At 45.8% G+C, this 46,835-nt stretch carries 46 protein-coding genes and 1 other annotated feature; all 46 genes read left to right on the top strand.

Going from position 1 to position 46,835, the window contains the following annotated elements; all coding sequences use genetic code 11:
* The first annotated feature begins 299 nt into the window (after positions 1-299).
* The 46 genes from M4I42_RS08080 (at position 300) to pyrE (ending at position 46,687) form a co-directional block, all read left to right on the top strand.
* Positions 300-812, top strand: a complete 513-nt coding sequence (locus M4I42_RS08080; protein WP_268851694.1) for a YceD family protein — start codon at positions 300-302, stop codon at positions 810-812.
* A gap of 62 nt (positions 813-874) precedes the next feature.
* Complete coding sequence (gene rpmF, locus M4I42_RS08075) at positions 875-1,048, top strand: 50S ribosomal protein L32 (protein ID WP_066323554.1); 174 nt, start codon at positions 875-877, stop codon at positions 1,046-1,048.
* Between the two features lie 103 nt (positions 1,049-1,151).
* Positions 1,152-1,916, top strand: coding sequence for an enoyl-CoA hydratase/isomerase family protein (locus M4I42_RS08070; protein WP_268851693.1), 765 nt, complete (start codon positions 1,152-1,154; stop codon positions 1,914-1,916).
* Between the two features lie 68 nt (positions 1,917-1,984).
* Positions 1,985-2,581 carry an RsfA family transcriptional regulator gene (locus M4I42_RS08065; RefSeq protein ID WP_268851692.1) on the top strand — a complete coding sequence of 199 codons (597 nt, stop codon included), beginning with the start codon at positions 1,985-1,987 and terminating at the stop codon, positions 2,579-2,581.
* A gap of 105 nt (positions 2,582-2,686) precedes the next feature.
* Positions 2,687-3,574, top strand: coding sequence for a 2-dehydropantoate 2-reductase (locus M4I42_RS08060; protein ID WP_268851691.1), 888 nt, complete (start codon positions 2,687-2,689; stop codon positions 3,572-3,574).
* Positions 3,567-3,953, top strand: a complete 387-nt coding sequence (locus M4I42_RS08055; RefSeq protein WP_268851690.1) for a DUF3397 domain-containing protein — start codon at positions 3,567-3,569, stop codon at positions 3,951-3,953. The genes M4I42_RS08060 and M4I42_RS08055 overlap by 8 nt, the downstream gene beginning before the upstream one ends.
* 80 nt (positions 3,954-4,033) lie before the next feature.
* On the top strand, positions 4,034-5,662 hold the full coding sequence (bshC, locus tag M4I42_RS08050) for a bacillithiol biosynthesis cysteine-adding enzyme BshC (protein ID WP_268851689.1): 1,629 nt from the start codon (positions 4,034-4,036) through the stop codon (positions 5,660-5,662).
* 263 nt (positions 5,663-5,925) lie between these two features.
* The gene (rsmH, locus tag M4I42_RS08045; RefSeq protein WP_268851688.1) at positions 5,926-6,858 is read left to right on the top strand and encodes a 16S rRNA (cytosine(1402)-N(4))-methyltransferase RsmH; all 933 of its coding nucleotides are present in this window, start codon (positions 5,926-5,928) and stop codon (positions 6,856-6,858) included.
* Positions 6,859-6,876: 18 nt separating this feature from the next.
* Entirely contained in the window at positions 6,877-7,224 is a 348-nt protein-coding gene (gene ftsL, locus M4I42_RS08040; RefSeq protein WP_268851687.1) for a cell division protein FtsL, read from the top strand.
* A 6-nt stretch (positions 7,225-7,230) separates the two neighbouring features.
* Positions 7,231-9,456 (top strand): penicillin-binding protein, encoded by a 2,226-nt coding sequence (locus M4I42_RS08035; RefSeq protein ID WP_268851697.1) that lies wholly within the window; start codon positions 7,231-7,233, stop codon positions 9,454-9,456.
* A gap of 89 nt (positions 9,457-9,545) precedes the next feature.
* A complete protein-coding gene (locus M4I42_RS08030; protein WP_268851686.1) occupies positions 9,546-11,486 on the top strand; it encodes a stage V sporulation protein D in 1,941 nt (646 codons plus the stop codon).
* Between the two features lie 105 nt (positions 11,487-11,591).
* Positions 11,592-13,064: a UDP-N-acetylmuramoyl-L-alanyl-D-glutamate--2,6-diaminopimelate ligase gene (locus M4I42_RS08025; RefSeq protein WP_268851685.1), complete on the top strand. Its 1,473-nt coding sequence runs from the start codon at positions 11,592-11,594 to the stop codon at positions 13,062-13,064.
* Positions 13,058-13,522: a hypothetical protein gene (locus tag M4I42_RS08020; protein ID WP_268851684.1), complete on the top strand. Its 465-nt coding sequence runs from the start codon at positions 13,058-13,060 to the stop codon at positions 13,520-13,522. Before M4I42_RS08025 ends, M4I42_RS08020 begins: the two co-directional genes overlap by 7 nt.
* On the top strand, positions 13,516-14,490 hold the full coding sequence (mraY, locus tag M4I42_RS08015; RefSeq protein ID WP_268851683.1) for a phospho-N-acetylmuramoyl-pentapeptide-transferase: 975 nt from the start codon (positions 13,516-13,518) through the stop codon (positions 14,488-14,490). Before M4I42_RS08020 ends, mraY begins: the two co-directional genes overlap by 7 nt.
* Positions 14,491-15,846, top strand: a complete 1,356-nt coding sequence (murD, locus tag M4I42_RS08010; RefSeq protein ID WP_268851682.1) for a UDP-N-acetylmuramoyl-L-alanine--D-glutamate ligase — start codon at positions 14,491-14,493, stop codon at positions 15,844-15,846.
* A gap of 37 nt (positions 15,847-15,883) precedes the next feature.
* Positions 15,884-16,984, top strand: coding sequence for a stage V sporulation protein E (gene spoVE, locus M4I42_RS08005; protein ID WP_268851681.1), 1,101 nt, complete (start codon positions 15,884-15,886; stop codon positions 16,982-16,984).
* Between the two features lie 117 nt (positions 16,985-17,101).
* Positions 17,102-18,013, top strand: a complete 912-nt coding sequence (murB, locus tag M4I42_RS08000; RefSeq protein WP_268851680.1) for a UDP-N-acetylmuramate dehydrogenase — start codon at positions 17,102-17,104, stop codon at positions 18,011-18,013.
* 124 nt (positions 18,014-18,137) lie between these two features.
* On the top strand, positions 18,138-18,920 hold the full coding sequence (locus M4I42_RS07995; protein ID WP_268851696.1) for a cell division protein FtsQ/DivIB: 783 nt from the start codon (positions 18,138-18,140) through the stop codon (positions 18,918-18,920).
* Positions 18,901-19,608 carry a DUF881 domain-containing protein gene (locus tag M4I42_RS07990; RefSeq protein WP_268851679.1) on the top strand — a complete coding sequence of 236 codons (708 nt, stop codon included), beginning with the start codon at positions 18,901-18,903 and terminating at the stop codon, positions 19,606-19,608. The genes M4I42_RS07995 and M4I42_RS07990 overlap by 20 nt, the downstream gene beginning before the upstream one ends.
* A gap of 24 nt (positions 19,609-19,632) precedes the next feature.
* Positions 19,633-20,355 carry a DUF881 domain-containing protein gene (locus M4I42_RS07985; protein ID WP_268851678.1) on the top strand — a complete coding sequence of 241 codons (723 nt, stop codon included), beginning with the start codon at positions 19,633-19,635 and terminating at the stop codon, positions 20,353-20,355.
* Between the two features lies 1 nt (position 20,356).
* Positions 20,357-20,710: a small basic family protein gene (locus M4I42_RS07980; protein WP_268851677.1), complete on the top strand. Its 354-nt coding sequence runs from the start codon at positions 20,357-20,359 to the stop codon at positions 20,708-20,710.
* A gap of 105 nt (positions 20,711-20,815) precedes the next feature.
* A complete protein-coding gene (gene ftsA, locus M4I42_RS07975) occupies positions 20,816-22,093 on the top strand; it encodes a cell division protein FtsA (protein ID WP_268851676.1) in 1,278 nt (425 codons plus the stop codon).
* Between the two features lie 27 nt (positions 22,094-22,120).
* Positions 22,121-23,254, top strand: a complete 1,134-nt coding sequence (gene ftsZ / locus M4I42_RS07970; RefSeq protein WP_268851675.1) for a cell division protein FtsZ — start codon at positions 22,121-22,123, stop codon at positions 23,252-23,254.
* 453 nt (positions 23,255-23,707) lie between these two features.
* Positions 23,708-24,634, top strand: a complete 927-nt coding sequence (gene spoIIGA, locus M4I42_RS07965) for a sigma-E processing peptidase SpoIIGA (RefSeq protein ID WP_268851674.1) — start codon at positions 23,708-23,710, stop codon at positions 24,632-24,634.
* Between the two features lie 51 nt (positions 24,635-24,685).
* Entirely contained in the window at positions 24,686-25,405 is a 720-nt protein-coding gene (gene sigE / locus M4I42_RS07960) for an RNA polymerase sporulation sigma factor SigE (protein WP_268851673.1), read from the top strand.
* A gap of 65 nt (positions 25,406-25,470) precedes the next feature.
* Complete coding sequence (gene sigG, locus M4I42_RS07955; protein WP_268851672.1) at positions 25,471-26,250, top strand: RNA polymerase sporulation sigma factor SigG; 780 nt, start codon at positions 25,471-25,473, stop codon at positions 26,248-26,250.
* Between the two features lie 97 nt (positions 26,251-26,347).
* Positions 26,348-26,590 (top strand): YlmC/YmxH family sporulation protein, encoded by a 243-nt coding sequence (locus M4I42_RS07950; protein WP_268851671.1) that lies wholly within the window; start codon positions 26,348-26,350, stop codon positions 26,588-26,590.
* A 78-nt stretch (positions 26,591-26,668) separates the two neighbouring features.
* Complete coding sequence (gene pgeF, locus M4I42_RS07945; protein ID WP_268851670.1) at positions 26,669-27,475, top strand: peptidoglycan editing factor PgeF; 807 nt, start codon at positions 26,669-26,671, stop codon at positions 27,473-27,475.
* A 3-nt stretch (positions 27,476-27,478) separates the two neighbouring features.
* A complete protein-coding gene (locus tag M4I42_RS07940) occupies positions 27,479-28,153 on the top strand; it encodes a YggS family pyridoxal phosphate-dependent enzyme (RefSeq protein WP_268851669.1) in 675 nt (224 codons plus the stop codon).
* A 15-nt stretch (positions 28,154-28,168) separates the two neighbouring features.
* Positions 28,169-28,600, top strand: coding sequence for a cell division protein SepF (locus M4I42_RS07935; protein ID WP_268851668.1), 432 nt, complete (start codon positions 28,169-28,171; stop codon positions 28,598-28,600).
* Between the two features lie 3 nt (positions 28,601-28,603).
* A complete protein-coding gene (locus tag M4I42_RS07930; RefSeq protein ID WP_268851667.1) occupies positions 28,604-28,873 on the top strand; it encodes a YggT family protein in 270 nt (89 codons plus the stop codon).
* Positions 28,874-28,922: 49 nt separating this feature from the next.
* The gene (locus M4I42_RS07925; RefSeq protein ID WP_268851695.1) at positions 28,923-29,696 is read left to right on the top strand and encodes a YlmH family RNA-binding protein; all 774 of its coding nucleotides are present in this window, start codon (positions 28,923-28,925) and stop codon (positions 29,694-29,696) included.
* A gap of 75 nt (positions 29,697-29,771) precedes the next feature.
* Entirely contained in the window at positions 29,772-30,284 is a 513-nt protein-coding gene (locus M4I42_RS07920) for a DivIVA domain-containing protein (protein ID WP_268851666.1), read from the top strand.
* A 61-nt stretch (positions 30,285-30,345) separates the two neighbouring features.
* Positions 30,346-30,561: a binding site (T-box leader), on the top strand.
* A gap of 49 nt (positions 30,562-30,610) precedes the next feature.
* Positions 30,611-33,385, top strand: a complete 2,775-nt coding sequence (ileS, locus tag M4I42_RS07915; RefSeq protein WP_268851665.1) for an isoleucine--tRNA ligase — start codon at positions 30,611-30,613, stop codon at positions 33,383-33,385.
* Between the two features lie 121 nt (positions 33,386-33,506).
* Positions 33,507-33,971, top strand: coding sequence for a signal peptidase II (gene lspA / locus M4I42_RS07910; protein ID WP_268851664.1), 465 nt, complete (start codon positions 33,507-33,509; stop codon positions 33,969-33,971).
* A 1-nt stretch (position 33,972) separates the two neighbouring features.
* Positions 33,973-34,884 carry an RluA family pseudouridine synthase gene (locus M4I42_RS07905; RefSeq protein ID WP_268851663.1) on the top strand — a complete coding sequence of 304 codons (912 nt, stop codon included), beginning with the start codon at positions 33,973-33,975 and terminating at the stop codon, positions 34,882-34,884.
* 153 nt (positions 34,885-35,037) lie between these two features.
* Positions 35,038-35,577, top strand: a complete 540-nt coding sequence (pyrR, locus tag M4I42_RS07900; protein ID WP_268851662.1) for a bifunctional pyr operon transcriptional regulator/uracil phosphoribosyltransferase PyrR — start codon at positions 35,038-35,040, stop codon at positions 35,575-35,577.
* Positions 35,578-35,693: 116 nt separating this feature from the next.
* A complete protein-coding gene (locus M4I42_RS07895) occupies positions 35,694-36,998 on the top strand; it encodes a solute carrier family 23 protein (protein ID WP_328284598.1) in 1,305 nt (434 codons plus the stop codon).
* 213 nt (positions 36,999-37,211) lie between these two features.
* Entirely contained in the window at positions 37,212-38,144 is a 933-nt protein-coding gene (locus M4I42_RS07890; protein WP_268851660.1) for an aspartate carbamoyltransferase catalytic subunit, read from the top strand.
* On the top strand, positions 38,110-39,396 hold the full coding sequence (locus tag M4I42_RS07885; protein WP_268851659.1) for a dihydroorotase: 1,287 nt from the start codon (positions 38,110-38,112) through the stop codon (positions 39,394-39,396). The genes M4I42_RS07890 and M4I42_RS07885 overlap by 35 nt, the downstream gene beginning before the upstream one ends.
* The gene (locus M4I42_RS07880) at positions 39,393-40,487 is read left to right on the top strand and encodes a carbamoyl phosphate synthase small subunit (protein ID WP_268851658.1); all 1,095 of its coding nucleotides are present in this window, start codon (positions 39,393-39,395) and stop codon (positions 40,485-40,487) included. The genes M4I42_RS07885 and M4I42_RS07880 overlap by 4 nt, the downstream gene beginning before the upstream one ends.
* Entirely contained in the window at positions 40,480-43,671 is a 3,192-nt protein-coding gene (gene carB, locus M4I42_RS07875; RefSeq protein ID WP_268851657.1) for a carbamoyl-phosphate synthase large subunit, read from the top strand. Before M4I42_RS07880 ends, carB begins: the two co-directional genes overlap by 8 nt.
* Positions 43,672-43,682: 11 nt before the next feature.
* The gene (locus M4I42_RS07870; protein WP_442864089.1) at positions 43,683-44,438 is read left to right on the top strand and encodes a dihydroorotate dehydrogenase electron transfer subunit; all 756 of its coding nucleotides are present in this window, start codon (positions 43,683-43,685) and stop codon (positions 44,436-44,438) included.
* On the top strand, positions 44,435-45,376 hold the full coding sequence (locus M4I42_RS07865; RefSeq protein ID WP_268851655.1) for a dihydroorotate dehydrogenase: 942 nt from the start codon (positions 44,435-44,437) through the stop codon (positions 45,374-45,376). The genes M4I42_RS07870 and M4I42_RS07865 overlap by 4 nt, the downstream gene beginning before the upstream one ends.
* A complete protein-coding gene (pyrF, locus tag M4I42_RS07860; protein ID WP_268851654.1) occupies positions 45,348-46,067 on the top strand; it encodes an orotidine-5'-phosphate decarboxylase in 720 nt (239 codons plus the stop codon). The genes M4I42_RS07865 and pyrF overlap by 29 nt, the downstream gene beginning before the upstream one ends.
* Positions 46,064-46,687 (top strand): orotate phosphoribosyltransferase, encoded by a 624-nt coding sequence (gene pyrE / locus M4I42_RS07855; RefSeq protein WP_268851653.1) that lies wholly within the window; start codon positions 46,064-46,066, stop codon positions 46,685-46,687. Before pyrF ends, pyrE begins: the two co-directional genes overlap by 4 nt.
* Positions 46,688-46,835 lie beyond the last annotated feature (148 nt).

Here is a 46,835-nt window from a genome sequence, read left to right as displayed (position 1 = left end):
GGTTCATCACCGAAAGATGTACTTGACTTTTAAAGTAAATTATGATATCGACATTATTCAAATAAGACGAATGGTAAAAAATGAAAAAAATGATCGTTTTAATTTTACGTATCATGAACATTTTTCTTTGTCAAGTACATTTTGTGGTGAAGAGCCAGAAAAATAACGAACGAAAGTACAATCGAATAAGCACCAACCTTATAAAAAAATCAACATCGCAAAAAGCTCTGTAAAGAAAAAATATTGACAAACAGAAAAACGAGCCGTATAATTTTCTTTGTTGCCTTGAGGTGATTCTGATGAAATGGTCTATCCATCAGCTTCATCAATTGCAGGCAAAAGGGCTTGCAATTGAAGAAACTGTCGATGTTTCCGATTTGAAACAGATCGACAAATTCATTCGCGACATTTCGCCTGTTCATGTCGAAGGTCGTGCGGACATTGGCGCGACGAAATTTACTTTCCACTTAACGATTGAAGGAACGATGGTGTTGCCTTGTTCCCGTACGTTAGTGGATGTTTCGTATCCGTTTACGATTCAGACGACGGAAACGTTTTTTTTAAACGATTATGATGTAAATCCAGACGAAGATACGCATCTCGTGCAAGGGGACTCAATCGACTTATTGCCGATTGTCAAAGAACTCGTTCTTTTGGAAATTCCAATGCAAGTTTTTGCGGAAGAAACAGTTCAAGGCGGTGCGCCGCAATCGGGTGTTGGTTGGGAGGTCATTACGGAAGAACAAGCAAAGAACAAAATCGATCCTCGTCTGGCCGGATTAGCGAAGTTTTTTGAACAAAAAGACAAGTGAGAAGAACCGGATGATCCGGGCCTTCACGATAATTGCTAAACCATGTTAAGGAGGTGGAAACAATGGCTGTACCTTTTAGAAGAACATCGAAAACGAAAAAAAGAATGCGTCGCACACATTTCAAATTGCAAGTTCCTGGCATGGTTGAATGCCCAAATTGCGGTGAAATGAAATTAGCTCATCGCGTCTGCAAAGCTTGCGGAACTTACAAAGGAAAAGACGTTGTGAACAAATAATGATGAAAAAACGAGCGTGAGGAAGCCTCCTTGCGCTCGTTTTTTCAATATAAGAAGGAAAATAAAGAAGAACGGCCAACATATATAGGGAGGAGGGAAGAAGATGAGTTCAGTTTTATTAGAGCGAGATTATGACGGCATTGTTTGGTTTACAATTAACCGGCCAGAAAAGCGAAATGCGATTAATTATGAAGTGATGGATGCATTGCAAGATACGATTCGGCTCGTAGAAGAAAATGATAAAGTGAAAGTGCTTGTCATTACTGGAACAGGAGAGCAAGCGTTTTGTTCCGGTGGTGATTTAAGCGAATTTCACCATTTGCATACGAAAGAAGAAGCGTACGGCATGCTTTCGAAAATGGGGACGATTTTGTATTCTTTGTTAACGCTTTCGAAGCCGACGGTCGCTTTGTTAAACGGAATGGCGGTCGGCGGTGGCTGCGAATTAGCGACTGCTTGTGATTTTCGCTACGCCAAGCAAGGTGTTAAAGCCGGTTTTATTCAAGGAACGTTAGGCATTACGACCGGATGGGGCGGAGCAAGTATGCTGTTCGAAAAAATACCGTATGCTCATGCGCTCGATCTCTTACTAAGAGCAGAACGAATGCCTGTCGAAAAAATGGCGGAATACGGCTGGGTTCACGAATTGTTAACGGAAGGAAATTTAAAAGAACAGTGTCGTAAGTTGCTCTCCCCATATTTATCCCAATCGGTTCCTGTGTTGCGCGCCTATAAGCAAATAGCGGTGAAAAAATGGAAAACGGACGAGTTTCGCGCGAAATTTTTTGCGGAAATTGAGCAATGCGCGATTCTTTGGGGATCCGAAGAACATGAGGAAGCGGTACGAACTTTTTTAAATCGCTCGTAACTTCCCACTTCTATCTTTTCTACTAGTCGCATACATATAGTGAAAAAAGCGACTAGGGGGAAGGAAAGATGACAAACGTACGCCAAGATGCGTGGACACAGGACGAAGACTTGTTGTTGGCGGAAGTAGTCTTGCGTCACATTCGGGAAGGGGGTACGCAACTACAGGCGTTTGAAGAAGTTGGTAGACGTCTGTCGCGTACCGCTGCCGCTTGCGGTTTTCGCTGGAATTCGTATATACGAAAGCAGTATAAAGAGGCAATTGAATTAGCGAAAAAACAACGAAAAGAAAAGAAAAAAAATGGGGAACAGTCGCCGCAAAGAGAAAGATGCTTATCGGAAGACGGAACGGTGAAAATAACATGGCAAGATGTGATCGCTTTTTTGCAGTCGTACCAACAATCTTCCTCTCACTATCAACATGTTGCCGATGAAAATCGCGCGCTAAAACGAGACATGGAGCAACTGCAGCAAATGGTGACGAAGCTGCAAATGGAAAAAGAACAGCTGCAAAAAGAACTGAAAACGATGCAAGAAGACTATCAGACGCTGATTGGCATTATGGACCGGGCTCGCAAAATGGTTGTGCTAGAAGAAGAGGAACAAGCGAAAAAAATGAAATTCCAAATGGAGCGGAACGGAAATCTTGAGAAGCTAGAAAAATAGAGAAAAAGCTGGTCGATTTCGATCAGCTTTTTCTATTAACTCCCCGATTTAGAATTTGGTAAAATAGGCACAAGAACTGTTTCGGAGAAAGTGAGGAAAATGACGATGAAAGTAGGAATAATCGGGGGCGGGGCGATAGGTCTTTTAACGGCCGCTTATTTGCAGCCGCATTACGAAGTGACCATTTATACGCGGCGGCGAGAACAAGCGGATCTTTTAAATAAACAAAAATTGCGCTTGTGCAAGCAAGGAAAGGAACAAACGATTTCGGTTCACGCCGTGCCATTCGGACAAGAAGAAATAAAAGCAGACGTATTGTTTATCACTGTTAAACAATACGATCTCGCCCATGTGCTCGCGCGACTAAAAGATGTTCCTTTCGCAGCAACGCTCGTTTTTTTACAAAACGGAATGGGCCATCTTCGGCTGTTGACGGAATGGGAAGAGCGCAACATTGTTTTAGGAGTCGTCGAGCACGGGGCGTTAAAGCGGGATGATCGAACAGTGGAACATACGGGCGTCGGCAAAATGACGCTATCGTTATTTCAAGGGCGGCTTGGGCAAGCGGAACAGCTGTTGAACAGAGATATTTTTGATTTTCCGATGGAGTACACAGAAGATTGGCATACGATGTTGACAAACAAATTAGTCGTTAATGCGGTAATCAATCCGTTGACGGCCGTTTTGCGCGTTCGCAATGGAGAGTTGCTTCGTGTGCATGAGTATAAAGAAATGATGGAATTATTATTTGCAGAAGTTCGGGAGGCGTTAGCGTTATTGGACGGAGAGGCGGCATGGCAGCGCATTGTAAGCATTTGTGCAAAAACAGCTCATAACCGTTCGTCCATGTTATCTGACCTTGAACGTGGGCGAAAGACAGAGATAGAAGCGATTTTAGGCTATGTCATCGGAGCAGGAAAAGAAAGAGGCATTTCAACTCCGCTTTGCCAGTTTTTATTTTATGCGGTGAAAGGAATGGAACAAAATGAGTAATGTGATTGCACATATAACCGCAGCATTTGTGACGATGCCGTTATTGTCGTTTTTCGTTATCTATATGGTAGCGAGAAAATGGACGCGGAAAAAGAAAAAATCATTTTATGTGGCGATCAATATTTCTACTTTGTTTTTTATCGTTGCGGTTCATTTTCTTATCGTGGCGATTTGGGGGAAATCATATTTATGGATGATGCTCATTCTGTTGCTTTTGCTTAATATTTTATTTGCCATCGGGTATTGGCGGAAAAAAGGGGATTTACATATCCCATCCGTCTTGCGCCTCTTTTGGCGGTTTAGCTTTCTTTTATTTTTCTTCCTTTATTTCGGTTTACTTGGTTATGGCATTTTTGTGCGAGTGTCTAGCAATATGTGAGCGCATATTTTTTCATTTTAACACCAAGGCGTGGTATACTCAGGAAAGAACATTAAGAGCGAGAAAGGAAGTTTTTTAATATGGAGATATGGGAAATCTCTTTGCGAGCAACGACCCCGTTAGCCACTGATTACATGACGGGAGCGTTTCCGGTCGAAAAAGGATTTGGATATAACTTGAATGAGAGCGATGTGTTTCAGCAGCGGTTACGCGACCTTAGCGAACGGGCATATCCACGACGGCAGCTTGTAGAACATTTATTTTCGTATCACGAAAAGTTTCAAGCGAGTTCGCAAACGTTCGAAAATATTCAAAAACTGGCGAACGCGTCAAGCGTTGTGGTGATCGGAGGACAGCAAGCCGGGCTGCTTACTGGGCCTCTCTATACGATTTATAAAATCATATCAATCATTCAACTCGCAAAAGAACAAGAGCAGCAGCTAGGTGTTCCGGTCGTGCCGGTCTTTTGGATTGCTGGTGAGGATCACGACATCGCTGAAATTGACCACGTATACATAGCGGAAAACGGAAAAGTTCAAAAACGCACGTATCCGCATTCTGTGCAGGAAAAACGAATGGCAGCTGAGTTGTCCATTGATCGAGAGACGTGTCTACAATGGCTAAAAGAAGTAGTGGAAACATACGGTGAAACTGAAACAACAAATGATGTGCTCCGTTTTTTAGAAGATTGTATAGAGCAAGCGAATACGTTTGTCGATTTTTTTGCGGCCATTGTTTTGCGATTGTTTGCGTCAGAAGGATTAGTCGTGGTGAACGCGGCAGATGGAGCGTTGCGCTCGATGGAAAGCGAATTTTTTACTGCGCTCATCGAACGACATCGAGATGTGACGAACGCGGTGATCAAGCAGCAACAGCTGTTAGCGCAGCTTGGGTATCGAAAAGCGCTTGATATAGAGCCGCAATGTGCGAACCTCTTTTATTATGACGGCTGCGAGCGCTGGCTTTTAGAATACGAAAAGGAAACGGACCGTTTTCGCAGCAAAAAAGGAGACATCGCGTTTTCAAAGCAAGAACTATTGATGTTGGCGAAAAAAGACCCGTACAAACTAAGCAATAACGTCGTGACGCGGCCGCTAATGCAAGAATTTTTATTTCCGACGCTCGCCTTTATTGCAGGTCCAGGCGAAATTGCCTATTGGGCTGAGCTGAAAGAAGCGTTTACGCTGTTTAGCTACACGATGCCGCCAGTCGTTCCGAGGTTGAATATGACGCTTGTTGAGCGCTCGATTCAGACAGATTTACAAGAGCTAGGACTGACTGTCGAACAAGTGTTGCAAGGGCATATCGATGAAGCGAAAGTGGCGTGGAGAAAGCGGCAAATCAAGTATCCTCTTGATGAAATGATTGCTACGGCAAAAGAGAGAATCGAAGACATTCATCGGCCGCTACGAGAAATTGGCTTGGAAATTGATCGTGGTTTAGCGAATGTATTGACGAAAAATGCTACTTTCCTTCAAGCACAAATCGATTTTCTTCACCAAACATTGCACCGCTCGATTGAGAGAAAATACGAGGTAGAGTGGAAAAAATTTGCCCGCATCGAAACGTCATTATGGCCGAATAAAGCGCCACAGGAGCGGATTTGGAACATTTTCTATTATATAAATAAATATGGTTTTGATTTTATTCCGCGGCTCATGCAGCTCGACTATCGATGGAATAACTTGCATAAAATTGTATATATATAACAAAAAACGTCGAACGAAAAATCCTGTGTTATACAGGATTTTTTTTTATAAACGAGAATAGTACAGAAAGAATAAATTTGTGGAAATAAAAGTAAAATAAATGTTCGTTTTGGCCGATGGAATCATTAGACGAAAAACGACAAAATAAAACAGAACAAGACGATTTTTTACAGAAAACACCTAAAAATTTGTTTAATTTTGTTGTATAATAAATAAATAGCGAGCTTACAAGGACATACAACACGAAAAAAGGTGGTGAGACGGTGTTTCAACACACGACAGTCTTATTGAAAGAAACGGTTGATGGATTGCAAATAAAGCCTGACGGCGTCTATGTCGATTGCACGCTTGGCGGCGGAGGGCATAGCGAATATTTGCTTTCACAGCTTTCGGAAAAGGGGCGATTGTTTGCCTTCGATCAAGATGAGGTAGCGATTGGCTATGCGAGACAAAAGCTAGCGCGCTATGAACAGCAAGTGACGTTTATTAAAAGTAATTTCCGTTTTTTAGCTACGAAACTAGCGGAGTACGGTGTTCATGAAGTCGATGGCATTTTGTTCGATCTCGGCGTTTCTTCGCCGCAATTGGATACACCAGAGCGCGGCTTCAGCTATCATCACGATGCGCCGCTCGATATGAGAATGAATCGCGAGGAGCCATTAACGGCATACGATATTGTCAATACGTGGCCATACGAGAAACTTGTGCATATTTTCTTTCATTACGGGGAAGAAAAATTTTCGAAACAAGTAGCAAGAAAAATCGAAGCTGCCCGCAAAGAAAAGCCGATCGAGACAACTGGGGAGCTCGTCGAATTGATTAAAGAAGCGATTCCTGCTCCCGCGCGAAGAAGCGGCGGGCATCCGGCGAAACGAATTTTTCAAGCGATTCGTATTGCTGTCAACGATGAATTGCAGGCATTTCAAGAGGCGATCCAGCAAGCGATCGACTTATTAAAACCAAGTGGAAGAATTAGCGTCATTACGTTTCACTCTTTGGAAGATCGCATTTGTAAACTAACCTTTAAAGAAGCAAGCGAAGGACCAAAGCTTCCGCCAGGATTGCCAATGATTCCGGAACAATACAAGCCAAAATTAAAACTAGTGACGAAAAAACCGATCGTTCCTTCAGAAGCAGAACTTGCTGCCAACAACCGCGCCCGCTCGGCGAAATTGCGCATCGCTGAAAAACTATAACAATAAGGAGGGAAATATGTGAGCAATACAGCTGTCAAAATTCAAGAGAAGCAGCGCCAACAACCGTCTGTCCGGCCGAAAGTCAAACGAAAACTTCGCCTTACGCTTGGGGAAAAGCTTGTTTTGTTCTCCTTTCTTTTATTCGTTGTTTATGCATCCGTTCAAATCGTTTCTAACCAAGTATCCATTTATCAAGTAAATAAACATATTCAACAGCTACAAGGAGCGATTGATGAGCAGAAAAAGCATAACAACGATTTATATGTCGAAGTCCAGCAGCTAAGCACTTATGAGCGCATTTTAGAAAAGGCAAAAGAACTCGGGCTTTCGTTAAACGAAAATAACGTGAAAGTTGTACAGGAATGATGGATGATGAGCGATAAAAAGCATAAAAATACCCACAAAGGAGCAGTCATTTTGTTTTGTTTATTCAGCCTGCTCTTTTTTGTGTTAATGTTTCGTTTTGTGCAAATTCAGGCAACCGGTAAGGCGGACGGGAAAGCATTGGCGATAGCAGCCGAAAAACAATATAAACAGAAGCAAACGATTGCGGCGAAACGAGGGTCGATTTTGGATCGGAATGGCGAAGTGTTAGCGGAGGATACGCCGTCCTATACGTTAATGGCAGTGCTTGATCCAACAATGACTACTGACCCGAACGACCCGAAGCATGTTGTCGATCCAGAAAGGACAGCGGAAAAATTAGCACCTCTTTTACATATGGATGTTCGTGAAGCCGAACGTATTTTAACGAAAAAAGCGAAACAAGTGGAATTTGGTACGTACGGACGCAACATTAGCTATGAATTGAAACAAAAAATTGAAGCGTTGAAGTTACCAGGTATCGGGTTTATTCGCGATACGAAACGGTTTTATCCGAACGGAACGTTCGCTTCGTATGTGATCGGCTATGCACAACAAAAAGAAGGAAGCAACGAAGAAAAAAGCAAGACCTTTGGCATGATGGGGATTGAGAAAAGTTTAGATCGTTATTTACAAGAAAAAAATGGATACGTCGTGTTTGAACGGGATAAAGACGGCTTTCGTCTACCAGACACGAAAGAAACGATCGTTCCACCGGACAACGGCGATGAAGTATACTTAACGATCGATCAAAAAATTCAAACATTTTTAGAAGATACGATGAATCAAGTGGAAAAACAGTATCAACCGAAAAAAATTATTGCCATTGTTGCCAATCCGAAAACAGGTGAAATTTTGGCGATGAGCACACGACCAAGTTTCGACCCAAACAAACGCAACATTACGAACTATTTAAACGATGCCATTTCATATCCGTATGAACCAGGGTCGACGATGAAAATGTTTACGTTGGCGGCTGCCATTAACGAAGGGGTGTACAACGGCAATGAACTGTACCGTTCCGGTTCCTACCGAGTAGGGCGGAACGAAATTCGCGACCATAATAAAGTTGGCTGGGGAACGATCACGTTTAACGAAGGGGTGCAGCGTTCGTCGAACGTTGCCTTTGCTAAGCTCGTGAAAGAAAAATTAGGGGAAGACCGCTTTTTGCAATATTTATACCGTTTTCACTTTAATGTGAAAACAGGGATTGATTTGCCGGGAGAAGCACTTGGCAACATTTTATACCGCTATCCAATCGAAAAATTGACGACGGCATTCGGGCAAGGAACGTCCATCACGCCGATTCAACAAATTCAAGCGGCAACGGCGATCGCCAATGGCGGAAAAATGATGAAACCATATGTGGTGGACCGCATTGTCGATCCCGATACGAAAAAAGTAGTTGTGCAACATAAACCGGAAGTCGTCGGAGAACCGATTACAAAAGAAACTGCGCAAAAAGTATTGGATATATTGGAAACGGTTGTGACATCGGAAAAAGGGACAGGTCGCCCGTACCAAATTGAAGGATATCGGGTAGCCGGAAAAACGGGAACGGCGCAAATTCCTTCGCCAAAAGGCGGCTATTTAACCGGCTACGAAAACTATATTTTTTCGTTTTTAGGGATGGCGCCGAAAGAAGACCCGCAACTATTAATGTACGTCGCTGTTCAGCAACCGAAACTGTCCCCTACAGAAACGGGAGCGGCACCTGTTTCGATGATTTTTAATACGGTGATGAAAAATAGTTTACAATATTTAAATATCCGCCCTTCTTTTGAAAAAACGGAGAAATCGCTTGATAAAAAAGGGATTGAGCTGCCGTCATACGCTGGACAAACGGTGGATGCTGCAGTGAAAGATGTGAAAGCGAAAGGGTTATTGCCTGTCGTGATCGGCAACGGAGCTGAAGTGGAAGCACAGCTACCTTTTGCGGGCGATGAAGTAATTGTCCGTGAACGCGTCATATTAAAGACGAGCGGAACAGTGAACATGCCAGATTTGCGCGGCTGGTCGTTGCGCGATGCGCTGAAAGTGGCCGAACTGCTCGGTCTTCAGCCAAGCGTGAAAGGAAGCGGATATGTCGTGACGCAAAGCATTCGGCCGCGAAGCAGCGTGAGAAAAGGAGATTATTTAATTTTAGAATTAGTTGAGCCGAAAAAGTGGAAAGAGGCGGTCACTCAAGTGCAAACGTCGCAAACGGACAGGAAAGAAAAAGCCCCTGTTGATTGATGTTGCTGTTATGAGAGCCGGACATGTTCTATAAAAGCGAGTACAAGCATATAGTGGAACGAGCCTATTACAAGGGAGGTTCTACTAATATGCGCGTTTCTAACGTCACGGTGCGCAAGCGGCTTGCCATCGTATTATTGATAGGAGTGCTTATTTTTGCGATTATCGATATTCGTTTAGGGTATGTACAACTAATTCTTGGCGATATGCTCGCACAAAAAGCAAAAGATTCATGGAGTCGTAACATTCCGTTTGAGCCGAAGCGGGGAGAAATTTTAGATCGAAACGGCGTTCCGCTAGCAACGAATATGAGCGCTCCGACTGTGTATGTCGTGCCACGACAAATCCAAAACCCAGCCGATACAGCGGAAAAGTTGGCGAACGTGTTAAATATGTCTGTGGAAGAAGTGTACAAGTATATTACGAAACGAACGTTGATTGTGCGCATTCCGGAAGGACGAAAAATTTCTAATGAAAAAGCGAAAGAAATTCGTGCTCTCGATTTAAAAGGAGTATATATCGCAGAAGATACGAAGCGCTACTATCCGTTTGGCAGCTATTTATCTCACGTTCTTGGGTTCGCTGGAATTGATAATCAAGGGCTGACCGGGCTAGAGTTATATTATGATAAAGAGCTGAAAGGCCAAAAAGGCTCGGTTGAGTTTTATTCGGACGCGAAAGGAAATCGGATGCCGAACATGGCTGACCATTATACGCCGCCAACGGACGGATTGAACTTAAAATTAACGATCGATTCGCGCATTCAAACGATAGTAGAACGCGAACTAGATATTGCTGAAGCGACATACAATCCGGACGGGATCATTGCGATTGCAATGGATCCGAATACCGGCGAAGTTCTAGCGATGTCGAGCCGTCCGACGTTCGATCCGGCTAATTATCGCAATGTTCCGGCGGAAATTTACAACCGCAATTTACCGGTATGGAGCACGTACGAACCGGGATCGACGTTTAAAATTATTACGTTGGCGGCTGCGCTCGAAGAGAAAAAAGTCAATTTATTAAAAGATCATTTTTATGATCCTGGGTACGTCAAAGTAGCAGGTGCGACATTGCGCTGTTGGAAAAAGGGCGGACACGGAAGCGAAACGTTTTTAGAAGTCGTGCAAAACTCATGCAACCCTGGGTTTGTCGAATTAGGGGAACGGCTTGGAAAAGAAAAGCTGTTTCATTATATTAAATCGTTCGGGTTTGGCGAAAAAACCGGAATTGATTTGCAAGGAGAAGGAACGGGAATTTTATTCGATACGAAGCGCGTCGGACCGGTAGAGTTGGCCACGACCGCTTTCGGCCAAGGCGTTTCCGTCACCCCGATTCAACAAGTTGCAGCTGTGGCGGCAGCGATTAATGGTGGCATATTATATACGCCGTATATCGCAAAAGAATGGGTTGACCCTGAAACCGGGGAAGTGATCAGCCGCAATACACCGAAAGCAAAGCGACGCGTTATTTCCGAGGAAACGTCGAAACAAGTCAGGTTTGCGCTAGAGAGCGTAGTGGCACAAGGAACTGGAAAAGGCGCGTTTGTGGAAGGGTACCGTGTCGGGGGGAAAACAGGAACGGCGCAAAAAGCGCAAGGCGGGCGCTACTTAAAAGATAATTATATCGTGTCGTTTATTGGGTTTGCGCCGGCAGACGATCCGAAATTAGTCGTCTATGTGGCGGTCGATCATCCGAAAGGAACGGTACAATTTGGTGGAGTGGTGGCGGCACCAATCGTTGGGAAAATTATGGAAGATAGCTTACACGCGCTCGGGGTAAAACCGCGCAACGGACAACTTGAAAAAGAACGCGCATGGAATGATCCAAAAATGGTGGAAGTTCCGAATTTAGAAGGTTTAACAAAAAAAGACTTGCAAGAGCAGTTTTTTAACTTAAAATTAGATGTTAGTGGAGACGGCGAAGTTATCATCGACCAAGCGCCGAAAGCAGGAGTGAAAGTGAAAGAAGGATCAACGATTCGCATTTTCTTAGGACCAAAATCGAGCGGAGCAACCAGTCTCCGTTAATCAAATGCGCAATGTATCGATAAGGGGGATGTTGACCCCTTCTTTTCCATTTTTGTAGGAATTGCTTCTCTGTTAAAGAGAACTTACACGAGAGGGATGAACACAATGAAGTTACAAACATTGCTTTCTTGTTTACACGATTTTACTACATACAGTGGAGAAAATCCGACGATTACATCCATTGAAATGGATTCGCGAAAAGTAACAGAAGGAGCGTTATTTATTTGCGTAAAAGGATTTACGGTTGACGGGCATGATTTTGCACAGCAGGCTGTTGTGAACGGGGCGGTAGCGGTTGTCGCAGAACGACATATCGAAGTTCCGGTTCCCGTGATCATCGTCCGCGACAGCAAACGAGCGATGGCGGTACTAGCCGATGCGTTTTACGGACAGCCGACACATCAGCTACACTTAATCGGGGTGACAGGAACGAACGGAAAAACAACGACGACCCATATCATCGATCAAATTTTTCGCAAAGTCCAAAGGAAAACCGGCTTAATTGGCACGATCCACATAAAAATTGGCGATGAAGCGTACGATGTACAAAATACAACACCAGAATCGCTTGTGCTTCAAAAAACGTTTAAGCAAATGGTTGACGCGCATGTGGATGTGGCAATTATGGAAGTATCGTCCCATGCGCTCGATATGGGGCGCGTTCACGGTTGTGACTATGATGTTGCGGTATTTACGAATTTAACGCAAGATCATTTAGATTATCACCAAACAATGGAGGAGTACCGGTTAGCGAAAGGGTTGCTATTTGCCCAGCTCGGGAACCGGTTTGACCATCAGCGGCCGAAATTTGCCGTGCTCAACAACGACGATCCTGCTTCCGCGCAATATAAACGGATGACAGCAGCAACGGTGATCACATATGGAATCGAAACCGAAAGCGACATTATGGCGAAGGACATCGACATAACGCCGAGCGGGATGGCGTTTACGTTAGTCACACCAGCGGAAACCGTCCGAATTCAAACGAAGCTGATTGGCCGTTTTAACGTGTATAATATATTGGCGGCAACGGCTGCTTGCCTCGTATCAGGCGTGGCACTTTCGTCAATCGTCGAAGCGGTCGAGGAAATAGCGGGTGTTCCTGGCCGGTTTGAAACGGTGGATGAAGGGCAAAACTTTACAGTAATCGTTGACTATGCGCACACACCCGATAGCTTAGAAAATGTGCTGAAAACGATTCGCCAATTTGCAAAGCGCAAAGTGTATGTCGTCGTCGGCTGCGGCGGAGACCGCGATCGCACGAAGCGTCCGTTAATGGCGCAAATCGCTGTTCGTTATGCTGATGTTGCGATTTTCACATCGGATAACCCTCGTTCCGAACGGCCGGAAGCGATTTTGAAAGATATGGAAAGTGGGGTCGAGGGGGAATTGTATATTTCGATTGTCGATCGCAAAGAGGCGATTCGCTATGCGATTCAGCAGGCGCAGGAAGGCGACGTCATTTTAATCGCTGGAAAAGGGCATGAAACGTACCAAATCATTGGCGAGCAAGTGCTGCACTTTGACGACCGGCTCGTTGCCCGTGAAGCGATGAAGGAGCGGAACGCATCATGTTAACGTATCAAATGGTGAGAAAGCTGTTTCCGTCTGCCCGCGGAGTGGCAGATGACGAGATGGTGTTTCATTCTGTTTTCGTCCATCCTTATCAGCAAGTGGAAAAAGGATTGTTCGTCCCACTAGCGGATGGAAAAACAGAACTGAAATTAGCCATTGAGCACGGGGCAATTGCTACGCTTTGGCCGGAACAGACGGAGTTGCCACGCTATGTTCCGAATCCATTGCCGGTCTTTTTTGTGTCTTCGCCGTTTGAAGCGTTAAAGGCAATCTTGCAAACGTATATGGAAAGCAATAGAGTGGAGAATGATACAATGACCAAATTTTACTTGACAATCGATGTTCCGCATCGTATCGCGGAGAACCACACATATGATATAGCGTTAATGAACGAGCTGCAGCAACTGGAGCAAAAATGGTTCAGTGTTCAAAGGAAAGAAGGAAGTGAACCATCATGGTAGAACAAGTAATACTGATCTCGATTGTGACAGCGTTTTTGATTACGGTAGTATTATCGCCTCTTTTCATTCCGTTTTTACGGAGATTAAAATTTGGTCAGAGCATCCGGGAAGAAGGGCCGAAGTCACATCAAAAAAAATCGGGGACCCCGACGATGGGGGGGATCATGATTTTACTTTCGATTGTGATCACCACCTTATTGATCACGAAAAAATTTGCGCATTTAACGGTTGAAACGTATTTGCTTTTATTTGTGACAGTCGGCTATGGTTTGCTTGGTTTTGTCGATGACTTTATTAAAGTGGTGATGAAACGGAACCTTGGTTTGACGAGCAAACAGAAGCTAGTGGGACAACTCATCATCGCAGTGATTTTTTATACCATTTATCAACAGCAACATTTTTCGACCGTGTTACATATCCCGGGAACACATATATCATTTGATTTAGGCTGGGGCTATCTTTTTCTTATGGTGTTTATGCTTGTTGGTGGCTCGAACGCCGTTAATTTAACGGATGGTCTTGACGGTCTGTTATCTGGGACAGCGGCTATCGCGTTTGGTGCTTACGCGGTATTGGCATGGAATCAACAACAATACGATGTGGCGATTTTTAGCGTTGCCGTTGTCGGAGCGGTGCTCGGCTTCCTCGTCTTTAACGCTCATCCAGCGAAAGTGTTTATGGGAGACACCGGTTCTCTAGCGCTAGGGGGAGCGATTGCGACTGTGGCCATGTTGACGAAGCTAGAATTATTGCTCGCCATTATCGGCGGAGTGTTTGTCATCGAAACATTATCGGTTATTATTCAAGTCATTTCATTTAAAACAACAGGAAAACGAGTATTTCGCATGAGTCCGTTACACCACCATTACGAATTAATCGGCTGGTCGGAGTGGCGTGTCGTCGTCACTTTTTGGGCGGTTGGCTTATTGTTTGCGATACTCGGAATCTATATTGAGGTGTGGATGTAATTGAAACATATAACAACATATCAAGGAAAACGTGTATTCGTCGTTGGTTTAGCGAAAAGCGGGTTGGCCGCAGCCCGTTTGCTTTACGAACTTGGAGCAACCGTAACGGTGAATGACCAAAAACCGTATGAAGAAAATGAAGCAGCCCAACAATTAGAACAAATGGGGATTCGCGTGATTTGCGGCGGACATCCGCTCGAACTGCTGGATGAACCGTTCGATTTACTCGTCAAAAATCCAGGGATCCCGTATTCCACTCCGATTATTGCGAAAGCGATGGAAAAAGGACTACCGATCGTGACGGAAGTAGAGCTCGCCTACGAAATTTGTGAAGCACCGTTTATCGGTATTACCGGTTCGAACGGCAAAACGACAACGACTACTTTGATTTACGAAATGTTAAAGGAAGCCGAAAAGAAACCGCTTATCGCCGGCAATATCGGAACGGTTGCTTGTGAAGTGGCACAAACAGCTGCTGCGGACAATTGGGTGGTGACCGAACTCTCTTCCTTTCAACTGATGGGGATTCAGACGTTTCGTCCACATATCGCCGTGTTATTAAACTTGTTTGATGCACATTTGGATTACCACGGAACGAAAGAAGCATATGCGCAAGCGAAAGGGAATTTATTTAAAAATCAAACCGAAAGCGACTACGCGGTAGTGAATGCGGACGACGAATGGGTGAGAACACTTGCTAATTTGTCTAACGCTACGAAAATATGGTTTTCGACAACAAAGCCGTTAGAATGCGGTGCCTATTTAAAAGACGGCGTCCTTTATTGGAACGACGAAAAAGTCATTCACATATCCGATATCGCACTGCCAGGCAAGCATAACCTTGAAAACATTTTGGCAGCTGTGTCAGCCGCAAAGCTAGTTGGGGTGGAGAATGAGGCGATTGTCCGCGTATTGACATCGTTTACCGGCGTGAAACATCGCCTTCAGTATGTAGGAACGGTGAACGGAAGAAAATTTTTTAATGACTCAAAAGCAACGAATATACTAGCAACGCAAAAAGCGTTAGCGGCGTTTGCTGGTCAGCCGATCATTCTTTTAGCAGGCGGATTGGATCGCGGCAATGAATTCGACGACCTCATCCCTTATTTGCGTCATGTAAAAGCCGTCGTTTTATTTGGCCAAACAGCACCGAAGCTAGAAAGGGTCGCGAAAGAAGCAGGAATAGAAACGGTTTATCATGTCGATAATGTGGAAAAAGCCGTACCTGTTGCTTACGAACTATCAGATCCAAGCGATATTATTTTATTGTCGCCGGCCTGTGCGAGTTGGGATCAATATAAAACTTTTGAGCAAAGAGGGGACATTTTTGTCAACGCGGTGCATATGCTGAAATAAGAAGGACAAACCGTTCATAAAGCTGAGGTGTTGGGCATTGCCGCAAAAAAAGTCTGCGCCTGATTTTTTGCTAATTTTTCTTACGTTCTTGCTTCTTGCGATCGGGCTCATCATGGTTTATAGCGCCAGCGCGGTGTGGGCGGAATATAAGTTCCATGACTCATTTTTCTTCGCGAAACGGCAGTTATTATTTGCTGGTGTCGGCATCATTGCGATGTTTTTCATTATGAATGTCGACTACTGGGTATGGCGCGACTGGGCGAAAGTGTTGCTAATTATTTGTTTCGTCCTCCTCGTTCTTGTGCTCATTCCTGGAATCGGGATGGTGCGCAACGGGTCACGAAGTTGGATCGGTGTCGGCGCGTTTTCGATCCAACCGTCGGAATTTATGAAATTAGCGATGATCGCTTTTTTGGCGAAATATTTATCGGAACAGCAAAAAAAGATTACGTCGTTTAAACAAGGGCTGCTTCCTTCATTAGCGCTCGTGTTCGCTGCTTTTGGCATGATCATGTTGCAGCCTGATTTAGGAACGGGAACGGTGATGGTCGGCACTTGTATTGCGATGATTTTTGTCGCTGGTGCCCGCATTAGCCATTTTATCGGGCTAGGAATGATTGGCTTGGCTGGTTTTGCGGCGCTCGTTCTATCCGCTCCGTATCGCATCAAACGAATTACGTCTTTTTTAAATCCGTGGGAAGATCCGCTCGGCAGCGGCTTTCAAATTATTCAATCGCTCTATGCGATCGGGCCAGGGGGATTGCTCGGTTTAGGATTGGGACAAAGCAGGCAAAAATTTTTTTACTTGCCTGAGCCGCAAACTGATTTTATTTTTGCGATTTTAGCAGAAGAGCTCGGGTTTATCGGCGGTTCGCTCGTCTTATTATTGTTTAGCTTGCTGCTTTGGCGGGGAATCCGTATCGCGTTTGGCGCCCCAGATTTATATGGTAGTTTTTTAGCTGTCGGAATCATTGCGATGATTGCGATCCAAGTGATGATTAATATTGGCGTCGTCACCGGGCTGATGCCGGTAACGGGAATTACGTTGCCGTTTTTAAGCTATGGTGGTTCGTCGTTAACGCTCATGCTCATGGCCATTGGTGTTCTGTTAAACATAAGCAAGCATGCGCGATATTAAAGAAAAGGGGACGGATCTTTCAGAGGCCAGCCCCTCTCGTTTTGTTTACGTGTTAGCGACACCGACGGAAAAAACACATATGATGTTAGAAAACAGCAAGAAAGGAGAGAACTGTTCGTGCAGACGTTAGTCAAAGAATTAGTGGAAACAAAGGTTGGAAAAGTCAAAGAAAATGAGCTGCTGGCTCATCATACGACCATTAAAATTGGCGGGCCTGCCGATGTGTTTGTGGAACCAGACAGTAGCGAAAGTTTACGAAAAGTGATGGCCATCGTGCGAAAACATCAAGTCAATTGGCGGGCAATCGGCCGCGGATCGAACTTGCTCGTATCGGATGACGGCATCGAAGGAGTGGTCATTAAAATCGGCGAGGGGCTTGATGAATTAGTGATTGACGGGGAAGAAGTAACCGTTGGCGGCGGTTATCCCCTTATTAAACTAGTGACAGTGATTAGCAAACAAGGGTTATCGGGACTCGAGTTTGCTGGAGGCATTCCAGGTTCAGTGGGCGGTGCTGTCTATATGAACGCCGGTGCACACGGCTCAGATATGTCACGGATTGTTAAAAAAGCACAAATTTTATTTCCAGACGGAACAATTGAATGGCTGACGAATGAACAAATGGAGTTTTCCTATCGGACATCGGTTTTGCAAACGAAACGCCCTGGGATCTGCCTCGCTGCGGTTTTGCAACTGAAAAAAGGAGAGCGCGAAGAGATTGTTGCTGCGATGCAAAAAAATAAAGATTATCGACGCGATACGCAACCGTGGAACTATCCGTGCGCAGGGAGCATTTTCCGTAATCCGCTGCCAAATTATGCTGGGAAACTAATTGAAGAAGCTGGGTTGAAAGGTTATGCGATCGGCGGGGCCAAAATCTCCGAACAACATGCCAATTTCATCGTAAATACAGGAAACGCCAAAGCTAAAGATGTTTTAGATTTAATTTCCTATGTCAAACGAACGATTCATCAATTATATGGCATTCATTTAGAAACGGAAGTAGAAATCATTGGTCGAAAGTCCTAAAAATTAGGTCACCTTCTTTTTCAACATTGTGTTATAATAAAAATAGGCTTGTTCCAAACGTGCAACGGCATGAAACAATGCCGTTTGTTTTATTGTGTGTAAGTGTCAGAAAGCGGTGAGCGAGTTGAAAAAAGGAAAAGTTGTCGTTCTCGAAGAACGTGTTCCGAAGCTGAAACAGCGGCGCAGACAAAAAGTGAATCGCCGGCTAACAGCCTATATTGTTTTCTTTTTTATGCTTATTTTATGTATTATTTATTTTCAATCACCGTTAAGCAATGTTCGGCACATTGATGTGAGAGGGAATCAGCACGTTTCAGCTAGGCAAATCATTCAAGCAAGCGGTTTGACAAACCGAACAAGCTTTTGGAGGGTAAAAACCGTGCAGGTAGAGCAGGTGCTCGAGTCCCTTCCAGAAATTAAACAAGTAACGGTAGAAAAACAGTTTCCAAATACAATCGTCCTATACATAAAAGAGAGACGACGGGTCGCTTACATCGAGCATAAACAAACGTTTTTCCCTATTTTAGAGAACGGCAAAATTTTAACGAAAAACAAACCAAAAACGGCATTAAGTGATGCGCCGATTTTAGTGAACTGGAAAGCAGGTGAAGATATTCAAGAGATAGCCGCGCAATTAGCGCAACTGCCTCCTTATATATTGAATGCTATTTCTGAAATTCATTATGCACCGACCAAATATGATCAATACCATATAACGGTGTACATGAATGATGGGTTTGAAGTGAGCGCAACCGTGCAAAATTTCGCGGAAAAAATGCGGTTGTATCCAGAAATTGTGAAACAATTAAACCCGAACGTAAAAGGTGTCGTTCATTTAGAAGTAAGCAACTATTTTAAAGCTTACGATGAAAAAAAGGAGGATGGCAATGAAAAAAGTGCGAGGTAATGATGTCATCCTTTCCTTTGTTTGTCTTGTGCTCGGGTTTATGCTTTCCTTTTCCTATCAATATACAAAAGAGCAAACGGCAAAACGGAACGTGACGGATCGGCAATGGCAAAAGGAGTACGAATATCGGCAATTGCTCATTCAGGCACAAGAGAAAAATAGTAAGCTTAAGAAGCAATTGCTGAAAAAACAAGAACAGATACATCAAATAGAAAAAGAGTTAGCGAACGAACAAAACGCGTATACTGGCTTAGTGAAGGAGGCGGAACAGTTGCGCATGTACATCGGCAAAGTGAAAGTAAAAGGAAAAGGGATCGAAGTGACGCTAGCGGATGCGTCCTATATCCCGAGCGAGCAAAATGCAACCAACTACATCGTTCACGAGCAACATGTGTTGAAAGTGATCCATGAATTATTGCTTTCCGGAGCAGAAGCGATTGCGATCAATGGACAGCGAATCTCTCATCGTTCATATATTGTGTGTAACGGCCCGGTGATCGAAGTGGACGGCGTGCAGCATGCTGCTCCGTTTGTCATTTCTGCGATCGGTGATCCAAACGTGCTAACTTCGGCGCTCAACATTGCCGGAGGGGTGAAAGATCAGTTAGTCAACGACCATGTCGTCGTGAAAATAGCGAGCAAAGAAGAAATTGTTTTAGATCCAGTTTTTCATACGAATCATGATTAAAAACGGAAAGTTTGGTGAAGCGCGTTGGAAAGAAAAAAAATTTTCCAGTTTACGCTCATTGCCGCGATTATCGGGTTTATGCTCGCTGTCCAGTTTCGGTCGACGAAAGACCCGATTGTACGCGATACGCGCGATATTTGGGAGTTGCGTCAAGATTTAAAGCGTGAGCAGCAATTACAGCAACAGCTTTTGCTGGAAATTCGCCGCAACGACGACCAAATCGCAAATTATGAACAGACCCGTTCTATTGACGAAGAAGCAATGTTGCAAAAAACGGTCGCAGAGTTAAAAGAAGAAGCCGGGTTGACAGAAATAAAAGGACCAGGGCTTGTATTGACGATTGAGCCATTTTATCCGGAAAATTATGTTGGTCCAATTACGCATACAGTTTCACCTGAATTATTAAAGCGGTTAATCAACGAACTAAACATGTACGGGGCAAAAGAAATCGCCATTGCGAATGCACGGATTACTAACACAACCGCTATTCGCGATGTGAACGGCGTGACGAAGGTCGGAAACGTGAAAATTGCCTCCTTACCAATCGAAGTAAAAATAATTTCTAATGACGTTTCTACTTTACATAATCACTTAAAAGTATCGACGATTTCCGATGATTTTGTGATCGAGAACTTGCAACTTACTGTTTCTGATCCGATATCGACGGTTGTAATCCCGAAATACGATGGGCAATGGCATGATGTTCGTTACATGGAAGCGGTAGAAGCCGAAAAGGAGGGGGAATAATATGTGGCTCCCGTTGATCGGCCTCATCATCGGTATCACGCTAGGGTTGTTAACAAATTGGCGCATTCCCGATGAATACTCAAGCTATTTATCCATATCGGTGTTGGCGGCGCTAGATACGTTAATCGGCGGCATTCGTGCTCATTTGCAAAATGTGTATGACGAAAATGTTTTTTTGACTGGTTTCTTTTTTAATATCATTTTAGCCGCAAGTTTAGCTTTTCTCGGTGTGCATCTTGGTGTAGACTTGTATTTAGCAGCCGTATTTGCCTTCGGGGTTCGATTATTTCAAAATATCGCCGTCATTCGTCGGATTTGGCTAGCAAAATGGATGGAGAGGCGGCAAAAAAGTTGATTTAAATAAAAGGGAATGCTTGTTAGTGTGTTGAATATATGAAACAAAACTTGTTCGTCGCTGTTCGACTGAGTCGATGAAGTTTGCTAAAGGGGGTGCCAAAGAATGAACAGCAATGAAATCGTTGTTAGTCTTGACATCGGTACATCCAGTGTTAAGGTTATTATCGGGGAAATGTTGAATGAGTCATTAAACATTATTGGCGTTGGTAACGTGAAATCCGAAGGGCTCAAAAAAGGAGCCATTGTTGATATAGATGAAACGGTGCAATCGATTAAGCGCGCGATTGACCAAGCGGAGCGAATGATCGGGTTAACGATCCAGCGCGTCGTTGTTGGTGTGAACGGAAACCATATTCAGCTACAAGATTGTCACGGCATCGTCGCTGTTTCTAGCGAAAACCGTGAGATTACGGATGAAGATGTCGCGCGCGTCATCGATTCCGCCCAAGTCGTGTCGATTCCGCCGGACCGGGAAATTATCGGGGTCATTCCGCGGCAGTTTATCGTCGATGGTCTTGATGGCATTAACGATCCGCGCGGCATGCTCGGTGTGCGTTTGGAAATGGAAGGGACGATGATTACAGGAGCCAAAACCGTTTTACATAATTTACTTCGCTGTGTAGAGCGGGCGGGGTTGGAGATTAGCGACATTTGTCTGCAACCGCTTGCCGCAGGCTCGCTTGCTTTATCGAAAGATGAAAAAAATTTAGGGGTCGCATTAGTCGATATCGGTGGTGGCTCTACTACTGTCGCTGTGTTTGAGCAAGGATTTTTGCAGGCAACATCCGTTCTTCCGGTCGGTGGCGATCATATTACAAAAGATATTTCCATCGGTTTGCGGACATCGACGGAAGATGCGGAAAAAATCAAGCTAAAACATGGACATGCTTTTTATGACCTTGCTTCCGAAGAAGAATTTTTTAGTGTTCCAATCATCGGTACTGATCAACATCAACCGTTTACTCAACTGGAACTTGCTGATATTATTGAAGCAAGGCTTGAAGAAATTTTTCAACTTGTATATCAAGAAATTCGTAAATTGGGATTTCGGGATTTGCCAGGCGGATACGTGTTAGCCGGTGGAGTCGCTAACATGCCGGGTATTTTAGAATTAGCTCAAGTGGTGTTAGGGAGCAGTGTCCGCGTAGCGATCCCTGATTATATCGGCGTTCGCGACCCACAATATACGACAGGAGTTGGATTGATTAAGTTTGCCTACCGGCATGCGAAATTACAAGGGCGGCGGACTCCTGTAGGAGCAACGGTCGAAGCGCCGGAAAAGCGACCTGTGAAACAGCAGCCGGCTAAAACTAAGCCAAAAGGAAAAGAAGATAATTTAGGACAAAAAGTTAAAAAATTTTTCGGTTATTTCTTTGAATAGAGATCGAATTATTGGGAGGATTTTGTCATGTTGGAGTTTGACACTACAGTTGATCAGTTAGCAACGATTAAAGTCATCGGTGTTGGCGGCGGCGGAAATAACGCTGTAAATCGAATGATTGAACATGGCGTACAAGGTGTAGAGTTTATTGCAGTCAACACCGATGCACAAGCCTTGAATTTGTCCAAAGCTCCAATCAAGTTACAAATTGGTGCGAAATTGACACGCGGATTGGGAGCAGGGGCAAATCCTGAGGTCGGGAAAAAAGCAGCAGAAGAAAGCAAAGAGCAAATCGAAGAAGCATTAAAAGGCGCAGACATGGTATTTGTCACGGCCGGAATGGGCGGTGGTACAGGAACAGGAGCGGCACCAGTCATTGCGCAAATCGCGCGCGATTTAGGCGCATTGACAGTTGGTGTCGTTACACGTCCGTTTACATTTGAAGGCCGGAAACGGGCGATGCAGGCAGCTAACGGAATTGCTGCGATGAAAGAAGCGGTCGATACGTTAATTGTCATTCCAAACGATCGTCTTTTAGAAATTGTCGATAAAAACACGCCGATGCTTGAAGCGTTCCGCGAAGCAGATAACGTGCTTCGTCAAGGGGTGCAAGGCATCTCTGACTTAATTGCCGTTCCAGGGCTAATTAACCTTGATTTTGCTGACGTGAAAACGATTATGTCGAATAAAGGTTCCGCATTAATGGGAATCGGGATTGCTAGCGGTGAAAACCGCGCTGCTGAAGCAGCGAAAAAAGCGATCTCAAGCCCACTATTGGAAACGTCAATCGACGGCGCGCAAGGTGTGTTAATGAACATTACGGGCGGCACGAATTTAAGCTTGTACGAAGTACAAGAAGCGGCCGACATTGTAGCTTCCGCTTCTGACCAAGACGTGAACATGATTTTTGGATCGGTCATTAACGAAAATTTAAAAGACGAAATCATCGTTACGGTCATTGCCACTGGATTTAGCGAAAACGAAGGACAATCGTCTCGTCCGCTTCGTTCCGGAATCGGCACAGCATCGAAACCAAATGTTGGCGTCAAACGCGAAAAAAGGGAAGAGCCAGTTCAAGATTATAACTCCTTCCGTTCGGCGCAAGTAGAAGATCCGTTAGACATCCCAGCTTTCTTACGCAATCGTAACCGCCGCCGGTAATAACGAAAAGCGGAGGCGACTGGTTAGCTCTCGAAGCCAAACGTTCTTCCGACGAGAAGCGCTTTTTGCTTCGACGGAGGAAGGTTGTTTGGCACAAGAGATCTAGGAGCCGAAGCTAGACAAAACGAAAAGTGGAGAACGGTCCTTTGCTCAAGCCAAGGAAACATCCGACGGACGCGCAAGCTTTCGACGAAGACGTGCCTTGCACGTCGAGAGGCGAAAGTAAAAGCGGAGGAGGATGTTTGTTCGCAGCTAGACAAGAAAAGTGAGGGCGGCTGATTGCCTCAAATAAAGGGGTATGAATCGTTATGATTCATGCCTTTTTTTATTCGTTTTTTTTAGACAAAAAATTCGTTTTTTCTCCGTCATGAATTGACAGACTTTCCAATAAGATGTACTATATACTATTTTCAGAAATTGCTTGGCTTTGTTTGGCTAAGGGAGGCTATCAGTTTGACGGTTTATTTAGATGTCATTTGGCTGTTGAACATTTGCTTTGATGGGCTGTTGCTCTGGCTGACCGCCATTATATTAAAACGGGAAGTCGTATGGTGGAGGATGGCGATCGGCGCTTTCATCGGATCGCTCATTGTATTGCTGATGTTTACATCATTTTCTCCATATGTCCAACAGCCGTTCATGAAGCTGTTTTTTTCCGTGCTTATCGTATTTGCTTCGTTTGGGTTTAAACGGTTTCGCTACTTTTTCGAGAACTTATTTACTTTTTATCTTGCTACTTTTATGGTTGGAGGGGGGTTGATCGCGGTTCATTACTTGCTGCAAACCGAAATCCAAGTCACAAACGGAATGCTTACGACGTATTCGCTCGGAACAGGCGACCCGGTCAGCTGGCTGTTTGTGTTAATCGGATTTCCAGCGTTGTGGCTATTCTCACGAAAACGAATGGATACGATTCGTGAGAAAAAACTGCGTTTCAATCATATTGTGAATGTCGTATTGACGTTCAACGAAGTGTCTGTATCGTTAAAAGGGCTGATCGACAGCGGCAACCAGCTGTATGACCCGTTGACAAAAGCGCCCGTCATGATTGTAAGCGCAAGCGAAATGAAAGACATATTGCCGTCTGCATTACTTGAACATACGAACGAGTCAGGCGACTTTACATGGCTTAATGATGAACAGCTAGAAGCATGGTCGAGTCGATTGCGCTTTGTCCCTTATCGGGCAGTTGGCCAAAACCAGCGATTTTTATTAGCGGTCAAACCAGATCGCATGATGATTCATTATGAAGCACAGTGGATCGAGGTCAGAAAAGGGCTTGTTGGGTTGAACGAAACGGATTTATCAACCGACGGAGAGTACCAGTGCATTATCCATCCGAAAATGATTCAGACCGGAAAGCGGCTAACCGCCTCATAAGTTTTTACTATATCATACGCATTTTTCGGTTAAATTAGAAGGGGGATTTTTATGAGGACGTGGAAACTTCGCATCATTTATTTATGGTATAAGCTGTTAATGAAGCTTGGCATCAAAACGGATGAAATTTATTACATCGGCGGGAGCGAAGCATTGCCGCCGCCGCTGACAAAAGAAGAAGAAGAGTTATTGCTGCAAAAGCTTCCGTCCGGCGATGAAACGGCCCGTTCCATGCTGATCGAACGAAATTTGCGCCTCGTTGTCTATATCGCGCGAAAATTTGAAAATACAGGCATTAATATTGAAGATTTAATTAGCATCGGCACGATCGGGCTGATTAAAGCCGTGAACACGTTTAACCCAGATAAAAAAATTAAATTAGCCACTTACGCTTCCCGCTGTATTGAAAATGAAATATTAATGTATTTGCGGCGCAACAATAAAGTGCGCTCGGAAGTATCGTTTGACGAACCGCTCAATATCGACTGGGATGGAAACGAACTGCTTTTATCGGATGTGCTTGGCACAGAAGATGATGTTATTACAAAAGATTTGGAAGCCGATATCGACCGTCATCTTTTATTGAATGCGCTTCGGCAATTAAGTGATCGCGAAAAACAAATTATGGAGCTTCGCTTCGGCCTTTCCGGTGGGGAAGAAAAAACGCAAAAAGATGTTGCTGATTTGCTCGGAATATCGCAATCCTATATATCGCGGCTAGAGAAGCGAATCATTAAGCGGTTGCGCAAAGAGTTTAATAAAATGATGTAGTGCATATTTTTCCTCCCTGAGGAGATACTGAACATTGACAGCATCTCCTGATGGGAGGGAAAGACTTGACAAGAAACAAAGTAGAAATTTGTGGCGTAGATACATCAAAGCTTCCGGTATTGAAAAACGAAGAAATGCGTGAGCTGTTCAAACGAATGCATGAAGGAGATTTAGAAGCGAGGGAAAAGCTTGTCAACGGAAACTTACGCCTTGTGTTAAGCGTCATTCAACGTTTCAATAACCGCGGAGAATTTGTCGATGACTTGTTTCAAGTCGGTTGTATCGGACTTATGAAATCGATTGATAATTTTGATTTAAGCCAGAACGTTAGATTTTCCACGTATGCTGTACCAATGATTATCGGCGAAATTCGTCGCTATTTGCGCGACAACAACCCAATCCGTGTGTCACGTTCATTGCGTGATATTGCTTACAAAGCGTTACAAGTGCGTGAAAAATTAATGGGGGAAACGGCGAAAGAGCCGACTGCTGAAGAAATTGCGAACGTGCTCGGCGTTCCACATGAAGAAGTCGTGTTTGCGCTTGATGCCATTCAAGATCCGGTTTCTTTATTTGAACCGATTTATAACGATGGCAGCGATCCGATTTATGTAATGGATCAGCTAAGCGATGAAAAAAACCGCGACAGCCAATGGATTGAAGAAATTGCGCTAAAAGAAGGCTTGCGCCGCTTAAACGAACGAGAAAAAATGATCATTCGCAAACGATTTTTCCAAGGAAAAACGCAAATGGAAGTAGCAGAAGAAATTGGGATTTCGCAAGCGCAAGTGTCGCGTTTAGAAAAAGCGGCTATTCGACAAATGAATAAAAATATCCAAGTGTAACGAGCTGTTCTGTCACGGACAGCTCTTTTTTTCGGAAAGGTCATGGCAAACATATCATATAGTGAAATAAACGATGATGAAAGCGGGAGGATGGGCCATGATTAAAATTTCTGAATTTCAAACGAAAGATGTTGTTAACGTAGCGAACGGAAAAAAATTAGGAAATATTGGTGACATTGATATCAATTTGCAAACAGGGCAAATTGAAGCGCTTATTATTTTAGGAGCGGGGAAGGTACTGGGGCTGTTTGGCAGGGAAGAAGAAACAGTGATTCCGTGGCGCAACATCGTTAAAATTGGCACAGATGTCATTTTAGTCCGTTTGAACGAGGAAGAATAAATAATGGTTATCATCTGTAAGCAAACTGTGATAAAATAGGAAAAAAAGTGATAAAAATCTACAAAGAGGATGACGAAAATGTCGGAAATTTTTCGACCAGCTGGTGAAGCGTTGCTCATGTTAACCGAGTGGCCCGATGTCATCGCTGGCTTTACAACGAAACAAGGCGGATTTAGCAAACCGCCGTTTGCGTCGTTTAATCTCGGTTTGCACGTCGGTGATGATACATCTTTCGTCGGGCGAAATCGCCGGAAATTAGCGGAGCAACTGTCGGTTCCGCTGGAAAAATGGGTTTGTTGCGAGCAAACGCACGATTCTCGTATCGAGAAAGTAACGGTGCGTGATGCTGGAAAAGGAGCGTTACGTTTAGAAACAGCCATTGCCGATACGGACGGATTGTATACGAAGGAAACGGGGATTTTATTGGCATTATGTTTTGCTGATTGCGTGCCGCTTTATTTTGCCGCGCCAAAGCATGGCATGATCGGCCTTGCGCATGCCGGATGGAAGGGAACTGTAAAAAACATTGCCGGCAACATGGTTCGGCTTTGGCATGAACGGGAAGGCATCCCGCCTGAGGAGATTGTCATCGTGATTGGCCCGGCAATCGGTTCTTGTTGCTACGTTGTCGATGACCGAGTGGTAGACGCTGCGCAAAAGGTGCTCGGAACAGGTGAGGTGTTGCCTTTCCGTGAAGTGAGCGTAGGACAATATGCACTTGATTTAAAAGAACTAAATCGGCTATTACTTATAAAAGAAGGGGTGCAACACATTCAAGTGTCACATTATTGCACGAGCTGCGAAACAAATTTATTTTTCTCGCACCGTCGCGACAACGGTCGAACTGGAAGAATGATGGCGTTTATCGGCAGGAAGGAGGAATAAATCGTGCCTGTTCGTGATAATTTAGCAACCATTCGTGATAACATCGAAGCAGCCTGCCGTCGCACTGGCCGCGATCCTGCTAGCGTGCGCATTATTGCCGTAACGAAATACGTCAGCGTCGAACGAGCAAAAGAAGCGTTGGCTGCAGGAGTTGTCGATTTGGGGGAAAACCGTGATGACGGACTGTTGCAAAAATACGAAGCGATCGGACGAGAAGCGACATGGCATTTTATCGGGACGTTGCAGTCGCGCAAAGTGAAAAACATTATCGACAAAGTCGACTATATTCATTCACTTGATCGTCTGTCGCTGGCGCGTGAAATCGAGAAGCGAGCAACGAAGCGAATAAAATGCTTTGTGCAAGTGAACGTGTCAGGCGAAGAAACGAAGCATGGGCTATCTAAAGAAGAAGTCATTCCGTTCGTCGAACAGCTGCGCGATTTCACCAAAATTGAAGTAGTTGGACTAATGACAATGGCACCGTATACGGACGATGAGCAATTGCTTCGCCAATGTTTTCGGCAGCTGAAACAATTGCAGCAACATGTACAAGCATTACATATTGCGAACGTGCGGTGCACCGAGCTATCGATGGGAATGTCGAACGATTATGTGATTGCGGTTGAAGAAGGCGCAACGTTTCTCCGATTAGGAACATCGCTCGTTGGCGAGGAATGATAGGAGGTGTCCGAAATGGGACTTATTAAAAAATTTAAAGACTATTTTTTAGAGGAAGACTATGAAGAGTATGAGGACGAGTATGTAGAAGAGGAAGAGCCAGCTCCGCAGCCGTCAGGAAAAGGGGCTGCGAAACAAAATGTCGTCAGCTTGCAAAGCGTGCAAAAATCATCGAAAGTGGTGCTTATCGAACCGAGAGCTTATGCGGAGGCACAGGAGATTGCCGACCATTTAAAAAACCGGCGTGCAGTTGTTGTGAATTTGCAGCGCATTCAGCACGATCAAGCAAAGCGCATCGTCGACTTTTTAAGCGGCACCGTTTATGCGATTGGCGGCGACATTCAGCAAGTTGGCACGAGAATTTTCTTATGCACTCCGGACAATGTGGATGTAACCGGCTCGATTTCCGCTGTGTCCGAAGATGAGACATCGATGAAAAGGTGGTAATATATGTATAGTTTGCTTACGTTTTTAACAACGCTCATTGATATATACTCCTATGCGTTAATTGTTTACATTTTAATGTCATGGTTTCCGAATGCGCGCGGCACGAAAATCGGCCAGCTGTTAGCGGCGATTTGTGAGCCGTATTTAGAGCCGTTTCGCCGCATCATTCCTCCAATCGGCATGATCGACGTTTCACCGATTGCTGCACTATTTGTGCTCAATTTTGCAACGCGAGGGTTGCATGCATTGTTTAGCATGTTGCACTTAGTATAGGGAATCCACAGGAAGGGTTCCTTTCTTCGTGAGAAGGCAAGGTGTGAAGATGAATATATATCAGCATTTTCGCAAAGAAGAACATCATTTTATTGATCAAGTGCTCGAATGGCGGGAAAGCGTCCAAACGCAATACAGCCCTAGACTTACCGATTTTCTTGATCCGCGCGAGCAAGAAATCGTTCGGCTTGTTATCGGACATGATGAAGAAGTCAACGTTTCTTTCTTCGGCGGCGCTTCTTTTGTCGAGCGAAAACGGGCGCTTTTATACCCGCCTTACTTTCAGCCGGAACAAGAAGATTTTATGATTGCGCTTTTTTCGGTCCGTTATCCGAGCAAATTTGTTTCGCTTGCGCATCGGCAAGTGCTCGGCTCATTGATGTCGCTCGGGTTAAAGCGCGGCAAGTTTGGCGACGTGTTAATCAAAGAAAATGACGTTCAATTGATCGTCGCCAAAGAAGTCGCGGATTATGTTCGGCTACATTTGCAAGCGGTCGGAAAAACGAAAATTTCGCTCGAAGAAAAGCCGTTAACGGATATGATCGTTCTTGAAGAACAATGGAACGAAGCGACGATTACCGTTTCTTCGTTGCGGCTTGATGCGGTAGTAGCGCAAGCGTTTGGCGCATCAAGACAACACGTTCAAACACTCATTGAAAACGGTCTTGTGAAAGTGAATTGGAAAATTGTCGAGCAATCGCATTTAGAATGCAAAGAAGGCGATACTATTTCCGCGAGGGGGCTTGGCCGGTTGAAACTTGTGGCGATCGGTGGAAAAACAAAAAAAGATCGCTTTCGCATTCAAGTGGGGACGCAAAAATAATCGAATCGTGGTAGGAATTCGCAGAAATCTGTCGAATAAACGTAAAAAGGAAAGATATAGACGGAGGTGGCATTTGTGCCTTTAACGCCATTAGATATTCATAACAAAGAATTTAGCAAGGGCTTTCGCGGCTACGATGAAGATGAAGTGAACGAATTTTTAGACCAAGTGATTAAAGATTACGAGATGGTCATCCGCGAGAAAAAACAATTGGAAGAAAAAGTCGCGGAATTGACAGAAAGATTGAATTATTTTACGAACATTGAAGAAACGTTAAATAAATCGATTTTAATCGCGCAAGAAACGGCGGAAGAAGTGAAACGAAATGCGCAAAAAGAAGCGAAACTGATCATTAAAGAGGCAGAGAAAAATGCGGATCGCATCATTAGCGAGGCGCTTGCTAAATCGCGCAAAATCGCCCTTGAAATCGAAGAGCTTAAACGGCAGTCGAAAGTGTTCCGCACGCGCTTCCGCATGCTTGTAGAAGCGCAGTTGGAAATGTTAAATAACGGTGATTGGGATCATTTAATGGAATATGAAGTAAAAGAAATTGAATTGGATGAAAAGGAAGAAATGAGCCAATCTTGACGGATTTTGTCCGTTTCGCATATAATCAAAATACAAAAACGCATCGAACATGAAGAATAATGAATGGACGATGAAAGGGACAGTAGCTCTTTCATATGCTTATTATAGCGAGCTGGGGACGGTGGAAGCCTAGCATAAGCGAAGGAGTGAAGATCACCCCGGAGTTCCATGCTGAAATAAAAGTAGGCAATGGCGCGTCATTCCCGTTACGAATGCAGAGAGGACTATTTTGTATAGTCAATAAGGGTGGTACCGCGAGACCGTTCTCGTCCCTTTTTTTGGGAGAGAACGGTTTTTTATATTGATCAATAGTGGAGGAATGAAGAATGGATTACAAAGACACGTTATTAATGCCACAAACGGATTTCCCGATGCGCGGAAATCTGCCACAGCGCGAACCGCAAATTCAAGCGAAGTGGGAAGAGATGGACATTTATCGAAAAGTGCAGGAGCGCACGAAAGGCCGGCCTTTGTTTGTTCTGCACGATGGGCCGCCATATGCGAACGGTGACATTCATATGGGCCATGCGCTCAATAAAATTTTGAAAGACTTTATCGTTCGCTACAAATCGATGAGTGGCTACTGCGCACCGTATGTCCCTGGATGGGATACGCACGGGCTGCCAATCGAAACGGCGCTCACGAAAAATAAAGGCGTGAACCGGAAAGAAATGAGCGTGGCCGAATTCCGCAAACTTTGCGAAGAGTACGCGTATGAGCAAATTGACAATCAGCGCCAGCAGTTTAAGCGGCTTGGCGTGCGTGGGGATTGGAACAATCCATACATTACGTTAAAGCCGGAATATGAAGCGCAACAAATTAAAGTGTTTGGCGAAATGGCGAAAAAGGGCTTGATTTATAAAGGATTGAAGCCTGTCTACTGGTCTCCGTCAAGCGAATCAGCGTTGGCAGAAGCGGAGATTGAATATAAAGATAAACGTTCCCCGTCTATCTATGTAGCGTTTCCGGTGAAAGACGGAAAAGGTGTGCTTGACGGCGATGAAAAAATCGTCATTTGGACGACGACTCCTTGGACGATTCCAGCAAACTTAGGAATCGCGGTCCATCCTGACTTGGAATATAGCGTCGTTCAAGTGGACGAAGCAAAATATGTGGTGGCATCGGCGCTATTAGAGTCGGTGACAGAAGAGCTTGGTTGGGAAGGTGCTGTTGTCCGCAAAACGTTGAAAGGAAAAGAACTCGAGTATGTCGTGGCGAAACATCCGTTTTATGACCGCGATTCGCTCGTCGTTTGTGGGGAACATGTCACGACGGATGCTGGTACCGGCTGCGTTCATACGGCGCCAGGGCACGGGGAAGATGACTTCATCGTCGGACAAAAATACGGCTTAGGCGTGCTTTGTCCGGTCGATGAGCGCGGCTATATGACAGAAGAAGCGCCGGGCTTTGCCGGTCTCTTTTACGATGAGGCAAACAAGGCGATTACCGAAAAATTAAACGAAGTCGGTGCATTGTTAAAGCTAAGCTTTATTACGCACTCGTATCCGCACGATTGGCGCACGAAGCAACCGACGATTTTCCGAGCGACGTCACAGTGGTTTGCGTCGATTGATAAAATTCGTGACGAGTTATTGCAAGCAGTGCAAGAAACGAGCTGGGTACCAGCTTGGGGAGAAACTCGTTTATACAACATGGTTCGCGACCGTGGGGATTGGTGTATTTCGCGTCAACGCGCATGGGGTGTCCCGATTCCGGTCTTTTATGCGGAAAACGGCGAGCCGATTATTACGGACGAAACGATCGAACACGTATCGAACTTATTTAGACAATACGGTTCGAACGTCTGGTTTGAGCGGGAAGCGAAAGATTTATTGCCAGAAGGCTTTACGCATCCGGGCAGCCCGAACGGACGCTTTACGAAAGAAACCGATATTATGGACGTTTGGTTTGACTCCGGTTCTTCGCATCAAGCAGTGTTGGTAGAGCGCGACGATTTGCAGCGTCCAGCTGACCTTTATTTAGAAGGGTCCGATCAATATCGCGGCTGGTTTAACTCATCGCTTTCGACCGCTGTTGCCGTTACTGGAAAAGCACCGTATAAAGAAGTGTTAAGCCATGGCTTCGTTCTCGATGGCGAAGGACGGAAGATGAGCAAATCGCTCGGAAACGTCGTTGTGCCGGCAAAGGTGATGGAACAATTAGGAGCCGACATTTTGCGGCTTTGGGTTGCTTCCGTCGATTACCAAGCGGATGTGCGCATTTCTGATAGTATTTTAAAGCAAGTGGCAGAAGTATATCGGAAAATTCGCAATACGTTTCGCTTCTTGCTCGGCAACTTGTTTGATTTTAATCCGGAAACAAACGCGATTCCGTTAGCAGAGTTGCGCGAAGTCGACCGCTATATGCTCGTCAAATTAAACCGCTTGATTGACAAAGTGAAACGTTCATACGAAACGTACGATTTTGCAGCGATTTACCATGAGGTGAATAATTTCTGCACCGTTGATTTGAGCGCTTTTTATTTAGATTTTGCGAAAGACATTCTTTACATTGAAGCGCCAGACCATCACGATCGTCGCGCGATTCAGACAGTGTTGTACGAAACGCTTGTGGCGTTAACGAAGCTCGTTGCCCCAATTTTGCCGCATACAGCCGATGAAGTATGGGGACATATTCCGAATCGAAAAGAGAAAGAAGAAAGCGTTCAGCTTGTCGATATGCCGGAAGTGCTGGAAATTGAAGGAACGGATGAGTTGCTAGCAAAATGGGATGCGTTTATGAACGTGCGCGATGACGTATTAAAAGCGCTGGAAGTAGCGCGAAATGAAAAAGTGATCGGTAAATCGTTAACGGCGCATGTGACGGTATATCCGACGGCGGAAACGAAACAGCTTCTCGATTCGATCAACGAAAGCTTGAAACAGCTCTTTATCGTATCCGGTTTCGAAATCGCTGGAGCGTATGAAGCTGCACCGGAAACAGCGCAAAAATTTGCGAGCATGGCCATTGTCGTTCGTCAGGCAGATGGCGAAACGTGTGAGCGTTGCTGGGTGGTGACAACAGACGTTGGGCAAAACGAATCGTTCCCGACGTTATGCCCACGCTGCGCGCACATTGTAAAAGAGCATTATACCGCGTAAATACTAGAGCCCGCCTCGTGACAGGCGGGCTTATTTTTCCGTGGGAAACGGTCATCGTTGTCTACCCCTTTATCATTGTGTTACAATTCATAAGTACACACGTCGAGTTGGAGGGAGTCATGTGCTTTATTATTTCATTGCGCTTATTGTGATCGCGATTGATCAGTTGACAAAATGGCTAGTTGCAACAAACATGAAAATTGGTGAGAGTATCACAATTATTCCAAATATATTATATATTACATCCCATCGCAATCGTGGAGCGGCATGGGGTATTTTGCAAGGGCAGTTTTGGCTGTTTTATTTGATTACCGTTGTCGTTGTGATTGGTTTAGTCATTTATATTCAACGTTTGCCGCGCGAAGAACGGTTATTCGGTGTGGCGCTCGGCTTGATGCTTGGCGGAGCAATCGGGAATTTTATTGATCGGCTCGTTCGAAAAGAAGTCGTCGATTTTATTCATACGTATATTTTTACATACGATTTCCCGATTTTTAATATCGCTGATTCCGCCTTATCTATTGGTGTGGCGCTCGTATTTTTGCAAACGTTTGTGATGGGTGCGAAAGAAAAGGGGAATTCATAATATGGACGTAGTAACATTTCATATTGAGGAAGAGTATGATCGCGAACGAATTGACAAAGTGATCGCGACTTTAAATGAGGAATGGTCGCGTTCGCAAGTGCAACAATGGATGAAAGACGGCCTAGTCACGGTGAACGGCAAAGCAGTAAAAGCGAACTATAAATGTTCTGTCGGCGATGAGGTAACGATTGCTCTGCCAGAGCCGGAGCCGCTGGACGTCGAACCGGAAGAAATGGACCTCGACATTTATTACGAAGATGCGGACGTTCTTGTTGTGAACAAACCGCGCGGGATGGTCGTCCATCCTGCACCTGGGCATATGCGCGGGACGTTGGTGAATGGACTGCTTGCTCACTGCAAAGATTTATCGGGCATTAATGGCGTATTGCGGCCAGGGATTGTGCACCGGATTGATAAAGATACGTCCGGTTTATTAATGGTCGCGAAAAACGATATGGCGCACGAGTCGCTTGTCAATCAGCTCGTTCACAAAACGGTGACGCGCAAATATAAAGCGATTGTTCACGGTGTCATTCCGCACGATTACGGCACGATTGATGCGCCAATCGGCCGCGACAAACACGACCGCCAAAGCATGGCGGTCGTTGAAGACGGAAAGGAAGCGGTAACGCATTTTCGGGTGTTGGAGCGCTTTTCCGATTATACGTTTATTGAATGCCAATTGGAAACCGGACGGACGCATCAAATTCGCGTTCATATGAAATACATCGGCTATCCGCTTGCAGGTGACCCGAAATATGGTCCGAAAAAGACGTTGCCGATTGATGGACAAGCGTTGCATGCTGGCGTGCTAGGGTTTACTCATCCGCGCACAGGGGAATATTTGGAGTTTGAAGCGCCGTTGCCGCCAGAATTTGAACAATTGCTCGATCGATTACGAAATAATCGTTGACAAACGGTCGAATGAAACGTACAATGAATTCAAGTGAACAAGAACCTTTAAGTTCAGTCCCGTGAGGCTGAGAAGGTAGCGGATATAGGTGAAGTATGCCATTCTACCCTCTCGCCAATCGGTGGGAGGGTTTTTTGCATAGGGGTGAAAGAAGTGCAAAAAGCAGTCGTGATGGACGAACAGGCGATTCGCCGCGCCTTGACGCGCATCGCTCACGAAATTATCGAGCGAAATAAAGGAATTGACGGCTGTGTGCTTGTCGGCATTAAAACGCGCGGCATTTATTTAGCCAAACGGCTAGCGGAACGGATTGAACAAATTGAAGGTGCAGCGATTCCGGTCGGGGAACTTGATATTACGCTTTACCGCGATGATTTGACGACGAAAACGAGCGATAAAGAACCGCTTGTGAAAGGGTCGGCAATCCCGTTTGATGTAACAGAACAAAAAGTTGTATTAGTCGATGATGTTCTGTTTACGGGGCGCACGGTGCGCGCGGCGATGGATGCAATCATGGATTTCGGGCGTCCGGCGCAAATTCAGCTGGCCGTGTTAGTCGATCGTGGCCACCGCGAACTACCGATTCGCGCGGACTTTGTCGGCAAAAATATTCCGACGTCAAGCGCGGAAATGATCGTTGTCGAATTGCAAGAAGTAGACGGATTGGATCAAGTAAGCATTCATGAAAAATAAATAAACACCCTTTTTAAAGGCAGTCCTGCGAGGCTGACAAAGGGGGGCGATTTTGTCATACCCTCTTTGTGCCTTGCGCGAAGAGGGTTTTTATTATGGAAAAGGGGAGAAAGATGATGAATAAACCAGTATTAGATATTAAAGACGTACCTTCACCGTTGCAATGGCTAACATTAAGCTTACAACATTTATTTGCGATGTTCGGAGCGACGATTTTAGTGCCTTATCTTGTCGGGTTAAGTCCAGCGATGGCGCTCATTTCGAGCGGCCTTGGAACGCTTGCCTTTTTGATCATTACGAAATGGCAAGTGCCGGCCTATCTCGGCTCCTCGTTTGCGTTTATCTCGCCGATTATTGCCGCTAAAGCAGCCGGAGGACCTGGAGCAGCAATGATCGGCAGCTTCCTAGCAGGGCTTGTATACGGCGTAGTAGCGTTGATTATTAAAAAGGCAGGCTATCGCTGGATTATGAGCTTATTGCCGCCTGTTGTCGTCGGACCGGTCATTATCGTCATCGGTTTAGGGCTTGCGAATGTCGCTGTTGGCATGGCGATGAACGGACCAGATGGCAAGTATAACCTCACGTATTTTTCCGTAGCGCTTGTGACGCTTGCAGCGACGATTGTATGTTCCATTTTCTCGCGCGGCTTGTTCAGCTTAGTTCCTGTCTTAGCAGGAATTATCGTCGGGTATGTATATGCACTAATCATCGGCGTTGTCGATTTATCGAAAGTAGCGAAAGCAAAGCTGTTTGAAATGCCAGATTTCTTATTGCCAGGCATCGATTATCCAATTCATATTACCGGACAAATTGTCCTGCTTATGGTGCCAGTTGCGATTGTCACACTGTCGGAGCATATCGGCCACCAGCTTGTCTTAAGCAAAGTCGTCGGACGTGACTACATTAAAAATCCAGGCTTGCACCGCTCGATTTTAGGTGACGGTACGGCGACAATGATTTCCGCGTTGATTGGCGGACCACCGAAAACAACGTACGGAGAAAACATCGGAGTGCTTGCTATTACGCGCGTCTATAGCGTCTATGTGCTAGCGGGCGCAGCGGTATTAGCGATCGTGTTCGGCTTTGTCGGTAAAATTACTGCTTTAATCGGCACGATTCCGACGCCGGTGATGGGCGGTGTATCGATTCTTCTGTTCGGAATTATCGCTTCTTCAGGATTGCGGATGCTTGTCGACAGTAAAGTCGATTTCGGCGATAAACGCAACTTAGTGATCTCGTCCGTCATTCTCGTCATTGGCATTGGCGGTGCGATCTTAAAAGTGTCAGAAACGTTCCAAATCCAAGGAATGGCATTAGCTGCGATCGTCGGCGTCATTTTAAACTTGATTTTACCGGGACGTCCGGAAGTCAACGAAAATATGTTTGAACTCGAAGAAACAAATGATGACCATGTTGCGTAACATCACCTTTTAATTAAGTCCCGCGAGACTTAAAAGGGTGTTCCTGTTCGCGTAAAAAGAGAAAGGGCGAACGTCGAAAATTGTTCGTTTCTTTCCACACACCTTTTTACGCCCAAAAACGGTGTAGCACCCTGTCGGTTAGGCAGGGTGCTTTTTTTGCAAACTAACCATATGGAAAGTCGCTTTTGACTTCAATACAAGGGGGAACGAACGATGAACCATTTGTTAACGTTAACCGAGTTATCGTTGGAAGAAATTCTCGCACTGCTTGAGGAAGCGGAGCAGTTTTCGCGTGGGTCACATTGGCGGTTGTCTGAACCAGCGTTTGTCGCCAACTTATTTTTTGAACCGAGTACACGGACGAAATGTAGCTTTGAAGTGGCAGAAAGAAAATTAGGGCTTCATGTCATCCCGTTTGATGTCGAAACATCAAGCGTCCAAAAAGGGGAAACGTTATATGATACGATTCGGACGCTTGAGTCGATCGGGGTGCAGGCCGTCGTCATTCGCCACCCAGAAGACCGTTATTTTGAAGCGCTGCGCCATTCCGTCGGCATCCCAATCATTAACGCCGGGGACGGATGCGGCCACCATCCAACGCAATCGCTATTAGATTTAATGACGATCCGGCAGGAGTTTGGCACGTTTCGTGGCTTGACTGTTGCGATTGTCGGCGATATTCGCCATAGCCGGGTGGCTCGTTCGAATGCGGAAGTATTGACAAGGCTTGGGGCAACGGTGCTGTTTTCTAGCCCAGAACAATGGAAAGACGACACAAATTCGTATGGAACATACGTTGATTTGGATACGGCTGTTCAAGAAGCAGATGTCGTAATGCTTCTTCGCATTCAGCATGAGCGGCACGGTGAAAAAATGGGGCTGACGAAAGAGCAATATCACGAGCAATACGGGTTAACAATCGAGCGAGAACGAAAAATGAAGCCAAAAAGCATTATTTTGCACCCAGCTCCTGTCAACCGCGATGTCGAAATTGCCAGCAGTCTTGTCGAATGCGAACGATCCCGCATTTTTAAACAAATGGAAAACGGAGTGTACGTGCGCATGGCTGTTTTAAAACGGGCACTTCAAACAGAGGAAAGGGGAATGCACAATGGCTATTATTTTAAAAAATGGTCGCTCGCTTAATGAAGCAGGGGTGCTTGTGCCAACAGAAGTTAAAATCACTGGAGACGTGATCGCTGAAATTGCCTCAACGGTCGCAGCGGGCGATGAAGATGAAGTAATCGATGTCGCCGGTCAACTACTTGCACCAGGGTTTATCGATTTGCACGTCCATTTGCGCGAGCCTGGTGGAGAGCATAAAGAAACGATTGCAACGGGGACGCTTGCGGCGGCCAAAGGAGGTTTTACAACGGTTGCGGCGATGCCGAATACCCGTCCTGTTCCTGATACGAAAGAGCAAATGGATTGGCTCGTTGAACGCATCCGCCAAACCGCCCATGTAAATGTTCTTCCGTACGCGGCGATTACGATTCGCCAGCTCGGAAAAGAGCGGACGGATTTTGCTGCATTAAAAGAAGCGGGCGCGTTTGCGTTTACGGATGACGGTGTGGGGGTGCAAAGCGCGCAAATGATGTATGAGGCGATGAAACAAGCGGCCGCTCTCGGCATGGCGATTGTCGCCCATTGCGAAGATGAGACGCTTACATATAAAGGGTGCGTCCACGACGGCACGTTTGCCAAAAAGCATGGACTTTCCGGTATTCCATCCGTAGCGGAATCCGTTCATATTGCCCGCGATGTATTGCTAGCGGAAGCGACGGGATGTCATTATCACGTCTGTCATATCAGCACGAAACAATCGGTCCGCATCGTGCGCGAGGCGAAGCGGGCTGGTATTCGTGTCACCGCCGAAGTGACGCCGCACCATCTTCTTCTTTGCGATGAAGACATCCCAGGGCTTGATGCAAATTTTAAAATGAATCCGCCGCTAAGAAGCAAAGAAGATCGGGAAGCGTTGATTGAAGGATTGCTTGATGGGACGATCGATTTTATCGCGACCGACCATGCGCCGCATACAGAAGCGGAAAAACAGGAAGGAATGGAACTAGCACCGTTTGGCATCGTCGGGTTGGAAACGGCGTTCCCGCTCCTTTACACGCATTTCGTTGAAACGAACATTTGCACATTAAAGCAGCTCATTGATTGGTTGACGAAAAAACCGGCAGAAGCGTTTCAACTGAACCGAGGGACATTGGCTGTCGGCGCCAAAGCGGATATCACGATTATCGATTTGCAGGCAGAACAAATGATTGATCCGGCTACGTTCGTATCGAAAGGAAAAAATACGCCGTTTGCCGGCTGGACGTGCAAAGGGTGGCCGACGATGACGTTTGTGAACGGAAAACTTGTATGGAAGAAAGGAAGAGAGCAATGAAGCGACAACTCATTTTAGAAGACGGGACATTTTTCATCGGGGAAGCGTTCGGCAGTACGGAACAAAAGATCGGGGAAGTCGTGTTTAATACGGGAATGACCGGCTATCAGGAAATTTTGTCCGATCCGTCTTATTGCGGGCAAATTGTCACGATGACGTATCCGTTAATTGGCAACTACGGCATTAACCGTGACGATTTTGAATCAATTGAGCCGCACATTCACGGATTTGTCGTAAAAGAAATGTGCGATGCGCCTTCCAACTGGCGAAATGAGATGACGCTTGATGAATATTTCAAAGAAAAAAACATTCCAGGCTTAGCAGGCGTCGATACGCGTAAATTGACGCGCATCATTCGCCAATATGGAACGTTAAAAGGGATGATTTGCGATGCGGATGTAAGCGTGGAAGAGGCCATTACTTATTTAAAAGAAACGAAGCTGCCGCGTGATCAAGTAAAGCGCGTTTCGACAAAAAGCGCCTATCCAAGCCCGGGCCGCGGTCATCGCGTCGTATTGGTTGACTTTGGAATGAAGCACGGCATTTTGCGCGAATTAAATAAACGAAACTGTGATGTCATCGTTCTTCCGTATAATGCGACAGCACAAGATGTGCTACGTTTGCATCCGGACGGCGTCATGTTATCCAACGGACCTGGCGACCCGAAAGATGTGCCGGAAGCAATTGATATGATTCAAGGGATACTCGGGCGCGTTCCGCTCTTTGGCATTTGCCTCGGTCACCAGCTGTTTGCGCTCGCTTGCGGTGCGGATACGGAGAAAATGAAATTTGGCCATCGCGGTTCGAACCACCCGGTCAAACATTTGGCGACCGGAAAAGTGGCGATTACGTCGCAAAACCACGGCTATACGGTCACCGCGGAGTCATTGCGGCATACCCGTCTGGAAGTGACGCATGTTGCATTAAACGACGGAACGGTTGAAGGGCTTCGCCATCTCGATTATCCGGCTTTCACGGTGCAATATCATCCGGAAGCTTCTCCGGGTCCGGAAGATGCGAACGGCTTGTTTGATGAATTTATGGCGATGATTGAACAGTTCAAAAAAGAAGGGGAGATCGTCCATGCCTAAACGTCAAGATATCGAAACGATTCTCGTCATCGGTTCTGGTCCGATTGTGATCGGGCAAGCAGCCGAGTTTGATTACGCCGGAACGCAAGCGTGTCTGGCGCTGAAAGAAGAAGGATATAAAGTCATTCTCGTGAACTCGAACCCAGCGACAATTATGACCGATACAGAAATTGCCGACAAAGTCTATATGGAGCCGCTGACGTTAGAGTTTGTTTCCCGCATTATCCGCAAGGAGCGCCCGGATGCGATTTTGCCGACGCTTGGTGGCCAGACGGGGCTGAATTTAGCCGTTGAGTTGGCGAAAGCGGGCATACTTGAAGAATGCGGAGTAGAAATTCTCGGAACGAAATTAGAAGCGATTGAAAAAGCGGAAGACCGCGAATTGTTCCGCGCCTTGATGAATGAATTAGGCGAGCCAGTACCGGAAAGTGAAATTATTCATAGCTTAGAAGAAGCGTTCGCATTTGTTAAAAAAATTGGCTACCCCGTTATTGTCCGTCCAGCGTTTACGCTCGGTGGAACAGGCGGCGGCATTTGTACGAACGAAGAAGAGTTGATCGAGATTGTTTCGAGCGGGTTAAAATTAAGCCCTGTTCACCAATGTTTGCTAGAAAAAAGCATTGCCGGCTATAAAGAAATTGAGTATGAAGTGATGCGCGACTCACACGATAATGCGATCGTCGTATGTAATATGGAAAATATCGATCCGGTCGGCATTCATACAGGCGATTCGATCGTCGTTGCGCCAAGCCAAACGTTAAGCGACCGCGAATATCAACTGTTGCGTAACGCTTCTTTGCGCATTATTCGCGCGCTTGGTATTGAGGGCGGCTGCAACGTGCAGCTAGCGCTTGACCCGCATAGTTTTCATTATTACGTCATTGAGGTGAATCCGCGCGTCAGCCGCTCATCGGCGCTAGCGTCGAAGGCGACCGGCTACCCGATTGCCAAGCTTGCGGCAAAAATAGCGGTCGGACTTACGTTAGATGAAATGATTAATCCGGTAACAGGAAAAACGTATGCTTGCTTTGAACCGGCGCTTGACTATGTCGTGACAAAAATTCCGCGCTTTCCGTTTGATAAATTTGAATCGGCGAACCGTCATCTCGGTACGCAAATGAAAGCGACCGGCGAGGTAATGGCGATCGGCCGGACGTTTGAAGAGTCGTTGCTGAAAGCGGTGCGTTCGTTGGAAACGAATGTGTACCATCTTGACATAAAAGGAGATGTGAGCGCCGAGTTGCTCGAAAAACGCATTCGCAAAGCAGGCGATGAGCGGTTGTTTTACATTGCGGAAGCATTGCGCCGCGGCATTTCTATCGAACAAATTCACGAATGGAGCCAAATCGACCGCTTCTTTTTAACAAAAATCGACCGCATCGTCCGCTATGAAACGGTCGTGCGCGATCGCGTCGGCAATCTCGACGTATTGCGAAAAGCAAAACAAATGGGCTTTTCCGATGTGGCGATTGCGAAACTTTGGAACATGAATGAACGCGATGTGTATCATATGCGCAAACAAGCCGGCATCGTCCCTGTTTACAAGATGGTTGATACGTGCGCGGCTGAGTTTGAGTCAGAAACGCCATATTACTATAGCACGTATGAAGACGAAAATGAATCAATCGTCACGCCCCGCGAAAGCGTCGTCGTTCTTGGGTCCGGTCCGATTCGCATCGGGCAAGGCATCGAATTTGACTACGCGACCGTTCACTCGGTTTGGGCGATTAAAGAAGCGGGATATGAAGCGATTATTATTAACAACAATCCGGAAACGGTATCGACCGACTTTAGCATTTCCGACAAGCTGTATTTTGAACCGTTAACGATCGAAGACGTGATGCACGTCATTGATTTAGAACAGCCGGTTGGTGTCATCGTGCAATTTGGCGGCCAGACGGCGATTAACTTAGCGGCTGAACTGGCTGCGCGCGGTGTACGCATTCTCGGCACATCGCTCGAAGATTTAGACCGTGCGGAAAACCGCGATAAGTTTGAACAAACGTTGTCGCAATTAGGCATCCCGCAACCGAAAGGAAAAACGGCGTTTTCGGTTCGTGAGGCGGTGCGCATCGCTGAAGAAATCGGCTATCCGGTGCTCGTTCGCCCATCGTATGTGCTCGGCGGCCGCGCGATGGAAATTGTCTACAAAGAAGAAGAGCTATTGCATTACATGGAACATGCGGTAAAAGTGAACCCGCAACATCCGGTGCTGATTGACCGTTATTTGATTGGAAAAGAAATTGAAGTGGATGCAATTTCTGATGGAGAAGATGTATTCATTCCAGGCATTATGGAGCACATTGAGCGGGCTGGCGTTCACTCAGGGGACTCGATCGCTGTCTATCCGCCGCAAACATTAACGAGCGATATACAACAAAAAATTGTCGACTATACGGTGAAATTGGCGCGTGGTCTACGAATTGTCGGGTTGTTAAACATTCAGTTTGTCATGTACAAAAACGAAGTATACGTGCTAGAAGTCAATCCGCGCTCAAGCCGCACCGTTCCGTTTTTAAGCAAAATTACGGACGTGCCGATGGCGAATATTGCGACGAAAGTCATTTTAGGAGCAAAGTTAAACGATCTCGGGTATTCAACGGGATTAAAGCCAGCAAGCGAAGGGGTATATGTAAAAGCGCCGGTTTTCTCATTTGCCAAATTGCGCAACGTCGATATTTCGCTCGGGCCGGAAATGAAATCGACAGGCGAAGTCATCGGGAAAGATCAAACGTTTGAAAAGGCGTTATATAAAGGGCTCGTGGCGTCAGGCATTCATATTCGCCCACACGGTGCGGTGTTGTTGACGATTGCGGATAAAGATAAAGAAGAGGCGATTGAATTGGCTCGCCGTTTTTACGAGATCGGCTATCAACTATTGGCAACGAACGGAACGGCGGAAACGTTACGAGCCGCAAACATTCCAGTGACGGTTGTCAATAAAATTCATTCCGAATCGCCAAATATTTTAGATGTGATTCGGCAAGGAAAAGCGCAAGTCGTCATCAATACGTTAACGAAAGGCAAGCAGCCGGAAAGCGACGGTTTCCGCATTCGCCGCGAAGCAGTCGAAAACGGTATTCCATGCTTAACGTCGCTTGATACGGCGAAAGCGATGCTGCAGGTGATCGAATCGATGACGTTTTCAACGACAGCGATGTCGGAAAAGAAGGTGTACGCATGAAAACAGAAAAAATGACGATCGTTCATCACGAACGAATTGCGAAAAACATTTATCAAATAAGGCTAGCCGGTGCGCTTGTTGCTGAAATGAACGAGCCGGGACAATTTGTTCATATAAAAGTGACGGAGCAAGCCAATCCGTTGTTGCGCCGGCCGCTCAGCCTTTGTGACATCAACAAAGAAGCGGATGAATGTACGATTATTTATCGGGCGGAAGGAGCGGGGACAACGCTCCTTTCGCAAAAACGGCCGGGGGAAATGGTCGATGTGCTCGGCCCGCTTGGGAATGGGTTTCCAATTGAAGCGGCGAAAACAGGGCAGCGTGCCCTCCTTGTCGGCGGCGGCATCGGTGTTCCGCCGCTCTATGAACTCGCTAAGCAGCTAGTAAAAAAAGGTGTTTCAGTAACAATTGTGCTTGGGTTTCAAACGAAAGAAGTTGCTTTTTATGAACGAAAATTTGCTTCGTTTGGCGAAACGTATGTCGCCACCGTTGACGGCTCTTACGGAACGAAAGGATTTGTCACCGATGTGATCGATACGCGAATCACTTCATTTGATGTGCTGTATGCGTGTGGACCGAAGCCAATGTTAAAGGCGTTGGAACAAAAGTTTCCGAACAAAGAGGTGTATTTGTCACTCGAAGAACGGATGGGCTGCGGGATTGGCGCTTGCTTTGCTTGTGTATGCCGCGTGCCGGACAGCGAAACGGCGTATAAAAAAGTGTGCAGCGATGGGCCGGTATTTAAAGCAGGGGAGGTCGTCTTATGAACAGATTAGCGGTGGAACTGCCAGGTCTTTCGTTAAAAAATCCGGTCATGCCGGCGTCGGGCTGTTTCGGATTTGGTCGGGAATATGCGAAACTATATGATTTAAACGTGCTTGGGGCCATTATGATTAAAGCGACAACGCTTGAGCCGCGTTTCGGCAATCCGACACCGCGCGTAGCGGAAACGCCGAGCGGCATGTTAAACGCGATCGGCCTGCAAAATCCCGGCTTGGAAAAAGTGATGGAGGAAGAACTTCCGTGGCTAGCCCAATATGACGTGCCGATTATCGCCAATGTCGCTGGTTCGACGATGGAAGATTATGTAGAAGTCGCCAAACATATTTCAAAAGCGCCGAACGTTCATGCGCTTGAGTTAAATATTTCATGCCCGAACGTGAAAAAGGGCGGCATCGCATTCGGAACTGTTCCGGAAGTGGCGGCCGAATTGACGAAGTTAGTGAAAGAAGTGTCAGAAGTGCCGGTATATGTGAAACTGTCGCCGAATGTGACCAACATTGTCGAGATGGCGAAGGCGATTGAAGCGGCGGGAGCAGACGGGCTGACGATGATTAATACGTTGCTTGGTATGCGCATTGATGTGAAAACGGCCGAGCCGATTTTAGCCAATCGTACGGGAGGGCTATCTGGGCCAGCGATTAAACCGATTGCGATTCGCATGATTTATGAAGTGAGTCAGGCGGTATCGATTCCGATCATCGGCATGGGCGGCATTCAATCAGCGGAAGATGTGATTGAATTTTTCTATGCTGGCGCAAGCGCTGTTGCGGTCGGAACGGCCAATTTTATCGATCCGTTCGTTTGCCCGAACATTATTGCCGAGCTGCCGGCATTGCTTGATGAGCTTGGCTTTGACCATATTTCGGAGTGTACGGGAAGGAGCTGGAAAAAAGGTGGACCAACCGTTTATTGTGGCGCTTGATTTTTCATCGAAACAAGACGTTAAAGATTTTTTGCGGCCGTTTTCCGGTACGCCGTTGTTTGTCAAAGTTGGCATGGAACTGTATTACCAAGAAGGACCGGCGATGATTGCGGAATTGAAAGAGCAAGGGCATCGCATTTTTTTAGATTTAAAGCTTCACGATATTCCGAATACGGTGAAGCAGGCGATGAAAGGGCTCGCTCGTCTAGGAGTTGATTTAGTGAACGTGCATGCGGCTGGTGGAACGCAAATGATGAAAGCAGCGCTGGAAGGATTAGAAGCAGGGACACCAAGCGGAACGCGCCGCCCGCATTGTATTGCGGTGACACAATTGACAAGTACAAGTGAACAAATGTTGCGCGACGAGCTTTGGATTGCGCACTCGATGGAAGAAACGGTGGTGCATTATGCGTCGCTTGCAAAAGAGAGTGGGCTTGATGGCGTCGTTTGTTCGGCGAAAGAAGTGCCGCTCATTCGCGAACATCTAGGAGAAGCGTTTGTGACGGTGACACCAGGCATTCGTTTTGCCGACGAGGCAAAAGGGGATCAAGTGCGCGTTGTGACCCCAGCAGAAGCAAGAAAGCTTGGAGCGAATTTTATCGTCGTTGGCAGAACCATTACGCGTGCGTTTGATCCGTATGCGGCGTATGAGCGGCTACAACGGGAATGGAATGGAGGAGAGGGAAGATGAAAAAGGAAGTGGCGACACAATTGTTACAAATCGGGGCGGTATCTTTGAATCCTAGCGCGCCATTTACATGGTCATCAGGGATGAAATCGCCGATTTATTGCGATAATCGGTTGACGTTAGCGTATCCGGCGGTTAGAAGTGCGATTGTCGAGAGACTCACTGCGCTTATTCGGGCGCACTTTCCAGATGTAGAAGTGATCGCTGGCACCGCAACTGCCGGCATTCCGCATGCGGCATGGACGAGCGATCGTCTCAACTTGCCGATGTGTTACGTGCGCAGCCAAGCGAAAGGGCACGGAAAAGGGAAACAGATTGAAGGAAAAGTCGAAGCAGGGCAAAAAGTGGTTGTCGTCGAAGATTTAATTTCGACTGGAGGAAGTTCGTTAAATGCTGTGCGGGCGTTGCGCGAAGCAGGCTGTGACGTGCTTGGTGTCGTTGCGATTTTTACATACGGGCTAGAAAAAGGGAAACAAGCATTTCAAGAAGAAAAGATTCCTGTCTACACGATTACCGACTATGATACGCTAATTGAAACTGCTGTGGAACTCGGGGTCGTCACCGAACAAGAGCTTGCGACATTGCGCGCTTGGCGGGAACATCCAGAAATGTGGGGGCAATGACTTATATTCGTCTCATGTTGTATAATGGAAGAAAAGAAAAGAGGGATGAACGTGTCGTTGCCTCGCTTTTCGAACGTTTCGTATGAACAATACGTTGCTTTGCGGTAAAGCAGCGATGAGCGATTAGAGTACATTGACGGCACTGTTT

Source organism: Anoxybacillus sp. J5B_2022 (genome assembly GCF_026847645.1).
GTDB lineage: Bacteria > Bacillota > Bacilli > Bacillales > Anoxybacillaceae > Anoxybacteroides.
Note: the sequence above shows the minus strand (reverse complement) of the source record. Positions and strands in the feature narration are given on the sequence as shown.

What these genes read in the sequence shown, in the direction of transcription:
- M4I42_RS07895 (WP_328284598.1), top strand. Translation starts at nt 35,694, where the DNA reads ATGAATAAACCAGTATTAGATATTAAAGACGTACCTTCACCGTTGCAA.
- M4I42_RS07885 (WP_268851659.1), top strand. Translation starts at nt 38,110, where the DNA reads ATGGCTATTATTTTAAAAAATGGTCGCTCGCTTAATGAAGCAGGGGTG.
- M4I42_RS08020 (WP_268851684.1), top strand. Translation starts at nt 13,058, where the DNA reads ATGTTAACGTATCAAATGGTGAGAAAGCTGTTTCCGTCTGCCCGCGGA.
- carB (WP_268851657.1), top strand. Translation starts at nt 40,480, where the DNA reads ATGCCTAAACGTCAAGATATCGAAACGATTCTCGTCATCGGTTCTGGT.
- ftsA (WP_268851676.1), top strand. Translation starts at nt 20,816, where the DNA reads ATGAACAGCAATGAAATCGTTGTTAGTCTTGACATCGGTACATCCAGT.
- M4I42_RS07935 (WP_268851668.1), top strand. Translation starts at nt 28,169, where the DNA reads ATGGGACTTATTAAAAAATTTAAAGACTATTTTTTAGAGGAAGACTAT.
- M4I42_RS07930 (WP_268851667.1), top strand. Translation starts at nt 28,604, where the DNA reads ATGTATAGTTTGCTTACGTTTTTAACAACGCTCATTGATATATACTCC.
- M4I42_RS08070 (WP_268851693.1), top strand. Translation starts at nt 1,152, where the DNA reads ATGAGTTCAGTTTTATTAGAGCGAGATTATGACGGCATTGTTTGGTTT.
- M4I42_RS08060 (WP_268851691.1), top strand. Translation starts at nt 2,687, where the DNA reads ATGAAAGTAGGAATAATCGGGGGCGGGGCGATAGGTCTTTTAACGGCC.
- M4I42_RS07905 (WP_268851663.1), top strand. Translation starts at nt 33,973, where the DNA reads ATGGACGTAGTAACATTTCATATTGAGGAAGAGTATGATCGCGAACGA.
- ftsZ (WP_268851675.1), top strand. Translation starts at nt 22,121, where the DNA reads ATGTTGGAGTTTGACACTACAGTTGATCAGTTAGCAACGATTAAAGTC.
- ileS (WP_268851665.1), top strand. Translation starts at nt 30,611, where the DNA reads ATGGATTACAAAGACACGTTATTAATGCCACAAACGGATTTCCCGATG.
- M4I42_RS08065 (WP_268851692.1), top strand. Translation starts at nt 1,985, where the DNA reads ATGACAAACGTACGCCAAGATGCGTGGACACAGGACGAAGACTTGTTG.
- M4I42_RS07870 (WP_442864089.1), top strand. Translation starts at nt 43,683, where the DNA reads ATGACGATCGTTCATCACGAACGAATTGCGAAAAACATTTATCAAATA.
- pgeF (WP_268851670.1), top strand. Translation starts at nt 26,669, where the DNA reads ATGTCGGAAATTTTTCGACCAGCTGGTGAAGCGTTGCTCATGTTAACC.
- rpmF (WP_066323554.1), top strand. Translation starts at nt 875, where the DNA reads ATGGCTGTACCTTTTAGAAGAACATCGAAAACGAAAAAAAGAATGCGT.
- sigE (WP_268851673.1), top strand. Translation starts at nt 24,686, where the DNA reads ATGAGGACGTGGAAACTTCGCATCATTTATTTATGGTATAAGCTGTTA.
- mraY (WP_268851683.1), top strand. Translation starts at nt 13,516, where the DNA reads ATGGTAGAACAAGTAATACTGATCTCGATTGTGACAGCGTTTTTGATT.
- M4I42_RS07865 (WP_268851655.1), top strand. Translation starts at nt 44,435, where the DNA reads ATGAACAGATTAGCGGTGGAACTGCCAGGTCTTTCGTTAAAAAATCCG.
- M4I42_RS07890 (WP_268851660.1), top strand. Translation starts at nt 37,212, where the DNA reads ATGAACCATTTGTTAACGTTAACCGAGTTATCGTTGGAAGAAATTCTC.
- M4I42_RS08080 (WP_268851694.1), top strand. Translation starts at nt 300, where the DNA reads ATGAAATGGTCTATCCATCAGCTTCATCAATTGCAGGCAAAAGGGCTT.
- M4I42_RS08035 (WP_268851697.1), top strand. Translation starts at nt 7,231, where the DNA reads ATGAGCGATAAAAAGCATAAAAATACCCACAAAGGAGCAGTCATTTTG.
- M4I42_RS08030 (WP_268851686.1), top strand. Translation starts at nt 9,546, where the DNA reads ATGCGCGTTTCTAACGTCACGGTGCGCAAGCGGCTTGCCATCGTATTA.
- M4I42_RS07880 (WP_268851658.1), top strand. Translation starts at nt 39,393, where the DNA reads ATGAAGCGACAACTCATTTTAGAAGACGGGACATTTTTCATCGGGGAA.
- M4I42_RS07980 (WP_268851677.1), top strand. Translation starts at nt 20,357, where the DNA reads ATGTGGCTCCCGTTGATCGGCCTCATCATCGGTATCACGCTAGGGTTG.
- pyrE (WP_268851653.1), top strand. Translation starts at nt 46,064, where the DNA reads ATGAAAAAGGAAGTGGCGACACAATTGTTACAAATCGGGGCGGTATCT.
- M4I42_RS07990 (WP_268851679.1), top strand. Translation starts at nt 18,901, where the DNA reads ATGAAAAAAGTGCGAGGTAATGATGTCATCCTTTCCTTTGTTTGTCTT.
- M4I42_RS07950 (WP_268851671.1), top strand. Translation starts at nt 26,348, where the DNA reads ATGATTAAAATTTCTGAATTTCAAACGAAAGATGTTGTTAACGTAGCG.
- M4I42_RS08025 (WP_268851685.1), top strand. Translation starts at nt 11,592, where the DNA reads ATGAAGTTACAAACATTGCTTTCTTGTTTACACGATTTTACTACATAC.
- M4I42_RS08055 (WP_268851690.1), top strand. Translation starts at nt 3,567, where the DNA reads ATGAGTAATGTGATTGCACATATAACCGCAGCATTTGTGACGATGCCG.
- bshC (WP_268851689.1), top strand. Translation starts at nt 4,034, where the DNA reads ATGGAGATATGGGAAATCTCTTTGCGAGCAACGACCCCGTTAGCCACT.
- M4I42_RS07925 (WP_268851695.1), top strand. Translation starts at nt 28,923, where the DNA reads ATGAATATATATCAGCATTTTCGCAAAGAAGAACATCATTTTATTGAT.